The following is a 57671-nucleotide window of genomic DNA, read 5'->3' as shown; positions in this document are numbered from 1 at the left end:
CGGGGTTCGCCGCGAGCCGGGCGTTGAAGTCCTGGAAGCCGGGCACCACGCGCGCGATGCGGTCCCGGATCGTGGCGTAGTCCTTCTCGAACTCCTCCCAGGGCGTCGCCGAGGCGGCGCCGAGCACCGCCCGCGCCATCCGGGCGACGATCGCCGGCTCGGAGAGCAGATGCGGACTCGCCGGCGGCAGATTGCCCCGCGAGGCGTGCACGAGCCCCATCGAGTCCTCCACCGTCACGAACTGCTTCCCGCTCTTCTGTACGTCCTTGTCGGTGCGCCCGAGCGTCGGCAGGATCAGCGCGCGTGTGCCGGTGACCGCGTGCGAGCGGTTCAGCTTCGTCGAGACGTGCACCGTGAGCCGGGCCCGGCGCATCGCAGCCTCGGTGACCTCCGTGTCGGGAGTCGCCCCGACGAAATTGCCGCCCATCGCGAAGAAGACCTTCGCCTCGCCGTCGCGCAGCGCCTGGATCGAGCGGACCACGTCGTAGCCGTGGTGGCGCGGCGAGACGATCCCGAACTCCTTGTCCAGTGCGTCGAGGAACGCGGGCGCGGGCCGTTCGAAGATGCCCATCGTGCGGTCGCCCTGCACGTTGGAGTGGCCGCGGACCGGGCAGACCCCGGCACCCGGGCGGCCGATGGCGCCGCGCAGGAAAAGGAGGTTGACCACCTCGCGGATGGTCGGCACGGAGTGCTTGTGCTGGGTGAGGCCCATCGCCCAGCAGACGATGGTCCGCTGCGAGGCGAGGACCATCTCCAGGGCCCGCTCGATCTCGGCGCGGGTCAGGCCGGTCGCGGCGAGCGTCTCGTCCCAGTCGGCGGCGCGGGCGGCGGCGGCGAACTCCTCGTACCCGTGCGTGTGCTCGCGGACGAACTCCCGGTCGACCGCGCCCTCCGTCTCGATGATCAGCTTGTTGAGGAGCCGGAAGAGGGCCTGGTCGCCGCCGATCCGGATCTGGAGGAAGAGATCGGTGAGCGGGGCGCCCTTGAGCATGCCCTGCGGGGTCTGCGGGTTCTTGAACTTCTCCAGGCCGGCCTCGGGCAGCGGGTTGACCGAGATGATCCGGGCGCCGGCGGCCTTCGCTTTCTCCAGGGCGGAGAGCATCCGCGGGTGGTTGGTCCCCGGGTTCTGCCCGGCGACGACGATCAGGTCCGCCTGGTGCAGATCCTCCAGTGAGACACTGCCCTTGCCGATCCCGATGGTCTCGTTCAGCGCCGATCCGGACGACTCGTGGCACATGTTGGAGCAGTCCGGCAGATTGTTCGTACCGAACTCCCTGGCGAACAGCTGCAGCAGGAACGCGGCCTCGTTGCTGGTCCGCCCCGAGGTGTAGAAGAGCGCTTCGTCGGGGGAGGACAGCGCCCGGAGCTCCTCGGCGATGATCGCGAAGGCCCGCTCCCAGGTCACCGCCTCGTACCGGTCCCCGCCCTCGGCCAGATACATCGGCTGCGTGATGCGGCCCTGCTGGCCCAGCCAGTAGCCGCTGCGCGTGGCCAGGTCCGCCACCGGGTGGGCGGCGAAGAAGTCGGGCGTCACCCGGCGCAGGGTCGCCTCCTCGGCGACCGCCTTCGCCCCGTTCTCGCAGAACTCCGCCACATGCCGCTTGTCGCCCTCCGGCCAGGCGCAGCCCGGGCAGTCGAAGCCGTCCTTCTGGTTGACCTTGAGGAGGGTCCGGGCGGTGCGGCGCACGCCCATCTGCGCCTGGGCGATCTTGAGGGTGTGGGTGACGGCGGGCAGCCCCGCGGCCGCGTGCTGGGGCGGCGCGACCTGCGGCGCGTCCTGGACCGGGTCGCCTGCGGGCGGCTTGCTGACCATCGCGCTCTCCCTTGAGCGGAATTCTGCTGCGTACGTCTTCGATCCTGTCACGGACCTCCGACAGCGCGGGAGCGGACCGGGTGTGGACGGGATTGTCAGCGGTCCGTGGCAGGATCGTGTGCGTGGCCGAGACAGCATCGAAGAAGACCGAAGACAACCGTCCCCGTCTGCTCCTCATGGACGGGCACTCCCTCGCGTACCGGGCGTTCTTCGCACTGCCCGCGGAGAACTTCACCACCGCGAGCGGACAGACGACGAACGCGATCTACGGCTTCGCGTCGATGCTGGCGAACACGCTGCGCGACGAGGCGCCCACGCACTTCGCGGTCGCGTTCGACGTGTCCCGCAAGACCTGGCGCTCGGCCGACTTCCCCGAGTACAAGGCGAACCGCTCGAAGACCCCGGACGAGTTCAAGGGGCAGGTCGAGCTGATCGGCGAGCTGCTCGACACCATGAACGCGGTGCGGTTCGCGGTGGACGGCTTCGAGGCCGACGACGTGATCGCCACGCTCGCCACCCAGGCCGAGGCGGCCGGCTTCGACGTTCTGATCGTCACGGGCGACCGCGACTCCTTCCAGCTGGTCACCGACCACGTGACCGTGCTGTACCCCACCAAGGGCGTCTCCGAGCTGACCCGCTTCACCCCGGAGAAGGTCCAGGAGAAGTACGGCCTGACCCCCTCGCAGTACCCCGACTTCGCCGCCCTGCGGGGTGACCCGTCCGACAACCTCCCCGGCATCCCCGGTGTCGGCGAGAAGACCGCCACGAAGTGGATCAACCAGTTCGGGTCGTTCGCGGAGCTCGTCGAGCGCGCCGACGAGGTCAAGGGCAAGGTCGGCCAGGCCCTGCGCGACCATCTGGAGTCGGTCAAGCTCAACCGCCACCTCACCGAGCTCGTGCGGGACGTCGAGCTGCCCCGGACCGTCGCCGACCTCGAGCGCGCCCCGTACGACAGGACCGCCCTCAAGGGCTTCCTGGAGGTCCTGGAGATCCGCAATCCGAGCCTGCGCGAGCGCCTGCTCGCGGTCGACCCCGGCGCGGAGGAGGAAGAGGCCCCGGCCCCCGACGCGGGCCTCGAGCTGGACGGTACGGTCCTGGGCGCGGGCGAGCTGGCCTTCTGGCTGGAGCAGCACGGCGGTCAGCCGCTCGGTGTCGCCACCGTCGCCACCTGGGCCCTGGGCGTCGGCAATGTCAGCGAGGTCGCACTCGCGGCGGCCGACGGCAAGGCGGCCTGGTTCGACACGACCCGGCTCGACGAGTCCGACGAGCGGGCCTTCGCCGCCTGGCTCGCGGACCCGGCCCGGCCGAAGGTGATGCACAACGCCAAGGAGTCCCTGCGGGTCTTCCCCGAGCACGGCTGGCACATCGAGGGCATCACGATGGACACCGCGCTCGCCGCCTATCTGGTCAAGCCGGGCCGTCGCTCCTTCGCGCTGGACGCGCTCTCCGTCGAGTACCTCCACCGCGAGCTGGCCCCGGCCGCCGCCGACGGGCAGCTGGCGTTCGGTACCGACGAGCACGCCGAGGCGGACGCCCTGATGGCGCAGGCCCGTGCGGTCCTCGACCTCGGTGAGGCGTTCGGCGACAGGCTCGGCGAAGTCGGCGCGACGGATCTGCTGCACGATGTCGAACTGCCGACGTCCCTGCTCCTGGCCCGGATGGAGCGGCACGGCATCGCCGCCGACCGTGCCCATCTGGAGGCCATGGAGCAGCAGTTCGCGGGCGCGGTGCAGCAGGCGGTGAAGGAGGCACACGCCTCCGTCGGTCACGAGTTCAACCTCGGCTCGCCCAAGCAGCTCCAGGAGGTCTTCTTCGGCGAGCTGAACCTCCCGAAGACGAAGAAGACCAAGACGGGTTACACCACGGACGCCGACGCGTTGGCCTGGCTGGCCGCGCAGACCGAGCACGAGCTGCCGGTGATCATGCTCCGCCACCGCGAGCAGGCCCGGCTGCGCTCCACGGTCGAGGGCCTGATCAAGACGATCGCCGCCGACGGCCGGATCCACACCACCTTCAGCCAGACCGTCGCCGCGACCGGACGCCTCTCCTCCACCGACCCGAACCTGCAGAACGTGCCGGTCCGCACCGACGAGGGCCGGGCCATCCGCCACGGCTTCGTCGTGGGCGAGGGCTTCGAGGCCCTGATGACCGCCGACTACAGCCAGATCGAACTGCGGGTGATGGCCCACCTGTCCGAGGACGAGGGCCTCATCGAGGCGTTCACCTCCGGCGAGGACCTGCACACGACGGTCGCCTCGCAGGTCTTCGGCGTCGAGCGGTCCGCCGTCGACGCGGAGATGCGGCGCAAGATCAAGGCCATGTCCTACGGCCTGGCGTACGGCCTGTCCGCCTTCGGCCTCTCGCAGCAGCTGAACATCGAGGCGGGCGAGGCCCGCGCCCTGATGGACACCTACTTCGAGCGCTTCGGCGGGGTACGGGACTATCTGCGCCGGGTCGTCGACGAGGCCCGGGCGACCGGCTACACCGAGACGATGCTCGGCCGCCGCCGCTACCTCCCCGACCTGAACAGCGACAACCGCCAGCGCCGCGAGGCCGCCGAGCGGATGGCGCTGAACGCCCCGATCCAGGGCACCGCGGCCGACATCGTGAAGGTCGCCATGCTGAACGTGGACCGCGCCCTGACGGAGGCCGGCCTCTCCTCCCGCATGCTCCTCCAGGTCCACGACGAGATCGTCGTGGAACTGGCCCCCGGAGAGCGCGAGCGGGTCGAGGCCCTGGTCCGTCAGGAGATGTCCTCGGCGGTCTCCCTCCGCGCCCCGCTCGACGTCTCGGTGGGCGTCGGCCCGGACTGGGAGTCGGCGGCGCACTGACGACCGGACGGCCGGCGAAGCGCGCGGAAGGGGCGCCCGCGCCGGGCGCGCGAGCGCCCTCGTCGGCCGTCGGCCCTCCTGGTCGGCGGAGCGGCGGCCCGCGGCCACACACCGGCCGGCGACGTCAGCGAGAGCCCCGACGGGAGCGCACCGGCTCACGATCCGGGGCTCCCGGGCTCGGAGCCACAGGCGTCCCGCGCAGCCGCACGACCGCCCCGTACAGCACCAGACCGAGGGCGAGCCCCGCGCCGGCCCCGAAGCAGGCGGTCGGAATGATGTCGAGCGGCGTCTCGATTCGGCCCCAGTACGCGTACCAGCGCAGGCATCGGTGCACGATGCCCGCCAGGACGCACCCGCCGATCAGCCCGGTCGCCAGCCACCGCCCCCGTCGGTCGAGCACCGGGAACCCCGGCGGCAGCGCCGCCCCTTCGGGCGCCGCGCGCAGCGCCCGCACCGTGAACCACACCAGCAGCCCCAGGGCCAGCGCCGAACCGCCGTACTGCGCGTACAGATAGACGGGGAAGCCGGCCACGATCTCGCTGAGGAACGGAAGCGAGCGCGTGCCCCAGCGGTCGAGGTGGGTGAAGGCGTCCCAGACCACATGGGTCGTCGCCCCCAGCACCGCGGAGAGACAGAACCACGCGGCCAGCGCCGCCGGCCGGCGCTCCCGCCAGGGGCGGCCGCGCAGCAAGGTGTACACCCGCGCCTGACGACCGGCCGGCAGCAGGGCCACGAGCGGCTCACGCACCATCAGCCAGACCGCCACCAGCAGCGCGGTGATGAGGACGTCGACCGTCACGATTCCCACCGGCGCGTGCGTGACGTCCCCGAAGAACATCGCGTCCGGGACCGCCGTCGCCGCGAAATAGGTCATGTCGGGAGAGAACGACCCCGCCGCGAGCGCCGACGCGACCAGCGGCCCCCGTGCGGTGCCGTCTCTCCGGATCCCCGGCAGCACGGCGGCGGCATGACTGAGTGTGAAAGGCATCGGACGTCCCCCTTATACGGTCACGCCCAGTATGCGGGAGTGATGTTCGTCGGATCCCGGGCGGCCAAGAGGTGACGAAAGCGTGAAACACGGTCAGACGCCGGTGTGCCGGGGCGCGGAGTTGTCATAGGGTCTCCTGAGTCCACGCGCGGGGAGCGCGAGTGCACTCGACGGGGAGGGAACGTACGTATGGCAGCGCAATTCGGCCGTCGGCTGCGCAGGGGGGCCACGAGCGGTGCCGTGGTGGCGGCGGCGGTCGCGGCGCTGGCCGCTTCGCAGGCTCCGGGCATGACACCGCCCCCCGCCGACAACGCGAGCGGCGACCAGTCGATCGGCACCGGCGACTCGACGACGCCGCCGGAGGACTCGGCCACCGGCCAGTCCCCGTACTACACCGACCTCCCGCCGCTGAACACCCCCAACAAGCCCGGCACTTCCGTCGACCTGCCGATCGTCACCGGTCCGGCCGAGGCGGGCATCCCCGCGACCGTCCTCGCCGCGTACAAGCGCGCGGAGCAGTCCATACGGTCCAGCGACCCCGGCTGCCACCTGCCGTGGCAACTGCTCGCGGGCATAGGCAAGGTCGAGTCCGGTCAGGCGCGCGGCGGCCGGGTGGACGCCAACGGCACCACCTCCTCGCCGATCCTCGGCCCGGTGCTCAACGGTGTCGGCTTCGCCAACATCTCGGACACCGACGACGGCGCGTTCGACGGCGACTCGACGCACGACCGGGCGGTCGGCCCGATGCAGTTCATCCCCTCCACCTGGGCCACCTGGGGGCAGGACGCCAACGGCGACGGCCGCAAGGACCCCAACAACATCTACGACGCCGCCCAGGCCGCCGGTCTCTATCTCTGCGCCAACAACCGCGACCTCGCGGTCAAGGCCGACCTGGACCGGGCGATCCTCAGCTACAACCGCTCGACCGAGTACCTGCACACGGTGCTCTCCTGGTTCGAGTACTACAAGCGCGGCACCCACCAGGTCCCGGACGGCACGGGCGTGCTGCCGGTCGACCGCAGCGACAACTCCCCTGGCGGCACCACGCCGACACAGACGACGCCCGCGAGCCCGTCCCCCTCCCCGTCGACGCCGCCGGCCACGGCCAAGCCGAAGCCGAAGCCGTCGAACCCGAGCACGTCGCCGACGACTCCGCCGCCCACTCCGCCCGCGTCGGTGCGCGTGGTACGCATCAAGGACGCCGGCACGGGCACGCTGACGGCGACCGCGGGTGGCGTCTTCGCCGGACGCCCGACGGTCGCCGCCGTCGACTCGGCGGGCAAGCCCGTCGCCGGAATCAGCGTCCGCTTCGAGATCATCGGGACCACCGGCGCGAACTTCGGCGGTGTGGCCAAGAGCGTCACCCTCACCACGGGCTCCACGGGCAAGGTCGTCACGCCGCTCCTCCGGGCGGGCGAAGAGCTGGGCGCGTTCACCGTGCGGGCCACCGTCGTGGGCCGGAGCATGGCGCCCGTCGAGTTCCGCGCCACCGTCACCGCCCGGCAGGCCGACACCCTGGTCCGCGGCGACGCCAAGGAGCTGACGGCCACCACCGGCGAACGGTTCGCCGACCGGGTGCTGGTGAAGGCCACCCTCGACGGTGCCGCCGCCTCCTCGGTCGCCCTCACGGCCACCATGGTCGACTCGGCACAGGATTCCCAGGCGGCCACGAAGGGTCCGTACTTCAAGGACGCGAACGGCGACCCGCTGCGGACGCTCACCGGTCTGAAGACGGACGAGAACGGTCTGCTCACCCTGCCGGACATCTACGCGGACGGCGAGGCGGGAACCTTCCTGCTCCGGCTGACCACGCCCGGCGGCGGCAGCCTGATCGTCGAACTCAAGGTCACCGCACCGGCCCCCGAGCCCACCCCGTCCCCGACGACGTCGCCGGACGCCTCCCCGAATCCCACGCCCAGCTCCACCTCCTGAGCCGTACGGGGCCGTCCCCCGCGCGACTTCCGTGCCGCCCCTCCGTCCCGCCGTGGACGGAGGGGCGGCCTTTCGCGTTCTGAGTGCGACGTGTTCTCATCTCGCGGCCGCGTTGCTACGGTGCCCCATCCCTGACGCCGCATCAGATCGAGCACCGGGAGGCCGACCATGCGCGCCCTCGTCGCCGCCGCCATCGGGCTGGTCCCAGTCCTCCTCGTCATCCTGCTCGTCTCGGTGGCCGAGCTGCCGCCCGACGGCCCCACCTCCCCCCGCCCCCTCCTCACCGCCGACCCCGGCCCCAAGAAGTAGGAGGAGCCCCCATGCGCCGCCGCGCCAGCCTCGTCCTGCTCTCCTTCGCCGTCTTCTTCGTCGCCATGGCCCCCACCCTGCGCTGGTACGCCTTCCCCCGGCTGGCGAAGATCCCGCCGAACCAGTACCAGGAGACGGTCCTGGAGGCGAAGCCGGCGACACTCCTCAACTACTCCACGCTCAAGGCCGAGAAGATCGAGAAGCTCACGATCATCCAGACCCTCAAGGGCAACGTGGAGGAGTCCAGGAAGATCGAGCGCGACGCCGGCCGCGACGTCGTCGTCTGGGACTCGCTCTCCTTCGTCGCCGGGCCCGACGGCAAGATGGTGTCCAAGATCCCCGAGCGGTACATCTTCGACGCCCACACCCAGGAGCCGGTCCACGCCACCGGCGAGATGGTCGACGGCGACCCCGTCCGGCGCGAGGGCATCGAGTTCAAATGGCCCTTCCTCACCGAGAGGCGGGACTACCAGTACTTCGACGCCCAGACCCGCACCTCCGCCCCCATCCACTACAAGGGCACCCAGACCTTCCGCGGCCTGGAGGTCTACTACTTCGAGCAGACCATCCCCTGGACCGAGGTCCCCATGCCGAAGGCCATGCCGGTCAAGGGCATCACCCCGGAGATCCTCGCCGATTCGGGCCTCACCCGGTGGTACACCACCAAGCGCATGTTCTGGGTCGACCCCGTCACCGGAGCCCCGGTCAACGGCGAGGAGATCCACAAGGAGGAGCTCCGCAACGCCCGGGCGATGATGGGCCAGGACACCGTCACCGTCTTCGAGGGCCATGTGAAGATGCGCGAGGACTACATCACCGCCATCGTCGAGCTGGTCGAGTCCAACCGCCTCATGGTTCTGCTGCTCGTCTCCTATCTGCCGTGGAGCTTCCTCCTCCTGGGTCTGGCCCTCTTCGCCCTCGCCCTGTGGCTGGAGGCCCGTGCCCGCCGCCCGGAGGCGGAGCCCGGCCCCGCGCCGGAGCCCGTCATCGCTCCCGTCTGAGCCGCGCGCTGGTGTGCCGGGTCGGTTCGGCTGTCCCGGGGTCCTCCGGCCACGGATGCCGGGGGTAGCGGCCGCGCAGCTCCGCCCGCACCGATCGGTAGCCCTCCCGCCAGAACGAGGCCAGATCGGTGGTGACGGCCGCCGGCCGGCCGGCCGGGGAGAGGAGATGGACCAGGACCGGCGTCCCGGCGACCCGGGGCGTTTCGGCGAGCCCGAACATCTCCTGCAACTTGACCGCGAGAACCGGCTGCTCGCCGCCGTAGTCGACGCGTATCCGCGAGCCGCTCGGCACCTCGATCCGCTCCGGCGCCAGCTCGTCGAGCCGGGCCGCCTCACCCGTCGCCCACGGCAGCAGCCGCTGGAGCGCCTGACCGGCGTCGATCCGGCCGAGGTCGGTCCGCCGCCGCGCACGGGACAGCTCCGGCTCCAGCCACTCCTCCGCCCGGTCCAGGAGCACCCCGTCCGAGACATCGGGCCACGGCTCGCCCAGGACCCGGTGGAGGAAACCGAGCCGCCGACGCAGCTCCTCCGACTCGCGGCTCCACCGCAGCAGCCCCAGCCCCTCACGCCGCAGCCCGTCGAGCAGCGCCTCACGGACGAGACCGGCGTCGGCGTCCTCCCGGAGCGGGCGCACCGCCAGTTCGACGGCGCCCAGGCGTGCCACCGAGCGGGCGACCACGTCCCCGTCCTCCCAGCGCACCTCCTCGCCGGCGGTGAGCAGATGCCCCGCCGCGGCCCGCGCCACGTCCTCGTCCACCACGGCCGCCAACCGCACCCGTGCCGTCGCGTTCTGCGCCGTCCGGTCTGCCACGGCGACGGCCAGCCAGGGAGCGGAGCGCAGAGCGGAACCCTCGGCGAGCGAGGCACCCGTCCCCGACACCATCAGGAACCCCCCGCCCGGACGCGCCCGGGCCACCCGCTCCGGAAAGGCCAGGGCGGTCACCAGGCCGGCCGCGGCGTCGTCGCCGGCGCCCGGAGCACCCGCCACCCCGCCGGCCCCCGGCCCGCGCGGGGCGGTCCCCGCCTCGGCGATCGACCGCTCCAGACGCCGGGCCTCCGTCTTCCAGCGCGCCCCGTACCCGTCGCCGCCCCGCCGCGCCGCACGCCAGGCCGCCGCCAGATCGTCGCCGTACTCCCGCGGCGGTTCCTCGCCCAGCAGCGCCACCACCTCGGCCGCCCGCCGGGCACCGACCGCGGGCGCGCCGTCCAGGAGCGCCCGGGCCAGCCGGGGATGCACGCCGAGCCGGGACATCCGCACCCCACGCTCCGTGGCCCGGCCGTCCTCGCCCACCGCGCCGATCGCCGTCAGTACGGAACGGGCCGCCGCCATCGCCCCGGCGGGCGGGGCGTCCAGCAGCGCGAGTCCGGCCGCGGAGGGGTCGCCCCAGCAGGCCGTGCGCAGGGCGAACGAGGCCAGGTCCGCGATCTTTATCTCCGGGGACGGGAACCTCGCCCGGCGCCCGTCGTCCGCCTCCGCCCAGCAGCGGTACACCGTCCCGAACGCCTCCCGCCCCGCCCGGCCCAGGCGCTGGGTCGCCCCGGCGATCGACACCGGCACCGTCGCCAGCGAGCCGAGGCCCCGCGCGTGGTCCATCCGGGGCTCCCGGGCGAGCCCCGAGTCCACGACGATCCGCACCCCCGGCACCGTCAGGCTCGACTCCGCCACGGCCGTCGCCAGGACCACCCTGCGGCGCCCGCCCGGCTCGGTCCCGCGCAGCACCGCGTCCTGCACGGCGGCCGGGGCCCTGCCGTGCAGCTGGAGGACCTCCGCGTCCACGCCGTCCAGCATCCCGGCCGTGCGCGCGATCTCTCCCGTACCGGGAAGGAAGCAGAGGACGTCTCCCTCGTGCCGCTCCATCGCCAGCCGCACCGTCGCCGCCACGTGCCGCAGCAGGGCCGGATCCACCCACGTGCCGTGCGCCGGCCGGATCCCGGCCGGCGGTGGGGCGAAGTGGACTCGGCAGCCGTGTCCCTCGCCCGTCGCCCGCACGACCGGCGCCGGCCCCGAACCGTCCAGGACCGTGAGGAGCTCCGCCCACGCCTCGGCGTCGCTGGTCGCCGAGGCGGCGATCAGCTTCAGCTCCGGCCGCAGCGTCGCCCGTACGTCCACGAGGAACGCCATCGCCGTGTCCGCGTCCAGATGGCGCTCGTGGCACTCGTCGAGCAGCACCACGTCCACGCCGGTGAGTTCCTGATCGCGCTGCAGGCGCTGGAGCAGGACACCGGTCGTGACCACCTCGACCCGCGTCGCGGGGCCGGCCCGCCGCTCGCCGCGGACCGAGAAGCCGACGGCCTCGCCGACCTCCTGGCCAAGCAGCCACGCCATCCGCCGCGCCGCCGCTCGCACCGCCATCCTGCGCGGCTCGGCCACCAGCACCCGCCGCCGCGGTCCGTCCCCTATGAGCCCCGCGAGCGCCAGCGGCACCAGCGTCGTCTTGCCGGTGCCGGGAGGCGCGTACAACACCGCCGTGCCGCGCTCGTCGAGCGCGTTCAGCAGCTCGGGGACGGCATGGCGGACGGGAAGGCGGTCGAGTGCGTCGTTTCGGATCACGCACTCAGTTTCATACGTCGTCGCCGGTGGCGGGCCCCACTGTCCACAGGGCCGGTGCGCTCATATGACTGGTCTCGTGACCGGTCCCGTGCGCGGACGCCTAGTCGCGTGCGCAGACGAAGATCGCCGTCCCCGGGATCAGATTGCCACGCAGCGGTGACCAGCCACCCCACTCCTGGTCGTTCCACGCGGGCCACTCCGGCTCGACCAGGTCCACCAGCCGGAAACCGCCGGCCACCACGTCCCTCACCCGGTCCCCGATCGTCCGGTGGTGCTCCACGTACACCGCCCGCCCCTCCTCGTCCTGCTCGACATAGGGAGTGCGGTCGAAGTAGGAGGCCGCGACCGACAGGCCCTCGGGGCCCGGCTCGTCCGGGAACGCCCAGCGGATCGGATGCGTCACCGAGAAGACCCACCGGCCACCGGGCCGCAGCACCCGGCGCACCTCACGGAACACCCGCACCGGGTCGGCCACGAACGGCACCGCGCCGTACGCCGAGCAGGCCAGGTCGAAGGAGCCGTCCCGGAAGGGCAGCGCCCCCGCGTCCGCCTCGACCAGCGGCACGTCCTCGCCGATCCGCAGCGCGTGCTGGAGCTGGCGGTGCGAGAGGTCCAGCGCGACCGGCCTGGCGCCCTGCCGAGCGAGCCAGCGGGAGCACTGCGCCGCCCCCGCCCCGATCTCCAGGATGTCCAGGCCCTTCAGCGAACCGGCCGGACCCAGCAGTCCGGCATCGGCCTCGTCGAGTCCTTCGGGGCCCCAGACGAACCGGTCGTCCCCGAGGAACGCTCCGTGGTCGTTCTGGTACTCGTCGGCGTTCCGGTCCCACCAGCCCCGACTCGCCCGGCTGCTCTCCGCGTCCCCGGCGTCACGCCGGGTCGCCTCCGGCTCCAACCCGCCCTCGTCTTCCGGTCCGTACTCTTGGTTCATCTCGCCCGTCGATGTAGTTTGCGCACAGCGCGGCTGCGCGGCCCCTGTGGCCCGGAGGCGTGGGGTGACTTGAGTTGTGCCGGTTATGCGGCGATCTGCCCCGGGTGCGCGCTTCGCGCATTGACCCTGTCCGGCCGCCCCCGTATGCTAAAGGTTGCGCTGCGGGCCTGCGCGCCTCAGACGGAGCAGGCCGCGCTCGCACCTGTTGTATGTCCCCTCGGTTTTCGAGGCGCCCCCGTTCGCGCGGGACGGCGCTTCATTGGCTGTCCGGCTTCTTGGTGCGATACGGGCTCACGGCGTAGCAGTACCTACGACTTTCTGTCCGTAACCGGAGCCCTTTCCCACATGACGAGCAGCACCGAGACCACCGCCACCACCCCGCAGGTTGCGGTCAACGACATCGGTAACGAGGAAGCCTTCCTCGCCGCGATCGACGAGACGATCAAGTACTTCAACGACGGCGACATCGTCGACGGCGTCATCGTGAAGGTCGACCGGGACGAGGTCCTGCTCGACATCGGTTACAAGACCGAAGGTGTCATCCCGAGCCGCGAGCTCTCGATCAAGCACGACGTCGACCCGAACGAGGTCGTCAAGGTCGGCGACGAGATCGAGGCCCTGGTCCTCCAGAAGGAGGACAAGGAAGGCCGCCTGATCCTCTCGAAGAAGCGGGCCCAGTACGAGCGCGCCTGGGGCACGATCGAGAAGATCAAGGAAGAGGACGGCATCGTCACCGGTACCGTCATCGAGGTCGTCAAGGGTGGTCTCATCCTCGACATCGGCCTCCGCGGCTTCCTCCCGGCCTCCCTGGTCGAGATGCGTCGTGTCCGCGACCTCCAGCCCTACGTGGGCAAGGAGCTCGAGGCGAAGATCATCGAGCTGGACAAGAACCGCAACAACGTGGTCCTGTCCCGCCGTGCCTGGCTGGAGCAGACCCAGTCCGAGGTCCGCCAGACCTTCCTCACGACCCTCCAGAAGGGTCAGGTCCGCTCCGGCGTCGTGTCCTCGATCGTCAACTTCGGTGCCTTCGTGGACCTGGGTGGCGTCGACGGCCTCGTGCACGTCTCCGAGCTGTCCTGGAAGCACATCGACCACCCCTCCGAGGTTGTCGAGGTCGGCCAGGAGGTCACCGTCGAGGTTCTCGACGTGGACATGGACCGCGAGCGTGTCTCCCTGTCGCTGAAGGCGACGCAGGAGGACCCGTGGCAGCAGTTCGCCCGGACGCACCAGATCGGCCAGGTCGTTCCCGGCAAGGTCACCAAGCTGGTTCCGTTCGGTGCGTTCGTCCGCGTGGACGAGGGCATCGAGGGTCTGGTCCACATCTCCGAGCTGGCCGAGCGTCACGTGGAGATCCCGGAGCAGGTCGTCCAGGTCAACGACGAGATCTTCGTCAAGGTCATCGACATCGACCTCGAGCGTCGTCGCATCAGCCTCTCGCTGAAGCAGGCCAACGAGTCCTTCGGTGCCGACCCGGCCTCGGTCGAGTTCGACCCGACCCTGTACGGCATGGCCGCGTCCTACGACGACCAGGGCAACTACATCTACCCCGAGGGCTTCGACCCCGAGACCAACGACTGGCTCGAGGGCTACGAGACCCAGCGCGAGGCCTGGGAGACCCAGTACGCCGAGGCGCAGCAGCGCTTCGAGCAGCACCAGGCTCAGGTCATCAAGTCCCGCGAGGCCGACGAGGCCGCCGCTGCCGAGGGTGGCGCCGCCGCTCCGGCCGGTGCCCCGGCGGGCGTCTCGGGTGGTTCGTACTCCTCGGAGTCGGACGACAACTCCGGCGCCCTGGCGTCGGACGAGGCCCTGGCGGCCCTGCGCGAGAAGCTGGCCGGCGGCCAGAGCTGAACGCTCTGACCACCAGCTGACAGGCTGAAGCGACGAGGCCCGCTCCCCCTCGGGGGAGCGGGCCTCGTGCCGTTTCGGGGGTGACGGCTCAGGGCGTGACCGCTCAGGGGGTGACGGCGATGTTCGTCAGCCCCTTTCCGCCGGTGACCGTGTTCGAGCCGTACACCGTCGTCCTGCAGCTGCCGCTCTGGTTGGTGACGTAGATCGCGAGCTGCTTGGAGCCCGTCGCGCCCGTCAGGTCCGACCGATTGCCGCGGAAGACCGTCCCGCAGCCCCAGCCGCTCTGCTGGGTGTGGGTCTCGAAACCGTTGTTGATGGTGTTGCGGCCGGTGTTGTTCTCCACCAGCACGTTGTTGCCCTTGACGTCCACCCAGGAGTCGTCGAAGTGGGCGCCGGTGAGACCGCGGCCGTCGAAGGTGTTCCCGATGATCTTCGTGCCGGTGGTGCCCTCCTTGACGTCGACCGCCTCCCCGCCGACGTCCGGCCCGATCGTGTTGTTCAGGATCTGTACGTTGTCGCTCTTGTCGGAGAGGGTGTTGGCGCTTCCGACGTAGACCCCCTCGCCCATGCCGCGCCCGTCGTTGCCGGTGTCGTAGATCCGCGAGTTCTTGATGACACCGTTCTTACTGGAGTTGCGGAAGTGCACGCCCTCCATGTCCAGGTCGTGCACGGTCACCCCGTCGATCACCACGCCGTTCGCCGCATCGGTCATGATCCCCTTCTGCCCGCCGGTCACGGTGACGCCCTTGACCGTCCAGTACGAGGCGCCGTTGAGGTGCAGGCCGTAGCCGCCGCCGGCGGTGAGTACCGCGCGCGAGGAGCCGGTGAGGGTGATCCGGGCGGATGGGGTGCCCGGGGCGGTGGCCTTGAAGTTCCCGGTGTACGTCCCGTCGGCGAGATGGATCGTGTCGCCGGGCCGGGCGTTGGTGAGCGCGGTCTTGAGCTGGGCGGCGGTCGACACCTCGATGGTGGCCGCGGTGGCCGGCGTGGCGGCGAGCGGTACGGCGAGGAGGGCCGTCACCGGAAGCAGGGACAGGAGCAGCGTTCGGGTGCGCATGGGGGTGCCTTCCCGTAGAAGCGAGGGTTCTCGTATATGTACGGCGAACGACTGGCTGAACGCGGTGCTGCCCCGTGACGGTAGGGACGGCCCATGGGCATGTCAAGGTCTGGACCAGTGAGTGCGGAGATGGATCACCTGTGCGGGGAATGCCTCACCCTTGGGAGACGTTCCTTCTGAGGAACACGAGGAGGAGCGGTAATCGTGCTTGATCCCCAGGATTTGTACGAATGGGACCAGAAGGGCCTGGCCGTGGTGGACCTGGCCCTGGCGCAGGAGTCGGCCGGGCTGGTCATGCTCTACCACTTCGACGGATACATCGACGCGGGTGAGGCCGGCGAACAGATCGTCGACCGCCTGCTCGACACGCTGCCCCACCAGCTGGTGGCCCGCTTCGACCACGACCGGCTCGTGGACTACCGTGCCCGCCGGCCGCTGCTCACCTTCCGGCGCGACCGCTGGACCGCGTACGACACGCCCGCGATCGAGGTCCGCCTCGTCCAGGACGCCACCGGCGCGCCCTTCCTGCTGCTCTCCGGCCCCGAGCCGGACGTCGAGTGGGAGCGCTTCGCCGCCGCGGTCCGCCAGATCGTCGAGCGCCTCGGTGTACGGCTCGCCGTGAACTTCCACGGCATCCCCATGGGCGTGCCGCACACCCGTCCCGTCGGTCTGACCCCGCACGGCAGCCGCACCGACCTCATGCCCGGCCACCGCAGCCCCTTCGACGAGGCGCAGGTGCCCGGCAGCGCCGAGGCGCTCGTCGAGTACCGGCTCTCGGAGTCCGGCCATGACACCCTCGGTGTCGCCGCGCACGTTCCGCACTATGTCGCCCGGGCCTCCTACCCGGACGCCGCCCTGACCGTCCTGGAGGCCATCACGGCCGCCACGGGTCTCGTCCTGCCCGGCATCGCCCACGCGCTGCGCACGGAGGCGCGGCGCACGCAGACCGAGATCGAGCGCCAGATCGGTGAGGGCGACGACGAACTGGTGGCCCTGGTTCAGGGCCTTGAGCACCAGTACGACGCCATGGCGGGCGCCGAGACGCGGGGCAGCCTGGTCGCCGAGCCCGTCGACCTGCCGTCGGCGGACGAGCTGGGCCGCGAGTTCGAGCGCTTCCTCGCCGAACGCGAGGGCGACGCGTAACCCCACGGAGGCGACGGGCGGGCGGGGGTCCTAAGCTGCCGCTCATGCTGAAGGTGGGCCTGACCGGCGGTATCGGCGCCGGCAAGAGTGAAGTGTCGCGGCTGCTCGTCTCGTACGGAGCCGTGCTGATCGACGCCGACAGGATCGCGCGCGAGGTCGTCGAGCCCGGGACTCCCGGGCTCGCGGCCGTCGTGGAGGCGTTCGGTACGGAGATCCTGACGGAGGGGGGCACCCTCGACCGGCCGAAGCTCGGCTCGATCGTCTTCGCCGACACCGACCGGCTGGCCACCCTCAACGCCATCGTCCACCCGCTGGTGGGCGCCCGCTCCGCCGAGCTGGAGAGCGAGGCCGGGCCGGACGACGTGGTCGTCCACGACGTGCCGCTGCTCACCGAGAACGGGCTCGCCCCGCTCTACGACCTGGTCGTGGTCGTGGACGCGTCCCCGGAGACGCAGCTCGACCGGCTGGTACGGCTGCGTGGCATGGCCGAGCCGGAGGCCCGCGCCCGGATGGCGGCCCAGGCCACGCGCGCGCAGCGGCGGGCCGTCGCGGATCTCGTCATCGACAACGACGGGCCGTTGGAGGCGCTCGAGCCGCAGGTGAGGAAGGTCTGGACGGAGCTGACGCGGCGGGCCGCGTCGGACGACCGTCCGACCCGGTGAGCCGGGCCGAGCCGAGCCCGGTCGGGCCGCACCGCACCGCGAGGACGCGTCACCGCGACCGATCGGTCACCGCCCGGCGTGGGTAGGCATCGCGGGGGTACGGCGGTCCGACCGTCATTCCGTAGGGAATATCCGTATGGAATACCGCTGCCACGCCCGATGTTGAACCGCCGGAGCAAAGGGAAGGATGTCACCGTGGCCGAGAGGAACCCGGAAACCCACGTCATCGACTTTCGCGCCGCCGAGCAGTTGCTCGCCGCGCGCGACCCGCGCGGTGCCGTGAAGCTGCTCGATTCGGTGATCGCCGCCCACCCCGAGAACACGGCGGCGCGGCTGCTGCGAGCCCGCGCGTTCTTCGCCGCCGCCCAACTGCGCCCGGCTGAGCTGGAGTTCGAACTGGTCCTGGAACGCGAGCCCGACAACGCCTTCGCCCACTTCGCACTCGCCCGCACCTTCCAGCGCTCCGGGCGCCCCGACCAGGCCACTCGCCACTTCCGGCTCGCCGCCGCGCTCGACCCGAAGCCGGAGTACCTCGAGGCGGCCCGCTTCGGCACGGAGGACTGACCGCGGCGGAGGTCTTCCTTCCCGCCCGGGCGGGTCAGCGGCGGGGGCCGCCGTGGTCCGGTTCGTACGGCGGAATGTCGCGTCCCGGTTGCCAGTGTGGCCCTTGCCGCAGGTGGCGCACGACCATCGCCATGTCGCACAGAACCACCAGGAAGAGCACCCCGCAGGCGGCGGCCCACCCGGGCCGGCCGATCAGGGCGAAGATCGTGGTACCGAAGGCCGCCCAGATCAGACCCCATAGACTCAACCAGAACCGCATGCGCAGAGGACTGCGTGCGGTCGTCGGCTCATTCCCAGTACGCATGACGGTCGCTTCTCCCGGCGAGAGCCCCGAGGCCTACTGAAGGTGTACCCCTGAGGGGGAGATGTGAACGGACGGACAGGGTGGGAGACGGCTGTGCGCCGCTCCCGGGTACGGGGCTGCCTGCTGGGCGGCGCCATCGGGGACGCGCTGGGCAACCCCGTCGAGTTCCTCTCACTGGAGGCCATGCGACGGACCCACGGTGAGTACGGGCTGACCGGCATGGTGCCGGACACGGACGGGGTGATCGGACGGGTCACCGACGACACCCAGATGACCCTCTTCACCGCGGAAGGACTCATCCGCGCCCGCGCGCGTTCTGTCAGCAAGGGCGCGGGCGAGACGACCGCCTGCGTCCAGCACGCGTACCGCCGATGGCTCGACACCCAGAACCACCCCTCCCCGCCCGCCCGCGGAGGTACGGACGTCGTCCGTACGGGCTGGCTGCGCACCCAGCCCTGGCTGTACGCGCGACGGGCGCCGGGCAACGCGTGCCTGACGGGCGTCGCGGCCGGACATGTGCCCCCGCGGTACGGGAAGATCGGGACCGGGCCGGTCAACCCCCAGTCGAAGGGGTGCGGCACGGTGATGCGCTCGGCCCCCTTCGGGCTGACCGGTGACACCGCCGACGAGGCCTTCGATCTGGCCGCCCTGTGCGCCCAGATCACCCATGGGCACCCCACCGCGGCCCTGGCTTCCGGTACGTTCGCCGCGATCGTGACGTACCTGCTCGAAGGAGAGTCGGCGCAGGGCGCCGTCCTGCGGTCGATGGAACTGCTACGGCGCCGAACGGGCCACGAGGAGACGACGGCCGCCCTGCGGGCGGCGGTCGACCTGTCTGGTGGGCGGCCGAGAGCCGAGCTGGTGGAGTCCCTGGGCGCGGGCTGGGTCGCCGAAGAGACCCTGGCCATCGCCGTGTACTGCATGCTCGTCCGCACCCATTCCGTGGAGCACGCTCTGTTGCTCTCCGTCAACCACTCGGGAGACAGCGACTCGACCGGTGCCGTCTGCGGCAACCTCTTGGGCGCACTGTACGGAGACGCCCAACTGCCGCTGGAATGGCTGATGATGACGGAGGGGCGGGCGGTCATCACCGAGTTGGCCGACGACCTTTCGCTCCAGTGCGAGAACCGCGAACTCAGGCCCGGAGTGCCCGTTCACTCGTTGGAGCGTTATCCCGATTGCTGACGCCGTCGCGGGAACGGCTTCCGGAGGCGTCACGTTCTCCGGTCATGGGCGGACCGACGCGTGAGGGACACCAAGGGACAGGGCCCGGAGCGATCACCCCGGACGGATGCGCCGTCGAGCTGTACCGGCGGCTCGCGGTCGGGAGCGAGCCCGATGTGATCGAGGCGGCCGTGCCGGCCGGCGCGACGCTGCTCGAACTGGGCAGCGGGGCGGGGCGTGTGACCGGGCCCCTCGTGGAGCGGGGATTCGCCGTCACCGCGGTCGACGAGTCGGCGGAGATGCCGGCCGCCGTCCGCGAGCGGGTGCCCGGTGTGGAGACCGTGCGGAGCCCGATGTACCTCTTCCCGGACGCGCGCTGGACCCAGACGTTCCTGTCCGGCCCCTCGGTGAGGAGGACTTCGAGCGGTACCTGGGCGAGGCCGGGCTCGTCGTGGACGCCAGGCTGACGGACGACGGGACGTGGGTGAGGGCCCGCCCCAAGTCGCGCTGAGGGAAATCGAGATCGGACGCCGATGCCGCGATGAGTTCTCGGCGCCCGCCCCGTCTACCTCTGTGACAAGCGAACGCGAAAGCGACGCGAGAGCGAACGCGACGCCCACACGAGGAGATTGACCATGGCCAGCACCACGACCGCCGCCGCCGCGAGCACCGTCGACGTCACCCGTCGCCCGAGCCGTCGCCTCGACCTCACCGTCCGCGTGTTCCAGATCCTGCTCGCGCTCGCCTTCGCGATCCCGAGCGCCGCGCCCAAGCTGATCGGTCACTGGTCGGCCGCCGAGTCCTTCGACCGGATCGGGTGGGGCGACTGGCTGATGTACACCGTCGGCGCTCTCGAACTGGCGGGAGCGATCGCGCTGGTGATCCCGATCCTGTCGAGCGCCTCGGCGACCGCGCTGACCGGCCTGATGATCGGGGCCTTCGTCACGCAGATGACCGTCTTCGACGGCCAGTACGCCCTGACGCCGCTCCTCTTCGCCGTGCCGCTCGTCGTCATCGCCTGGACGCGCCGCCACCACAACGAGGAGCTGCTCGCCCTGGTCCTCCGACGCCGGGTGTGAGGCGGGGCACCACGGGGGATCCCTCCCCCGACCGGGGGAGGCACGGATGGGCGAAGAGCGACGTGACGTCGGGGAGTTGCTCCGCAGCGAGGCCGTGAGAGAACGGCGCGGGGCGCTACGCCAGCGGATCACGACCGAGCGGATCACCGTGTGCGACATCCTCTGCTGCGAAGACCGGCCCACGCTCGTCGGCCCCGGCTACTCCGACGCGTACACGGTGGTGCTCACCCGCTCCGGCGGGTACCTGCGGCAGGTCGCGGGGGAGGAGTTCTTCGTCGACCCGACCGGCGGCTATCTGACCCGCCCCGGCGACGAGCACAAGGTCGCGCACCCCGTCGGCACCGGTGACAGGTCCACCGAGATCCGCATCGGCGAGCGGCTCTTCGCGGACCGCTTCGACAGCCGACCCACGACCCGACGCCGCACCGCCGCCTGGCGCTTCAGCGTCACCGGCGCCACCGACCTGGACCACCGGGCCCTCCTGGCCGCCGCCCGCCGGGGAGCCGACGCCTTCGAACTGGCCGACAGACTCCACCGGTTACTGGACCAAGTCGCCACCTCCGCCGGCCACTGGCGCACCGACACGACCGCACGCCCCGCCACCGCGCGCGTGCACGGGGACCTCGTCCGCGACACCTGCGCCGCCCTGGCCGCCGCCACCCCCGCGCCCGGCCTCACCCTGGAGGAGCTGGCCCGCACCGTCGGAGCGTCCCCGCACCATCTGAGCCGGGTCTTCCGAGCGGTCACCGGCACTACCCTCACGCGCTACCGCAACGACCTGCGCCTCCGCGGTGTGCTGCACGCGATCGAGGAGGGCGAGGAGAGCCTGCGAACCCTCGCGCACACGTACGGCTTCGCCGATCAGGCCCATCTGACCCGCATGTGCCGGAGCCGTACGGGCCACGTCCCCAGCGTGGTACGGACCCTTCTCGCGCATCGCGCATGAATGTTCAACGCGAGGGGGCCGGCGGACCCGCAGGATGGCGACGGCCGGAATCCGGCCGGCGCCGTGATGCCACGCACGGCGCCACGTCTCGCGACCGGGGAACCACGATGACCCTCCTCACCCGAGCCTGTGCGGCCATGGCGGCGGTCCTCACGGCCGCCGCGTGCGTCGCCTCCGCTCCGGGCAGCGCCGCCGGCGCCCCGCCCGCCACGGCGTCGTCGGCCGGTGCACCGGCGGTGGACGACCGGTCATCGGTGTCGCCCGGGCTCACCGGCCACCGCCCCTGCGCCGGGCAGCCCGACGTGACCTGTGCCGATCTCACCGTGCCCCTGGACCGCGAGGGAGCCGTACCCGGCACCCTGAAGCTCCAGACCGCCGTCCTCGGCAGGGCCGACGCGCCACGGGGCACCCTGCTCTTCCTCACCGGCGGCCCCGGGCAGCCGGGAGTCCCGTTCGTCCCCCGGATCCGCGCCCGGCTGCCCGAGGCGCTCGCCGAGTACCGGCTCGTGATGATCGACCAGCGCGGAACGGGCGGCCAGGCGATCGACTGCCCCGCCCTCCAGAGGGAGGTCGGCAGCAGCGACACCGTCGCTCCCACCCCCGCCGCCGTCACGGCCTGCGCCGATGTCCTCGGAGAGAAGCGGAACCTCTTCACCACCGCCGACACCGTCGCCGACCTGGAAGATCTGCGGCGCGCCCTGGGCGTCCCGTCCTGGACGCTCGACGGCGTCTCGTACGGGACGTTCACCGCCGGCCGGTACGCCCTCACCCACCCCCAGCGGGTCCGCAGGCTCGTCCTGGACTCCGTCGTACCGCTCGACGGTGCCGGGGTGCTGTACGAGGACTCGCTCGGCCACTCCGCGCGGGTGCTGCGCACCGCCTGCCGCGAACAGCGGTGCGGCTTCGACCCGGCGCGCGACCTCGCGAAGGTCGTACGCCGCGACGACAACGGAGTCGGCGTCTTCAACCTGCTCGTGATCGCCAGCATCATCGATCCGAAGCTCGACGATCCGCGGTTCGGCATCCTGAACGCGCTGCACGCCTCAGCGGCCGGCGACCGCGCCCGGCTCGACGCGCTCGTCTCTGGCTTCTCGGCCCCGTCCGACGAGAGCCCGGCCGACTTCAGCGCCGGCCTCCACGCCGCCACGCTCTGCGCCGACTCACGCTGGCCCTGGGGTGACGCCTCCGCACCCGTCGAGGGGCGCGAGCGGGCGCTGCGACGGGCCGTGCAACGCGTCAGGCCGGCGGAGGTGTGGCCGTTCGAGCGCGAGACGGCCGGGGAGCAGGGCATCGCGCGGACCTGCCTGCCCTGGCCCGCCTCGCGGCCCGGCCGGGCGGCGCCGGGATCCACCCTGACCATGCCGGTCCTGCTGCTGGCCGGCGACCGCGATCTGTCGACCCCGGTGCGCTGGGCGCGCGAGCTCGCCGCCAGGACCCCGAGGGCCGAGCTGGTGGTCGTCGAGGGGGCCGGGCACTCCACACAGAGCCGCAGCGACGGGGGAGCGCGCGCGGCGCGGGACTTCCTGCTGCGCTAGCGGAGGTCCGCCGCGCCCGCGCGACGGTGCGCCACGCCCGGGACGGGGGTCCGGGCGTGGCGCGCCGCGAAGCCCTTCGCGGTTGCCTAGTGGACGACGCTGTAGCTGCGCCAGGGCGGGCTGCCGGGCACGATCGTGTCGCCCGACCTGGCGGGGACGTAGGAGCTGTCCTCGCCCCGGCAGTCCGGCGTCGGGTACATGATGAGGTCGACCGCCGTCAGATTCTCGATCTTCGTCGCGCCCTCCTGCACGAGCACGTGGCAGCCCTTGACCGACGGGCTCGTCACCGAGACCTCGACCTCGTGCGGCGTCTCGTACGTGATCGTGCCCACCGCGGTACGGTCGAGGCCGGAGCAGCCCGCGACGGCGAGAGTCAGGAGCGCGGCCCCGGAGGCGGTGCCGAGACGCCGGTGAACGGACATGGCGGATCCTCGTCTGTCGGGCGAAGGCGGCAGAAGCTGTTCCGCAGCCCTGTTCCTCGCCACCCTGCCGCCTGCCGGAGGGGCTGTCACCCGCTGCTGGGCCGCCCGGGCGAAGCGGCGTGAGGGCCGTTGTCAGACCCCACCCGTAAGGTCGGAGGTCCAGTCGGAGTCCGTGTCGGAACGGGGAGGTGAGCGGTGCCGTGACCCATGCCCTGCACAGCCGCGCCGCCGTCTTCCTGCCGGCCGCCCTGCCCCGTGAGGGGCGTGTCGCCTTCTGGGCGCCGGACGGGGGCGCGCTGCCCGATGTCCCGCCCGTGGGGGCGGCGGGCGCGTCCCCGGTGGAGGAGCTGACGGTCGTGCGCCGGCACGGCGCCGGGGTCCGCGGCCGCGCCGTGCGCGCGGTGATCCTGTCCGTCGCCGACGCCCTGCCCCACCTGGTGGCGGCGCGCCACCATCCGGGTGCCCACCCGGCCTCCGCCTGCTGGGGTGCCGCCGCCCTGCACGCCCTGCATCTGACGGCGCGCGGGCGGCTGCTGCCGGGACTGACCGCCGACGACCTCGACGCCTGGCGCGCGGGACCGCTGGACGCCGACGACATCGCCCACCTCCGGGCCGTCGCCGCCGCCATGCCGTACGAAGCCCACGCCGTGCCCGTCCCCGGCGACGGCCCGCTCCGGCTGCCCGAGCCGGAGGCGCTGGTGCGGGCCTTCCTCGACGCGGTCGCCGACACCCTGCCCCGCACCCCCGCCGCGGCCTGCGCGGTCGGCGCGCCCTTCGCCGCGCGCGAACCGCAGCACCTGCCCCGCGCGCGTGCCTGGGCGGCCGAGGCCGCGGCCGGCATGGACGCCGGGGTCCGCGTCTCGCTCCGGCTCGACCTCGCCGGATACGAACTCTTCGACACCGCCGACGAAGGCGGCGACGAGCGACAGGCCGCCGCGGCCCTCCTCCAGGTCCACAGCCTCGCCGACCCCACCCTCGTCATCGACGCCGCCGCCCTGTGGGCGGGTGACGGGGACGAGCGTTTCGGGCCGCGTGCCCGGATCGACGCCCTCCTCGCCCTGCGCCGGGCGGCCCGCGTGTGGCCGCCGCTCGGTCGGCTCCTCGAGCGCGACGTGCCCGACGTCCTCGCGCTGACCGAGGACGAGCTGTACGAGCTGCTCGGCCCCGCCGCCGCGCGGCTCGCCGACGCGGGCGTCGCCGTCCACTGGCCACGCGAACTGGCCCGCTCGCTCAGCGCCTCCGCGGTCGTCCGGCCGGCGCTCTCCGCGCCCGGCTCCGCCACCGACGGCACGGCGTTCTTCGACAGCGAGGAGCTCCTCCGCTTCAACTGGCAGCTCGCCCTCGACGGCGACCCGCTCACCGAGCGCGAGATGGACGCGCTCGCCGAGTCGCACCGGCCCATCGTGCGCCTGCGCGACCAGTGGGTGGTCGTCGACCCCGACCTGGTCCGCAAGGCCCGCAAACGCGAACTCGGCCTGCTGGAACCGGTCGACGCGCTCGCCGTCGCCCTCACCGGCAGCGCGGAGGTCGACGGCGAGACCGTCCGGGCCGTGCCCGTCGGGGCGCTCGCGACCCTGAGGGACCGGCTCCTCGCCGGCCCCGAGGCCGTCGACCCGCCCCCCGGCCTCGACGCCACTCTCCGCGACTACCAGCTGCGCGGCCTCGCCTGGCTGGACCTGATGACCTCGCTCGGCCTCGGCGGCTGCCTCGCCGACGACATGGGCCTCGGCAAGACCGTCACCCTCATCGCCCTGCACCTGCGGCGTGCCCGCCGCGCGCCCACCCTCGTCGTGTGCCCCGCCTCTCTGCTCGGCAACTGGCAGCGGGAGGTCCAGCGGTTCGCCCCCGGCGTCCCCGTACGCCGTTTCCACGGAGCCGACCGCACCCTGGACGGCGTCGACGGCGGCTCCGGCACCGGTGGAATCGTTCTCACCACCTACGGCACGCTGCGCACCAGCGCCTCCCGGCTGGCCGAACAGGAATGGGGGATGGTCGTCGCCGACGAGGCCCAGCACGTCAAGAACCCCTTCTCCGCGACCGCCAAGGCGCTGCGCACCATCCCCACACCGGCGAGGGTCGCCCTCACCGGCACCCCCGTGGAGAACAACCTCTCCGAGCTGTGGGCCCTCCTCGACTGGACCACCCCCGGGCTCCTCGGCCCCCTCAAGGCCTTCCGCTCCCGCCACGCTCGCGCGGTGGAGAACAGCGAGGAGATCGAGAACGACGAGGCCGTCGAGCGGCTCGCCCGGCTGGTCAGGCCGTTCCTGCTGCGCCGCCGCAAGTCCGACCCCGGCATCGTCCCCGAACTGCCGCCCAAGACCGAGTCCGACCACCCCGTGCCCCTCACCCGCGAACAGGCCTCGCTCTACGAAGCGGTGGTACGGGAGACGATGGCGCGGATCGAGGGCGCCGAGGGCATCGCGCGCCGCGGGCTCGTCATGAAGCTCCTCACCTCCCTCAAGCAGATCTGCAACCACCCCGCCCAGTACCTCAAGGAACAGACCGCGAAGGGCGGCGGCACCGCCCGCCTCGCGGGCCGGTCGGGCAAACTCGCCCTGCTCGACGAACTCCTGGACACGATCCTCGCCGAGGACGGTTCCGTCCTCGTCTTCACCCAGTACGTCTCCATGGCACGGCTCCTCGCCGACCATCTGGCCGCCCGGGCGATCCCCGCCCAACTCCTGCACGGCGGCACCCCGGTCGCCGAGCGCGAGCGGATGGTGGACCGCTTCCAGGCCGGCGAGGTGCCCGTCTTCCTCCTCTCGCTGAAGGCCGCGGGCACCGGACTCAACCTGACCCGGGCCGGTCATGTCGTCCACTTCGACCGCTGGTGGAACCCGGCGGTCGAGGAGCAGGCCACCGACCGCGCGTACCGCATCGGGCAGACCCAGCCCGTCCAGGTCCACCGGCTCATCGCCGAGGGCACGGTGGAGGACCGCATCGCCGAGATGCTCCGCGCCAAACAGGCCCTCGCCGACGCCGTCCTGGGCTCCGGCGAGGCGGCGCTGACCGAACTGACCGACCGCGAACTGGCGGACCTCGTATCGCTGAGGAGGCCGTCATGAGCCCCCGCCGGCCGTCCGGCGCCCGCCCCGGCCTCCCCCGCCACGACGACCGCCGCCGCACGTTCCCCCAGCTCGCGCCCCGCGAGGCACCGGACGGGCGCTTCGCCGCCACCTGGTGGGGCAACGCCTGGGTGGAGGCCCTGGAGGACACCGCCCTCGACCCGGCGCGCCTGGCCCGCGGCAAGGCGTACGCCGGACGCGGCCACGTCGACGCGATCACGGTCACCCCGGGCCGGGTCGTCGCCTACGTCCACGGCACCCGCCCCCGCCCGTACCGCACGGAGATCCGGCTGCGCACCCTCGGCGACGACGACTGGGAGCGCTTCCTCGACGAGGCGGCCGCCCGGCCGGACCACATCGCCGCCCTGCTCGACAAGGACGTCCCGCACGCCCTCGAAGCCGTCACCGGACTGCTGCCCGCGCCCGGTGACCTGATCCCCGACTGCTCCTGCCCCGACGACGGCTACCCCTGCAAGCACGCCGCCGCCCTCTGCTACCAGTCCGCGCGGCTCCTCGACGAGGACCCGTTCGTCCTCTTCCTCATGCGCGGGCGCGGTGAACAGGAGATCCTCGCCGCGCTCACCCGCCGCAACGCAGCCCGTTCCGCCGCCGAGACGAGCGCGGCCCCGCCCGTCCTGGCGTCCGTCCCGGCGCGCGCCGTCCTCGCCTCCACCGCCGACAGCGCCGCGCCCAGGTCGATGCCGCTGCCTCCGCCGCTTCCCGTCCCCGCCCATCCCGGCCGCCCCCCGGTCCACCCGCCGGACCCGGACGCCCCCGACCCCCTCGCCCTCGATCTGCTCGCCTCGGAGGCCGCCGCCCGCGCGCACGCCTTCCTGACCACGGGTCACGACCCCGTCGCGGCCCTCACCCCCTGGCAGGACGCCGTCCGGCTTGCCGCCGCGCACCCCGGCTCGGGCCTCACCGCGTCGACCCGCGCGCTCTACCGCGATCTGGCGTACGCCCTCGACCGCACCCCGACGGATCTGGCGCGCGCCGTCGCGGCCTGGCGCCAGGGCGGCCTCGCCGGGCTCACGGTCCTGGAAGAGCCTTGGGACCCGCCCGCCGGCCCCTTCGACCGGGCGCGCCCCGCCCTGCTCGCCGCGGACTACCCCGCCTTCCGCCCCTGGCGCAACCGCCTGTCGACCCGCTCCCTCCAGCTCCGGCTGGGGCGGGACGGCCTCTGGTACGGATACGAGTCGGACGCCGACCGGGAGGACTGGTGGCCCCGCGGCACCCCTGACGCCGATCCCGTCGGCGCACTCACCGATCTGCTGGGACGGTGACCGAGAGGCTGGACGGAGGCTGTTCCTCCTCGGCCTCCCGGCGCAACGCGTTGAGGTCATACGGCAATCCGCAAACCCACTCAAAGGAGTGAAACAGGCCATCGGGCTGATCCGGGCGGGTCGGAATCGCGTTAATTGCGGTACGGGCAAGTGCCCGTGAACACCTCCGGAAGGCAGGAAGCCATGAGGCACATGCGCCGAAGTGGTCTGGCCACATTGATGGTCACGGGTGGCGCGCTCGCGCTCTCGGCGGGCGCCGCGCACGCCGGCTCCAGTGCACAGGGCGCCGCGGTCGAGTCGTCGGGCGCGGTCTCCGGCAACACCGTTCAGCTGCCCGTGCACGTCCCGGTCAACGTGTGCGGGAACACCGTCAACATCGTCGGACTGCTCAACCCGTCGTTCGGCAACAAGTGCGTGAACCGCTCGGGCTCGTCCGACGGATACGGCTCCCAGCGCGGCGGCGACGGCAGGCACAAGGACCTGCCGGGCACTCCGCGGGACCGCGTGGGTGGCAGCGGCTCCTCCCAGGGCGGCTCCTCCCAGGGCGGTTCCACGAACGGCGGCGGCGCCAAGGCAGAGGGTGTCGCGCACGGCTCGTCCGGGATCCTCTCCGGCAACGGCGTCCAGCTGCCGATCGACCTCCCGGTGAACGTCAGCGGCAACTCCGTCAACATCGTGGGCATCGGCAACCCGGTCTTCGGTAACACCTCGGTCATCGGCCCGGGCACGCCCGAGACCCCCGGCGAGGAGCCGAAGCCGGTCACGACCCCGCCGGCCCCGAGCACGGACACCGACGAGTCGGCTCCGACGGCGCCCGGTCCGCAGACCAGCTCCGTCTCGCTGGCCGACACGGGCGCGGACCTGATCGGCTACGCCGTCCCGGCGAGCGCCGCACTGCTGCTCGGCGGAGCCCTGCTGTACCGCCGCTCTCGCCGCGCGGGCGGCGAGATCTGAGGTTCACCGAGACCTCACGTCCGGCGCCAGGCCCGGAGCACCGCCTCGATGGCCGGTGCGACCCTCGTCCGGGCCTGGTGGCGGGGAACGCCCCGCATGAGCAGCGTGTCGTACTCGGTGTCGACATGCCGTACGGAGGCGCGCACTGCGGCCGTGACCGCGCCGCGGTCGAGCGCCCGCCCGGCCGCCGTCCGCCCCACCCGCCCGCTGCCCTTCTCCGAGGCATGGGCCGCGATCTCCGCGGCCCGCTCCACCGGACAGTACGGGAACAGCCGTACGATCTCGGCCTCCAGCTCCGCCGTGACCCGCGCGTCCCGCTCCGCCCGCCGCGCCGCGTCCCTGGCCCGCCGGCGCGCCCGCGCCTCCGCGTCCGCCAGGCAAGCCTCCTCCGCCCGGGCCAGCGCGGCCTCCTCGACCAGCAGCCCCTGACGTTCGTACCGGGTGCGGCGCCGGTTGTGCCGTACCACCACCGCCCACAGGGAACTGCCCTCGCGGGCCCGGCGGGTGAGCGCCGTGTCGCCGCGGCGCAGGAAGACCAGATGGCCGAGGTCGGCGCAGTCGAGGCAGACGGGGGCGTTGAACTCCACCACCATCCGCTCCAGCGGCCCGTGATGGCACTCCGAGCAGCGCCGGCGCCGGAGCGGCTCGACGACGACGGGCGCGACGAGGTCCATGGCGGGCCTCCCTCAGTGGACTCCGGGCGCGGCGGAGGCGATGAACAGATCGAGCGCTTCCTTCGCCTCCCGCGAGCGCCGGGCGCGGTCCTCCTCGCCGGTCGCCTCGTGCAGGCAGTTGGTGACCTCGAGCGCCGCCTCGGCCAGTCGCCGGGTGGCCGGGTCGTCGCAGACCAACTGGACGCGGAAGAGGGCTTGGAGGGCGGCGGTGCGCTGGTGGTACGAGGCGTAGCGCGCTTCCTCCGCCTCCTCCGAGCCGGGATTCCGCACCGCCCGGAACCAGCGGTCGTGCTGGCTGCGCCGGTAGTCGACGACGGCGCCGGCGAACGCGGTGTAGGTCGCGATCCGCTCCTGCCGCAGCTGCTCGGCACGGGCGAGGCCCGCCGTACGCTCGGCGGCCCGGCCCTGGAACCAGTGCGTCGCGATCACGCCGAGCAGGGTCCCCGCCACGGCGATCAGGGCCGTTCCCATGACCGGCAGCTCCTCATGCGTCTCAAGTGGCCCAAAAAATCGTTCGATTCATCGCCCAACCCCCGACTAGGGTCCGTCACGTGGCAACGAAACTCAATCAGATCATCGCAGTGGAGAAGGGCGTCAAGTCCAGGGCGCATCAGGACCTGACCGCGGCGCACCACGGGCTGCAGAAGCCCGCGCTGCTCGCCGGCATCTCCCGTACGTACCAGCCGAAGGACGAGGAGGGCGAGCAGCTTCCGCCCGAGTCCACGCTGGTGCAGGTGAAGGCCGAGGACGTGCTGCGCGATACCGCGCGGGCGCTGACCCGGCTGTTCGATGTGACCGCCACCAAGGACTGGGCCAACTGCGAGGCACGCGCCGACATCACGGTCGACGGGCGTGTCCTGGTGGGCCAGGTGCCCGTCGCGTACCTCCTCTTCCTGGAGAAGCAGCTGACGGACATCAACACCTTCGTACGCAAGCTGCCCGTCCTGGACGCCGCCGAGTCCTGGACCCTGGACCCGTCGACCGACGCGTGGAAGACCGAGGTCGTCCGCACGGTCCGGACGAAGAAGGTGCCGCGCAACCATGTGAAGGCGGAGGCGACGGAGAAGCACCCGGCGCAGGTCGAGGTGTACTACGAGGACGTCCCGGTCGGTTACTGGACCACGGTGAAGTTCTCCGGCGCCCTGCCGGCCCGGCGGGTGAACGAACTGCTCGAGCGGGTGGAGAAGCTCCAGCAGGCGGTGAAGTTCGCCCGTGAGGAGGCGAACGGCGCGGAGGTCACCGACCAGCGGGTCGGCGACGCCGTCTTCGGCTACCTCTTCGGGTAGCCGGGACGTACACGGACTCCCCGGCCACAGAACACGGTCGGGGTGCGCGAGGAGCGCAAAGCTGAAGCTGAAGCTTGTCGTGAATCCGCGGCCCTTCTGACGAGGGTCGCGATCAAACTCAGACTATTGCTCCAGACTCAGCATTCGCCGCTCATCGCCGGATCGACCGGGCCCGGGCCCTGGTGCGTCGAAATGCCAGTTCGAATCTGGTCCGCCGAGCTTCGATCGGCGGTGGTCCAATGGCAGGACGCGACGCAATGACGACTGACCCGGGCTCTCAAGCGTGCCGGCGTGTGATGTGAGCGGCATCGACAGGGCCCGGGGGCAGGCTACGCCCTCGGGCCCGCTCCCGTTCCCGGGCCGCGGTCACTGGCGATAGCCGCCCAGGAAGCGGCCGATGCGGCTGATCGCCGCGTCGAGATCGTCGGCGTACGGCAGCGTCAGGATGCGGAAGTGGTCCGGGCGCGGCCAGTTGAAGCCGGTGCCCTGCACCACCTGGATCTTCTCCCGCAGCAGCAGGTCGAGGACGAACTTCTCGTCGTCGTGGATCTTGTGCACGGCGGGGTCGAGGCGCGGGAACGCGTAGAGCGCGCCCTTCGGCTTCACGCAGGAGACGCCGGGGATCTCGTTGAGCTTCTCCCACGCCCTGTCGCGCTGTTCGCGCAGTCTGCCACCCGGGGCGGTCAGCTCGTGGATCGACTGCCGGCCGCCGAGCGCAGCCTGGATGGCGTACTGCGCGGGGGCGTTGGGGCACAGCCGCATGGAGGCCAGCATCGTCAGCCCCTCCAGATAGCTCCTCGCGTGCTGCTTGGGGCCGGTGACGACCAGCCAGCCGGAGCGGAAGCCCGCGACCCGGTACGTCTTGGAGAGTCCGGAGAAGGTGAGGACGACGAGGTCGGGGGCGAGGGCGGCGGCGGTGTGGTGGACGGCGTCGTCGTAGACGATCTGGTCGTAGATCTCGTCGGCGAGGACCATCAACTGGTGGCGGCGGGCGAGGTCGAGGATGCCCTCGACGATCTCACGCGGATACACCGCGCCGGTGGGGTTGTTGGGATTGATGATCACGACCGCCCTGGTCCGGTCGGTGATCTTCGCGGCCATGTCGTCGAGGTCCGGGTACCAGTCGGCCGACTCGTCGCAGAGGTAGTGCACCGCCTTGCCGCCCGCGAGGGTGGTCACCGCCGTCCACAGGGGGTAGTCGGGGGCGGGGACCAGGACCTCGTCGCCGTCCTCCAGGAGCGCCTGGACGGCCATGGAGATCAGCTCCGAGACGCCGTTGCCGAGGAAGACGTCGTCCACGTCGACGTCGGGCAGGCCCAGGGCCTGGTAGCGCTGGGCGACGGCGCGACGGGCGGAGAGGACACCGCGCGAGTCGGTGTACCCATGGGCCTTCGGGAGCATCCGGATCATGTCCTGGACGATCTCCTCGGGAGCCTCGAAGCCGAAGAGCGCCGGGTTGCCGGTGTTGAGGCGCAGGACGCTGTGACCGGCCTCCTCCAGGGCGTTGGCGTGCTCGATCACCGGGCCGCGAATCTCGTAGCAGACCTCGCTCAGCTTGCTCGACTGCCGGAACTCCATGCGACGACCTCCCCAAAGGACTTGATGCTTGGTTTTACCAAGTTCCAGCTTGGAAAGTCCAACAACTTGTCTAGACTGCGTCGCATGCCACGTCGTCGAAGCTATGACCAGCACTGCGCCGCCGCCCGCGCCCTCGATGCCGTCGGCGACCGCTGGACGCTGCTGATCGTCCGTGAACTCCTCGCGGGGCCGCGCCGCTACACCGACCTGCACGCCGATCTGCCCGGCGTCAGCACGGACATGCTGGCCGGGCGCCTCAAGGACATGGAGGCCGCCGACCTCGTCACCCGCCGCAGGCTGCCGCCGCCCGCCTCGGCGTACGTGTACGAACTCACCGACCGTGGCGGTGCGTTGCTGCCCGTCCTGCGTGCCCTGGCGGAGTGGGGAGCGCCCGCTCTCGGCGAACCGAGGCCGACCGACGCCGTACGGGCGCACTGGTTCGCGATCCCCCTGCTGCGCGCGCTGGAGGAGCGGGGGCCGGGCATCACCCACGTGACGCTCGACGAGGGCGAGTTCCATGTGCGGATCGGGAGCGACGGCACCGCCGCGTACGGCGACGGGCCGGCGGAGGCGGCCGACGCCTTCCTGCGGACGGACACGGCGACCTGCCGGGCCCTGGCGAGCGGAGAGCTGACGCTCGCGGAGGCGGTAACGACGGGCCGGGCCGAACTGGAAGAGACCCTCCGCGTCCCCTGACACCGGACGCGGGAATCCGGGCGGAGCGCGCTGCTCTCGGGCGAAAACCCGGTGCCCCTGCCATGGGGCCCGTGTCAAGGTCACGCCATGGACCCTGTCGAACTGTGGGCGGCGCTGCCGTGGGAGACGCGCGAGCGCGTGGACGCGCTCGTCGTCGAACGGCGGCGCCTCCAGGCCATTCAGGCGATGCTCGAGTCGGCCCTCGCGCCACCCGTGCCCACACTCAACGACTGCCTGCACCTCGTCTGTGTGCGGATGGAGATTCTCGCCGACCGGCTCGTACCCCTGCCTCCGCAGGACGTGGACAGCGTGGCGGCCAAGGTCGAGGCGCTGCCGGGCCGGCCCGTCGCCTTCCGGATGGAGTGGGACGGGGACAGCTTCGGCTGGAGGCTCGCCCTCGACGCCGTCCTGGCCGATTCCGAGCGGTGCGTCGCCTCCTGGTACGCCTCCGAGGGCGGCGTCGTCGAGACGGCACGGGCCCTCGCCGAGCGTTTCGGGGTGCCGCTTCACCTTCCCGACCTGAGCGAACCGTCACTATGACGTCTGTGCGATTTCAAGCGATCACCTGGGAGCGATTGGCCGACGCCCTGGCCGCGCACCTCGACGGGACGGCCCCCGGCGGCGGCGACTGGCTCAAGGTCGGGATCGACGGCGCGCCCACGGCCCCCACCGGGGAGACCGCCGAGCGGATCGGGGCCGCCCTGCGGCTGCGCGGTCGGGCCGTGCTGGTGGTGGGGACCGGCGGGTTCCTGCGGCCCGCGTCGCTGCGGTACGAGTACGGGAAGCGGGACCCCGACGCGTACTACAGCGGCTGGTTCGACACGGGGGCGCTCTGGCGTGAGGTCTTCGGGCCGCTGGAGGCCGACGGCAGCGGGCGCGTGCTGCCCGACCTCTGGGACCCCGTCACCGACCGGGCGACCCGCAGCGCGTACGTCACCCTGCCACCCGGTGGGGTGCTGTTGCTGCACGGCCCGTTCCTGCTCGGGCACTGGTTCCCCTTCGACCTGACCGTGCACCTGCGGCTCTCCCCGGCCGCCCTCGCCCGCCGCACCGAGGACCCCTGGACGCTGCCCGCCTTCGAACGGTACGAGCGCGAGGTCGGCCCCTCCGACGCCGCCGACGTCGTCGTCCGCGCCGACGACCCCCGCCACCCGGCCTGGACGGGCCTCAGGAACCAGCCGTCATAGGGCGGCCACCCACCGAGATCACCGCCTCCGCGCCCGCCCGGCATCCGGACTCCGCCGCCTTCCGCGCGTCCGCGCCCGCCAGCCGGGCCGCCAGGAAGGCCCCGGTGAAGGCGTCGCCCGCGCCCGTGGAGTCCACCGGCCGGACGGCCGGCGCCGCGACCTCGGCCGTCACCGCCCCCGACTCGGCGACCAGAGCGCCCTTCCCGCCCACGGTGACCGCCACCAGCGGGAAGATCCGGCTCAACGCCGCCGCGGCCTCGGCCGGTCCGGCGTGCCCGGTCAGCAGCCGGGCCTCGTCGGCGTTGGGGAACAGCACCTCCGCGCCCTCGACCTCCGCCAGGAAACGGTCCGCGCCCAACTCCGCCAGGAACCCCGCGGAGGCCGGGTCCACGCTCACGGGGACCCCCGCCTCCCGTGCGTCCAGCAGCGCCCGCCGCGCCGTCGCGCGGCTCGCCGCGGCGAAGAAGAGGTACCCGGACAGGTGAAGATGGGCGACTCCGTCGAGGAACGCGGGCGACCAGTCGGCGGGGGACAGACGCAGCGCGGCGCCGCTGTCGGTCAGGAACGTGCGCTCGGCGCCCGCGTCGACCAGCGCTATCACCGTGGCCGTGGCGGCCTCGGCGTCCCTGACCAGCAGTGGGCGCACGCCCGCCGCCCGCAGGGCCCCCTCGTGCCAGTCGGCCGCGTCGGTCCCGACCCGGCCGAGCAGACGCACGTCCGGGCAGCCCGAACGCACCGCCCAGCAGGCGACGTTGGCGCCCGCACCGCCTGGCAGTGTGCGGATCTCGGCCGCCGTGTCGGTCGCGGTCGCGAGCGGGCTCCGGTGCCGGGCGACGACATCGGTGACCACGTCGCCGACGACCAGCAGGCCCCTCATGCGCCCCCTTCGGCGTACGCCGTCGCGATCCGCGCCGCGAGCCGTACGTTGCCCCGCACCGCCGCGAGGTTGGCCTCCAGGGACGCCCCGTCCGTGTGCACCGTCAGGTATTCGAGCAGGAACGGCGTCACCGCCTGCCCCGTGACCCCCTTCTCCCTCGCCGCGGCGAGGCCCTGGGCGAGGACCCGGTCGTGCAGCCCGGGATCCAGCTGGTCCGCCACGGCCACCGGGTTGGCCACGATCAGCGCGGCGGACGGCTCACCCAGCTCGTCCTGGGCGCGTATCACTCCGGCCACCTCCTCGGGCGTCCGCAGCGTCCAGTCCACCGGCTCGCCGGAGGAGGCCAGATAGAAGCCGGGGAAGTGCTCCGTGCCGTACCCGACGACCGCCACACCCAGGGTCTCCAGGCGCTGCAGCGTCGCCGGGACGTCGAGAATCGACTTCACACCCGCGCAGACGACCGTGACCCCGACCCGGGAGAGCAGCCGCAGGTCGGCCGACTCGTCCTGGCTCTCGCTCCACTCCCGGTGGACACCGCCGAGCCCGCCGGTCGCGAAGACCCGTATACCGGCGGAGTGCGCCAGCCAGGCGGTCCCGGAGACGGTCGTCGCCCCGGTCGCCCCCGTCGCCAGCGCGGGCGCCAGATCGCGGTGTCCCAGCTTCCGTACCGCCGGGTCCTCCGCGATCCGGGTCAACCGGGCGTCGTCCAGACCGACATGGGCCACCCCGTCGATCACGGCGACGGTGGCGGGCACGGCCCCGCCCTCCCGTACCAGGCCCTCCAACTCCCGCGCCACGGCCAGGTTGCGCGGGCGCGGCAGGCCGTGGGCGATGATCGTGGATTCGAGCGCGACCACGGGACGGCCCTCGTGGAGCGCCTCCCGTACCTCTTCGGACACCTGTGTGGACATGTCCCATCTCTGGCGCGACGGCGGTCCGGTCAAACATCGGTGGCGATCTTCAGCCACAGCGCGGCAGCCCCGGCAGCCGGCCGGCGTCCACCACCTGGACCACCGCCCGGGAGCCGCTCGCCTTGGGATTCCCCACGCTGTACGCGAGCGCCAGCGCCCCGCCCGCCGCCTGCGCGTATCCGTACGCGGGGGTGATCCGCGCGTACGAGCCGGAGCCGAGGTCCAGGGCGTAGGAGGTCTCCGGTGTGCGCCAGGTGACCAGTCGGCCGCTGATCCGGAGCTGGTCCATGCCGTCGACGGCCGGCGGCCTGGTGACGGCCGCTGTCGGTCGCGGTTCTCCCGTACGCCACACCATGAGCCGGGGCTCGGACTCACCCGCGACCCAGGCCCAGGTCCGGCCGTCGGAGACGACGGACCGGATGTTCCGGAGCGCGGCGAGGGGAGCGGGCAGCGGGACCGCCCGCCCGTCCTTCGGGGACACGGCGGTCAGCCGCGTGCCGGAGCCGGCGGACTCGCGCCACACCAGCAGCTCTCCGGCGGCGAACGGCGTGTCCATCACCCCCGTACGCAGAGCGCGCGGGGTTCCGCCCGTGGCCGGAGCCGCGTACACGGTCGCCTTTCCGCCGCCCACCCCTTGGGCCCAGTGGACCGTGCCGTCGCGGACGACGGGCCGGGGGAGGGGCCCCGGCCCGTCGGCGCGCGCGAGGCGCTTCGCCTTTCCCGTGCCGGCGTCCCAGACGTACAGGCTCCACGGGCTGTCCAGCGTCCGGCCTTCGAGGACGGCGAACGCGGCCCACCGGCGACCGTCGAAGTCGGCGGCGAGGAGCTGGTGTTCGACGGGATCGGCGAGGGGGAGCAGGGTGCGGGGCGCCGAGCCCGTCCGGATCAGGGCCGCGCGCCGCTGTCCGCCGCCGGTGAGCTGGACGGCGGTCCAGCCGGGCCCCGCGTCGGTGAGGACGGCCCGCTCGCCGTCCGGCGCGCGCAGCTCTCCCGCGTCGAAGGCGGAACGCCAGGCGGCGGGCAGCGGTACCTCGCAGGCGGCGGTGAGGGCGGTCGGTCGATCGGTCGGTCGATCGGCAGGTCGAGCGGTGGGGGAGGGCGTGGGGTCGGGCGTCGGGCCGGGGGCGGGCCGTGCCGACGAGCACCCTGCCAGCAGGATGCCCGTCAGCAGCACGGCCAGGGAGGCCGGAAGGGTCCTACCAGACGTACCCACGGCCGCCCATGATGGTGGTGAGGGTGTCGGACGAGATGTGCGCCGACTTGGGGACGGAGCCCGCCCAGGAGATCACGCTCGTGCTCACGCCCCCCACCGGGTCGAGGTAGTTGACCTGCGCGGCGGCGGTGTCGGTGTTGTACCCGTCGATCGCGACCCAGTGGAAGATCTCGATGTTGGGGTGGCCGACGAGATGGGGACCGCCCGGCACCTCCCAGGCGTTGCCCGCGATGGCGTAGTCGTTGTCGGTGTTGTGGGTGATGTGCTGTCTGAAGTTCGCCTTGTCGGTGGCGGTCGGGGTGTAGGGCAGCGCCTTGGGTACGTAACCGGCGCCGGGGAGACGGTGGTTGAGCGCGTCGGCCATCGGGTAGCCGGTCGGACTGGGGACGTTGATGTTGATGCCGTACCAGGCCGTGCCGTTGGTGTTCGTCTTGAGGAGGGTGGCCGCGTCCTGCTGGGACCGGCCCGCGACCTCGTCACGGGCGGACTGGGCGATCACCAGGGTGGCCGGGCCGCACCAGTAGGAGGTCTTCTGCGACTGGTGGAGGCCGCCGGAGAGCTTGTATCCGGCGAGCGCGCCCTGGAGCCGGGCTCCTTCGTACGATCTCGCCGCCTCCGCCTGCTTGGCGTCGCTCAGTCTCCGCTGGGCCGGAGTGAGGTGCTGCGGACCGAGGGTGTCGTGCGCCGCCTTGTAGGAGGCGCCGGGGGCGGCCGGTGCGGGTTCGGCGGCGGCGCGCGGCGCCGCATGCGCCGAGGGGGCGATCGCGGCGGCCGCCAGCAGGGCGGTGGCGGTCAGGGTGAGCGTGCGGGGAAGGGAGGCTGACGACGGCATCGCACTCTCCTGTCGGCGGTGGGGGAGGAGTTCAGGGTGAGTTTGACGCGCTCACGCCATGCTGTCAGGGCTCTCGCCGCATTCCCCCCGACCAACATTGGGCGCACCAAAGGCGACGCCCCCGACCAGCGGCGACATCCATCGGTGACGTGGCGGGGTCCCCCGGTTTTCACCGGTCCCGACGGCGGGGCGGGGCCGGCGCCCCGTTACAGTCACCGCCCATGACGACACATGATCACCCCTCCTTCGCCGTGCACATCTTCGACGCGGAGCTGGAGCCGGAGCCGCTCGACCCCGCCCAGGTCGTCTCGGGCACACCCGAGGTGACCGGCAAGGTCCTCTGGGAGTCGGCCGACGGCAGGCAGGTGCGCGGCATCTGGCAGATCACGCCCGGCGTGGTGACCGACACCGAGGCCGACGAGCTCTTCGTCGTCGTCAGCGGACGCGCCACCGTCGCCGTCGAGGGAGGCGACACGCTGGAGCTCGGGCCCGGTGACGCCTGTGTGCTGCGCGAGGGCGACCGGACCACCTGGACCGTCCACGAGACGCTGCGCAAGGCGTACCACATCAGCCTCTGAGGCTGCCCGACCTCGCGTATAGGGAAGGCGGTCGAGGGGGTGGTAGGAAGGTTTCCTATCAGCTACCCTCCCGCTCAGCGGCTTGGCGCGGCGCCCGACCCCCGTGGGCGTGACGCGCTCAGCGAGAGCTCTGACCCGGCCGCCGTACGCCGCACCCTGCCCATGTTCCGCGCCCCCGCACGGACTTCCCGGTCAGGGGCGCGGTGTGCCGCACCGGTGTCCAGCTCTCGCCGTCCTCAAGGCCAGGGAGCCCAGGTATGCGCCTGTACGCCTCCGCCCCACCACGCCGCACCACCCCCCTCACCCGCGTCCCCCACCTCACCCCGTCCCTCCTCCTCGCCGCCGTGCTCCTGCTGGTCGGCGGGCTGCTGCTCGCCTCCCCCGGCCGCGCCGGAGCCGCCGCCGACCCGCTGATCTCCCGTGGCAAGCCCGCCACTTCCTCGTCCGTCGAGAACTCCACCTTCCCCGCGGGCAAGGCCTTCGACGGAGACCCGTCCACCCGCTGGGCCAGCGCCGAGGGCTCCGACCCCCAGTGGATCCGGGTCGACCTCGGCGCGGCCGCCACCGTCTCGCGCGTCCGTCTCTCCTGGGAGGCTGCCTACGCCAAGGCGTACCGCGTCGAGATCTCCGCCGACGGGGCCACCTGGACCCGGCTCGCCACCGAGACCGCCGGCAACGGCGGCACCGACGACTGGACCGGGCTCACCGGCAAGGGCCGGCATCTGCGCGTGTACGGCACCGCGCGCGGCACGTCGTACGGCTACTCCCTCTACGAAGTAGAGGTGTACGGCACGCTGGACGGCGGCCCCCCTCCCTCCGGCGCCTTCACGGTCGTCGCGGCCGGTGACATCGCCGCCCAGTGCACCGCCTCCAGCAGCTCCTGCGCCCACCCCAGGACCGCCGCCCAGGCACAGCGGATCAACCCGAAGTTCTATCTGACGATGGGCGACAACCAGTACGACGACGCCCTGCTCTCCGACTTCCGGGCCTACTACGACAAGACCTGGGGCGTGTTCAAGGCGAAGACGCGCCCGGTGCCCGGCAACCACGAGACCTACGACCCGGCCGGCCCGCTCGCCGGCTACAAGGCGTACTTCGGCGCCCTCGCCTACCCGCAGGGCAAGCCGTACTACAGCTACGACGAGGGCAACTGGCACTTCGTCGCCCTCGACTCCAACTCCTTCGACGACTCCGCGCAGATCCAGTGGCTCAAGGACGATCTCGCCCGCAACACCAAGGGCTGCGTCGCCGCCTACTTCCACCACCCGCTGTACTCCTCCGGCGGCCACGGCAACGACCCCGTCTCCAAGCCCGTCTGGCAGATCCTGTACGGGGCGAAGGCCGACCTCGTCCTCAACGGGCACGACCACCACTACGAGCGGTTCGCGCCCCAGGACCCGTCGGGGCGGGCCACCCCCGACGGCATCGTGGAGATCGTCGGCGGCATGGGCGGCGCCGAGCCCTACCCGATCGAGACGGTCCAGCCCCACAGCCAGAAGCGGATCAGCGGAACGTACGGCGTCCTGAAGCTGGACTTCACCGACACGACGTACACCTGGCAGTACGTCGGCACCGACGGCCAGGTCAAGGACTCCGGTCCGACCTACACCTGCCACTGATGTACCTGGCGACCACCGGTCGCCCGGACGCGCCGCCGCCCCGCCCAGGGGTGCGGCGGCGCGTCTCCGGCACCGTTCTCGCGCTGGGCACGGTCAGCCTCGTCACCGACGTCTCCTCGGAGATGGTGACGGCCGTCCTGCCCCTGTACCTCGTGGTCGGGCTCGGCCTCTCCCCGCTCCAGTTCGGCCTGCTCGACGGCCTCTTCAACGGTGCCACCGCGCTCGTCCGGCTCCTCGGCGGTCACGCGGCCGACCGGGGAGGCCGCCACAAGCGGGTCGCCGGGCTCGGATACGCGCTCTCCGCCTGCTCCCGGCTCGGACTGCTCCTCGCGGGCGGCGCCACGGGCTGGATCGCGGCCGCGCTCGCCGGCGACCGGCTCGGCAAGGGCATCCGTACCGCACCGCGCGACGCGCTCATCACCCTCAGCAGCCCGCCCGACGGCCTGGGCCGCGCCTTTGGCGTCCACAGGGCGATGGACACGACCGGCGCCCTCCTCGCCCCGCTCGCCGCCTTCGCCCTGCTGTGGGCGACGGCGGACGCGTACGACGCCGTCTTCGTCGTCAGCTTCTGCACGGGCGTGGCCGGAGTGCTGCTCCTCGTGGTGCTCGTACCGGACGGACCGGCGGCCGGCCGCGCGAGCCGGGACCCACGGCCGCCGGCGGCCGTGCTGCTCGCACCGCTGCGCTCCGTGCGCTACCGGAGGGTCCTCGGCGCCACCGCGCTGCTCGGCGCCGTCACCGTCGGAGACGCGTTCCTCTATCTGCTGCTCCAGCGGCGGCTCGACCTGGCCGTCACCTGGTTCCCGTTCCTGCCGCTGGGCGCCGCGGCGGCCTATCTGCTGCTGGCCGTCCCGGCCGGCCGGCTCGCCGACCGGATCGGGCGCCGTCGCCCCTTCCTGTACGGGCACGGCGCCCTGCTCCTCGCGTACGTCCTCCTCCTCGCCCCCGGCCCCGACCTGGTGGTGCTGGGGCTCGTCCTCGGCCTGCTCGGGGTCTTCTACGCCACCACGGACGGGGTCCTGATGGCGCTGACCGGACCGTTGCTCCCGGCCGGGCGAAGGGCGTCCGGGCTCGCCCTCGTCCAGACCGTCCAAGCGCTGGCCCGGCTGCTCGCGGCGGCCGGATTCGGGGCCGCCTGGACGGTGTGGGGGCCGTCCATCGCTCTCGTCCTCGCCGTCGCCGGGCTGGTGGCGGCACTCGCGGGCGCCCGGTGCCTGCTGCCCGACGCCCCGCCATCCGAAAGGCCCCCGTCATGAACGGCTCTCCTCCCCGCGCGCGACTCCGGGCACTCGTGCTCGCCGTCCTCCTGCTCGTCTGCGGGGCCACCGTCTACACCCTCCGGGCCGCCGAACGGACCTCCGCGCGCGTGGAGGCGGCCGGGGGCGACCCGGCCTTCGCTCTCGACGGCCCCCGGGGGCGGTTGTACGTCCGCGACACCGCCACGGGCCGGGTCGCCCGCCACGACCCGGCCTCCGCCCCCGACTCCCGGGTGCTCGGCGGACCGGTCTGCGACCGATTCCACGCCGTCGGCGGCACCGCGCTCTGCCTCCAGCGGCGGCCCGGGGTCCCGCCCCGCTCGTACGCCCTCGTGCTCGACCGGCGGCTGCGCGAACTGCGCCGGATCGCGCTGCCCGGCATCCCCAACCGGGCCCGCGTCTCCGCCTCGGGACGGATGCTCTCCTGGACCATGTTCGCCACGGGCGACTCGTACGCCACCTCCGCCTTCTCGACCAGGACCTCGATCCTCGACCTGCGCACCGGCTATCTGGTCAAGAACATGGAACAGATCCCGCTCACCCTCGGCGGCCGCCGCTACCACGCCCCCGACGTCAACTACTGGGGCGTCTCCTTCGCGCGCGACGACAACCGCTTCTACGCCACCGTCGCCACGAAGGGCCGCACCCATCTCATCGAGGGCGACCTGCGGACCTGGTCGGCCCGGGCCCTGCGGGAGAACGTCGAATGCCCGTCGCTGTCACCGGACGACACCCGGATCGCCTTCAAGAAGAAGGTCTCCGACGACCCGAAGGCCCCCTGGCGGCTGCACGTCCTCGACCTGCGCACCCTGCGCGAACACCCCGTCGCGGAGCGGCGGAGCATCGACGACCAGGCGGTCTGGACGGATGACGCCACGCTCGCCTACGGGCACGAGGACGCCGTGTGGACCGTCCCCGCCGACGGCACGGGCGCGCCGCGCCTGCTGCTGTCCGGCGCGACGTCCCCCGCGCTGCCGCGCTGACCCGGCGCCGGTGCCGCCTCCGTGCCCGCCGCCTCCGCCTCCGCTCCCCGCCTCCGCCGCCCGCGTGGGCCCGTCAGCCCCGCCGTACCGCTCCCCGTACCGCCAGCGCCGCCATCGGCAGCAGCAGACACGCGCCCACCGCGTTCAGCCAGCCGTAGCCCGCCTTGGCGACGATCAGACCCGCCGTCAGGCCGCCGATCCCCGCCGCCGTGTTCATGGTGAAGTCCGAGAGACCCTGGACCGCCGCCCTGGCCGCCTGGGGGACCGAGTCCGTCAGAAGCGCCGAACCCGACACCAGGCCCGCGGACCAGCCGAGGCCCAGCAGGAACAGGCCCGCGGCGGTCTGGGGGTGGCTCGCCCCCGCCGTGCCCGCGAGGAGCGCGGCCGCCGAGAGCAGACCGACCGCCAGGCCGATCACGGACAGCCGGCCCAGCCGGTCAGAGAGCCAGCCCATGACCGGTGAGAAGGCGTACATACCCGCGATGTGGCCGCTGATCACCAGGCCGATCAACTGGATGCCCGCCCCGTGATGGCTCAGCGCCACCGGGGTCATCGACATGATCGAGACCATCGCGGTGTGCGAGACGGCCACGGTGACCAGGGCGAGGCGGGCCCGCGACGAGGCCCGTACGGCCCGCATCCCCGCCTTGAGGGAGCGGCCGTCGGCCTCCTCGCTCTCCTCGGGGCCGGCCAGAGCGCGGGCGGTGAGCAGCGGGTCCGGGCGCAGCAACAGCGCCACCATGGCGGCGGCTGCCAGGAACACCCCGGCCGCCCAGACGAATGGCCCCGCCGTCGCCGGAATGCCGAGGCCCGAGACGCTCTCTCCGGCCGGCGCCGCGACGTTCGGGCCGAGGACGGCTCCGATCGTCGTCGCCCACACCACCGTGGCGATGGCACGGCCCCGGCGGTCCGGTTCCGCGAGGTCGGCGGCGGCGAACCGGGCCGCCAGGTTGGCAGAGGACCCGGCGCCGAAGCCGACCAGCCCCACCAGGAGCAGCGGGAAGTTGTCGATGACCGCCCCGAGGACGACGACCCCGGCCCCCAGCGCCCCCACCAGATAGGCGAGCACGAGTCCGGAACGGCGTCCCCGGGCGGCCATCAGCGCGGCCAGCGGCATGGCGAGCAGGGCCGGACCGGCCACCGCCGCCGTCGACGCCAGACCCGACAGGGCCTCCGTGCCGCTGACGTCCGTGGCCAGCACGGCGGCGAGCGCAACCCCGATGGCGATGCCCAGCCCGCCGAGAATCTGGCTGGCGATCAGGACGGCCTGGATCCGTCGGCGCACCGACGGCAGTTCGGCAGCCGTGACGGAGGCGGACATACCGCCGGGAGGAGTGGCGTCGGGCGCGTCAGGGGCGTCGGGCGTCTTGGTCACTTACGTGAGTGTGCCAGCCATCCCGCCGAAGGGGAACGCCACCCCCACATACCCCCAGGGGGCACGCGCGGAGGTCCCGTCGGGGCCGCTCAGAACAGCGGCTGCGGCAGCACACCCTCCAGGGCGAGCAGCGTCCGCTTCGTCTCCAGCCCACCGCCGAACCCACCGAGACCGCCGTCGCTCTCCACCACGCGATGGCACGGCACGACCACCGGCAGCGGATTGGCGCCCATCGCCGCCCCGACCGCCTGCGCCGCGCCCGGCTGCCCGACGCTGCGGGCGAGGTCGCCGTACCCCACGACCGTCCCGTACGGCACCCCGCCCGCCAGCTCGCGCAGCACCTGCCGGTTGAACCCGGTCGTCAACGCCCAGTCCAGAGGGACCCGGAACTCCCGCCGCCCACCGGAGAAGTACTCCGCGAGCTGCCGTATCGGCTCGGCGAGCCGGCCCGTGGCGCTCTCCGCCGGCTCCGCCCCGAGCTGCCCAGCCAGCCGTTCCAGCGCCCTCTCGCGCACACCCTCGCGGGCGTGGAAGACGACGCTCACCAGGCCGCGCTCGGTCGCGGCCAGCAACAGCGGGCCGATGCCGCTGTCGACCACCGCCCATTCCACCGTGGAGTCCATGCCGCTCACGGTACGACCCGCCACTGACATCACGGACCGGTCTCGCTGGGGTCTCACCCACGCCAATTCCCGGACCTCATGGTCGCCGGGCCTCCCGCGCGCCATAATCTCGCCCCGTAGTACTACTCAGCGGTACCGACTGTTTTCGGACGACGTTGCGCCACGGGTGGAGGACACACGCTCATGCAGGGCACGGTCGACGGATTCAGTTACGGCCTCGTCACCCCGGTGGCCGCCTATCTCATGGCCTGCCTCGGCGGCGCCCTGGGCCTGCGCTGCACCACCAGATCGCTCCGCAACCGGGACACCTTCAAGGCCGGCTGGCTGGCGCTGGGAGCCACCTCGATCGGCACCGGCATCTGGACGATGCACTTCATCGCCATGATGGGCTTCTCCGTCCGCCAGGCCCCCATCAGCTACGACAAACCCCTCACCTTCGCCAGCCTGGGCGTCGCCGTCCTGATGGTCGGCATCGGCATCTTCATCGTCGGCTACCGCGGCGCCACCCCCCTCACCCTGGTCACCGGCGGCACGATCACCGGCCTCGGCATCGCCACGATGCACTACCTCGGCATGGCCGGAATGCGGCTCCAGGGGCGCATCGAGTACGACACCCTCACCGTCGCGCTCTCCGTCGTCATCGCGGTCGTGGCCGCCACCGCCGCCCTCTGGGCCGCCGTCTCGGTGCACGGATTTCTGGCCAGCCTCGGCGCCAGCATGGTGATGGGCCTCGCCGTGAGTGGTATGCACTACACCGCCATGGCGGCGGTCCACGTCCACCTCCACGACACGGTCACCCTCGGCGGCGGCGGCGTCGCCGACCCCGCCACCTCGCTGCTGTTGCCGATGCTGATCGGTCCCGCCGTATTCCTCCTCCTGGCGGCGGTCGTCGTCATGTTCGACCCCCTGCTCGTCATGGGCGAACCCGACTGGCAGCGGCCCGCCGCCCAGCGCGGACACCGGCCCGGCGTGCCCGCGCCGCGCCGCTCCGCCGCCTACGGCGAGCCCGCCAACTGGTCGTCCCGGCCGCCCTCCGGCCGGCAGGCACGCCGGGGAGCCCGCCGCGGCGCCCACCGGGGCGCTCACCACTCACGGGACTGGTGAGCGGAAGACCCCCGCGGCCGGACCTCCGGACCGTTCACCACCCGACTGTCAGTGGGGGGTCGTACGGTGGTTGCATGCGGCCCGTTTCCCAGATCGAACGTACGGTGGCGCCCTTCGAGGTCGTCAGCCCCTACCAGCCCAGCGGCGACCAGCCCACGGCCATCGCCGACCTCGAGCGGCGCGTCCGCGCCGGCGAGAAGGACGTCGTCCTGCTCGGTGCCACCGGCACCGGAAAGTCGGCGACCACCGCGTGGATGATCGAGAAGCTGCAGCGCCCCACGCTCGTGATGGCGCCCAACAAGACCCTCGCCGCCCAGCTGGCGAACGAGTTCCGCGAGCTTCTGCCGAACAACGCCGTCGAGTACTTCGTCTCGTACTACGACTACTACCAGCCCGAGGCGTACGTCCCGCAGTCGGACACCTACATCGAGAAGGACTCCTCGATCAACGAGGAGGTCGAGCGGCTGCGCCACTCCGCGACGAACTCGCTGCTCACCCGCCGCGACGTCGTCGTGGTCGCCTCCGTCTCCTGCATCTACGGCCTCGGAACGCCCCAGGAGTACGTGGACCGCATGGTCCCCCTCAAGGTCGGCGAGGAGATCGACCGCGACCAGCTGCTGCGCCGCTTCGTCGACATCCAGTACACCCGCAACGACCTCGCGTTCACCCGGGGCACCTTCCGGGTCCGCGGCGACACCATCGAGATCTTCCCGGTCTATGAGGAGCTCGCCGTCCGCATCGAGATGTTCGGCGACGAGATCGAGGCGCTCTCCACGCTCCACCCGCTCACCGGCGAGATCATCAGCGAGGACCGCGAGCTGTACGTCTTCCCCGCCAGCCACTATGTGGCCGGCCCCGAGCGCATGGAGAAGGCGATCAACGGCATCGAGCGCGAGCTCGAGAGCCGCCTCGCCGAACTCGACAAGCAGGGCAAGATGCTGGAGTCCCAGCGCCTGCGCATGCGCACCACGTACGACATCGAGATGATGCGCCAGATCGGCTCCTGCTCCGGCATCGAGAACTACTCGATGCACTTCGACGACCGCGAGCCCGGCTCCGCGCCCAACACGCTCCTCGACTACTTCCCCGAGGACTTCCTGCTCGTCATCGACGAGTCGCACGTCACCGTCCCGCAGATCGGCGCGATGTACGAAGGCGACGCCTCCCGCAAGCGGACCCTCGTCGACCACGGGTTCCGGCTGCCCTCCGCGCTCGACAACCGCCCGCTGAAGTGGGAGGAGTTCCAGCAGCGGATCGGCCAGACGGTCTATCTCTCCGCCACCCCCGGCACGTACGAGCTGTCCCGCTCGGACGGCTTCGTCGAGCAGATCATCCGCCCCACCGGCCTGGTGGACCCCCAGGTCGTGGTCAAGCCCACCGAGGGTCAGATCGACGACCTGGTCCACGAGATCCGGCTGCGCACGGAGAGGGACGAGCGCGTGCTCGTCACCACCCTCACCAAGAAGATGGCCGAGGACCTCACCGACTACTTCCTCGAACTCGGCATCCAGGTCCGCTATCTGCACAGCGACGTCGACACCCTGCGCCGTATCGAGCTGCTGCGCGAACTGCGGTCCGGCGAGTACGACGTCCTGGTCGGCATCAACCTGCTCCGTGAGGGCCTCGACCTGCCCGAGGTGTCGCTCGTCGCCATCCTCGACGCCGACAAGCAGGGCTTCCTGCGCTCCGGCACCTCGCTGATCCAGACCATCGGCCGCGCGGCGCGCAACGTCTCGGGCCAGGTCCACATGTACGCGGACAGGATCACGCCGGCGATGGAGAAGGCCATCGACGAGACCAACCGGCGCCGCGAGAAGCAGATCGCCTACAACACGGCCAACGGCATCGACCCGCAGCCGCTCCGCAAGAAGATCAACGACATCGTCGCCACCATCGCGCGCGAGGAGATCGACACGGAGCAGCTGCTCGGCACCGGCTACCGCCAGGGCAAGGACGGCAAGGGGGCCAAGGCCCCCGTACCCTCCCTGGCCGCCCACGGCACCCCGGGCAAGTCCAAGGGCAAGGCCGGCAAGGCGGGCGCGGCGGGTTCCACGGTTCAGCTCGGCGACCGGCCGGCCACCGAACTGGCCGCGATCATCGAGGAGATGACCGACCGGATGCGCGCCGCGGCGGCGGAGCTGCAGTTCGAGGTGGCCGCCCGGCTCCGGGACGAAGTGGGAGAGCTGAAGAAGGAGTTGCGCCAGATGAAGGAGGCGGGACTCGCCTGACGGCACGCGGGGCCGGACGCGATCCGGTGTGTTGCAAGACCGACACAAAACCGGACCGCGTCTGCTGCGCTGTCAGTGCCCCTGCGTAGGGTGCTGGTCAACCGCACGCACAGCAGGACGGCCGCGGGGACAGCGACGAGAGGGGACAGCGCGTGACGGTCAACATGACCAAGGGACAGGCCATCAGCCTGGAGAAGCAGGGTGGAGGGTCCCTTGCCTCGGTACGGATGGGGCTCGGCTGGCAGGCGGCGCCGCGCCGCGGACTGTTCGGCTCGCGCACCCGAGAGGTCGACCTGGACGCCTCCGCGGTGCTCTTCGCCGACAAGCAGCCGGTGGACGTGGTCTTCTTCCGTCATCTGGTCAGCGACGACGGCTCGGTCCGCCACACCGGAGACAACCTGGTCGGCGGCGCCGGTCAGGGCGGCGACGACGAGTCGATCCTGGTCGACCTCGAGCGCGTCCCCGTCCACATCGACCAGATCGTCTTCACGGTGAACTCCTTCACCGGCCAGACGTTCCAGGAGGTGCAGAACGCCTTCTGCCGGATCGTCGACGAGACCAACGGCCAGGAGCTCGCCCGCTACACCCTGGACGGCGGTGGCCAGTACACCGCGCAGATCATGGCGAAGGTGCACCGCGCCGGTTCCGGCTGGCAGATGACGGCCCTGGGCAACCCGGCCAACGGCCGTACGTTCCAGGACCTCATGCCCGCGATCCTGCCGCATCTGTAAGCGGCACCGCAGGCGTACCCACAGCTCCCGGAGGCAGCAGGCCGCCGGGAGCTGTCCCACATGATCCGCACCGATGAACGCTTCCGAGCCACATGTGCGACGCACACTTCCGAGGGGACAGAGTCGATGACGGCCGAGCTGGTCCGGGGGCAGAACCACCCCCTGCCCCACACCCGACTGGAGATCCGGGTGTCGGCCGGCCATCCGGTCGTCGTCGGAGCCACTCTCGGTGACGAACAGGGAAGGGTGGCCGCCGTCGACGGGATCGCCCATCCCGGCTCGCCCTCGCTGCCGGGGGTCGAGGTCTCGCAGCAGGCGGCGGCCGACCATCGGCTCGCCGTCGACCTCGGAGCCGTCCCGGCCTCCGTGCACCGGGTCTCCGTTCTGCTCGCCCTGCCCGTCGTCGGCGGCGGCCCGGCCCGCTTCGGCGCCGTCGCGGCACCCTTCGTCGCCGTCACCGGCCTCGACGGCACCGAGATCGCCAGCTACACGATCACCGGCCTCGACCGGGAGTCCGCCGTCGTCGCCCTCGAGCTGTACCGCCGCCAGGGCGCCTGGAAGGTCCGCGCCATGGGCCAGGGGTACGAAGGCGGTCTCGCGGCCATGCTCGGCGACCACGGCGCGGAGCGGCCCGCCGAGCTCGCCGCCTCCATCCTGGACGCCGTGGCCCGGGGCTTGGCTCGCTCCGTCTCCGCTCCGCCCCCGCGACTCCCCGACGCCGAGCGGGTGCGCCAGTCGTCGCCGGTGACGGCCTCGGAGGCGGCCCCGACCCTGCCGGCGACGCCCCCTACGGCCCCCTCGCCGGGCCCGCCCGGCCCGTCCGGTGCGACCACCGCCTCCACCGCCTCCACCGCCTCCGCCGCGTCCGGCCCGGGCGGTCCCATCAGTTACGCCCACCCGCGCCGGCCTGCCGCCGCCCCCGAGGCCCGGCCCGCTCCGCCCGTTCCCGTCGCCGGGGACGCCGCCGGCTGGTCCATGGACGAGCGGCTCTACAACCAGGTGTGGGGCATGTTCGAGGACCTGGCCCGCGCCACCGCCGCCTACCGCAGTGCCTGCGACTTCGCCGAGTCCCGCCTGGACCAGGAGCTCGACCGCGCCCTGTCCGATCCGCGGAGCCGGATCGGCGGCGCCGGGGACGCCGCGCGCGAGGCGGCCCGCGCCAAGCACGACGAGCTCACCGCCCGCGCCCAGGAGGCTCTGGACCGGGACCTCGCCCAGCTGGCCGCCGAGTCCGAGGTCGTCGAACCGGCGCTGCCCGCCGCCTTCGCCCGCTGGGACAACCCCGTCTGGCACGCCTACCGCGTTCCGATGGAGGTCCCGCTGGCCGTCCGCCTCGGCGACCTGCATCTGCCCGAGCGCACCGACCTGCGCATCCCCATGCTGGTCAGGCTCCCGCTGGAGCGGGGACTGTGGGTGGACAGCGGGCGCGGCCGCTCGGAGGCCGCGGGCCTCCTCGACGGGGCCGAGCTGCGCCGCCTCGCCATGGACGCCGCCGTCGCCCACGCCGCCCGGCTGCTCGCCGTGTACCCCTCCGGCGAGTTCGCCGTCCATGTCGTCGACCCGGCGGGCTCCGGTGCCGCTTCCCTCGCGCCGCTCGTCGAGGCGGGCGTCCTCGCCGGACCGCCGGCCGCCGGACCCGCCGGGGTCAGCGCCGTACTCGCGCGGCTCACCGAGCGGGTCGACCTGCTCCAGATGGCGCTCAGGGCCGATGCCGCCGACGCGCTCCCGCCCGGCATGGACACCGCCGAGCAGCTGCTGATCGTCCACGACTTCCCGCACGGCTTCGACGACCGGGCGGTCACCCGGCTCCGCTATCTCGCGGACGAGGGCCCGGCGGTCGGCGTCCATCTGCTGATGGTCGCCGACCGCGAGGACGCCTCAGCCTACGGCCCGGTGCTCGACCCGTTGTGGCGTTCGCTGCTGCGGCTCACCCCCGTGGCCGACGACCACCTCGCCGACCCCTGGGTCGGCCATGCCTGGACGTACGAGCCGCCCCAGCTCCCGCCCGGGAGCCAGGTGCTCCGCCATGTCCTGACGCAGGTCGCCGACGCCCGCCGCCAGTGGGGCCGCTGACCTCCCTGTTTGAGTCTTCTTTACCCTGCGCTTTACCTTTTCTTGGTTCTTCGGGTAATCTTCTCGGTGCGGAGGGGAGTACTCCCCATGTGCGGCGTTCCCGTCAATACGGACAGACCGTGAGCGGTCTGATCCCGGGGCGTCGGCCCGGTCGTCCCCCAGGGACTCGGGTGGAAGAGACCTCCGGCAGCGACGACGCTGATCAGTAGCCGTACGACGCCGGAGGCGCAGTGGACGTTTCAATGACCCTGTGGGTGCTGACCATTCTCGGTCTGACCGCACTCATCGCTATCGACTTCTTCATCGGGCGCAAGCCCCACGACGTGTCGATCAAGGAAGCCGGAACCTGGACGGTCGTCTGGATCGTCCTCGCCGTGCTCTTCGGCCTGGGACTGCTGTTCTTCGGCAACAGCCAGGCGTCCGGCGAGTTCTTCGCCGGCTTCATCACCGAGAAGTCGCTCAGTGTCGACAACCTCTTCGTCTTCGTCCTGATCATGGCGAAGTTCTCGGTGCCCTCGCACCTCCAGCAGCGCGTGCTGCTCATCGGTGTGCTGATCGCCCTCGTCCTGCGCGCGATCTTCATCGCCGCCGGCGCCGCGATCATCGCCAGCTTTTCCTGGGTGTTCTACATCTTCGGCGCGTTCCTGATCTACACCGCCTGGAAGCTCATCCAGGAGGCACGCTCCGACGACGAGGAGGACGAGTTCGAGGAGAACCGTCTCCTCAAGTCCATCGAGAAGAAGTTCGGCGTCGCCGACAAGTACCACGGCACGAAGCTCTTCCTGAAGGTGAACGGCAAGCGGGTGCTGACCCCGCTGATGGTCGTGATGCTCGCCATCGGCACCACGGACGTGCTCTTCGCCCTCGACTCGATCCCGGCGATCTTCGGCCTGACCCAGGACCCGTACATCGTCTTCACCGCCAACGCCTTCGCCCTGATGGGTCTGCGGCAGCTGTACTTCCTGATCGGCGGCCTGCTGAAGAAGCTGGTCCACCTCAGTTACGGCCTGTCGGTGATCCTCGGCTTCATCGGCGTGAAACTGGTGCTGCACGCACTGCACGAGTCCGGGGTGCACGTCCCCGAGATCTCCATCCCGTTCTCGCTCGCCGTCATCTGCGGCGTCCTGATCGTCACGACGATCACGAGCCTGATCGCCTCCAAGAAGCAGGCGGAGCGCGAGGCCGCGGAGTCCACGAAGTCCGTGGAGTCCGGCGAGACCGAGAAGGACAGCATCGGGGCCTGACCGCCCCGTTCGAACCCAGCGCACCACGGCCGGTGCGGGCGGCACACCACCGCCCGCGCCGGCCGCGGCGCGTTCCGGGACCCGCAGCGGCCCATGCCCTGATCCGCCGGACAGGCCCCTAGACCCGCGCTCCCTCCGGAGTCCCGGTCCCTGCCGGAAGCGTCTCCGGAAGCAGCGCGAAGCACGCCAGGCTCACCAGCGCCACCACCGTCAGATAGGCCGCCACGCCCCACGGCGCCCCCGTGCCGCCGGCCGAGACGGCCGTCGCGACGATCGGCGTCAGCGCCCCGCCGAGCACGCCGGCGAGGTTGTAGCCGACCGCCGCGCCCGTGCACCGCACCCGAGGCTCGTACAGCTCCGGAAGGTACGCGGCGACCACCGCGAACATCGTGATGAACGCCAGCAGGGCGCCCGTGAACCCGAGGAACATCAGCACCGGCCGGGCGGTGTGCAGCAGCCCCACCATGGGGAACATCCAGACCGCGGAGGCGGCGCAGCCCGCCAGGCACAGCGGCCGGCGGCCGTAACGGTCGCCGAGAAGCGCGACGAACGGCGTCACGACACCGCTGATCGCCACCGCCCCCATGACGCAGACCAGCATCACGGTGCGGTCGATCCCGAGCCGCTCGGTGCCGTAGGCGAGGGCCCACGTGGAGACGGTGTAGAAGACGGCGTACCCGACCGCGAGCGCACCCGCGGTCAGCAGCACCAGACGCCAGTGGCCGCGCGCCACCTCGGCCAGGGGCGCGTTCGCCCGCCGGCCCGACGCTGCCAGCTCCTGGAACTGAGGGGTCTCCGCCAGCGAGGAGCGCAGCAGCAGCCCGCCCGCGGCGAGCAGCCCGGCCGCCCAGAACGGCACCCGCCAGCCCCACTCCCGGAACTGCGCGTCGGTCAGCCCGGCGGAGAGCGCCAGCATCACGCCGTTGGCCAGCAGAAAGCCCACCGGCGGGCCGATCTGCGGAAAGCTCGCCCACAGCGCGCGCCGCCGCTCCGGCGCGTGCTCGGCCGTCAGCAGCACCGCCCCGCCCCACTCGCCGCCCAGACCGAGCCCCTGCAGGAAGCGCAGGACGAGCAGGAGGGCGGGAGCGGTGATACCGAGGGTCGCGTACGTGGGGACACAGCCGACCGCGACCGTGGCGCAACCGGTCAGCACGAGCGACGCGAACATGACCGGGCGCCGCCCGTAGCGGTCGCCGATGTGGCCGAAGAGCGCGGAGCCGAGCGGTCGGGCGACGAAGCCCACCGCGAAGGTGCCGAAGGCGGCCAGGGTCCCGGCGACGGGGGAGAAGGTCGGGAAGAAGAGCGGGCCGAGGACGAGCGCGGCGGCCGTTCCGTAGACGAAGAAGTCGAAGAACTCGATGGCCGTGCCGACGAGCGAGGCGGCGGCGAGCCGCGCCATGGACGGGGCGGACGGCGGTCGTGGAGGGGGTGGGGAGTGGCTGTCGTACATGCCGCGCCAACTACGCGGCGTGCGAGTGGGTTACGGGTGTGCGGAAGCGCGTGGCGCGATGCCGCGCGCTTCATCCCGGCGGCGCCGGACGGCCGCTACCAGCCGCGCTCGCGCCACTCGGCGAGGTGCGGCCGCTCGTCGCCGAGGGTGGTGTCCTTGCCGTGGCCGGGGTAGACCCAGGTCTCGTCCGGCAGTACGGCGAAGAGCTTGGTCTCCACGTCGTGGAGGAGGCTGGCGAAGGCCTCCGGGTCCTTCCAGGTGTTGCCCACGCCGCCCGGGAAGAGACAGTCGCCGGTGAAGACGTGCGGGTGGCCGTGCGGGTCGTCGTAGACCAGGGCGATCGAGCCGGGGGTGTGCCCGACCAGGTGGCGAGCGGTCAGCTCGACCCGGCCGACCCGGATCGTGTCGCCGTCCTCGACCCGTACGTCGGTCGGGACCGGGATCCCCTCGGCGTCGTACGCCCCGGCGTACGTCCGGGCGCCGGTGGCGGCGACCACCTCGGCCAGCGCCTGCCAGTGGTCGCCGTGCTGGTGGGTGGTGACGACGGAGGCGATGCCGTCGTCACCGATCAGCGTCAGCAGCGTCTCGGTGTCGTTGGCCGCGTCGATCAGCAGCTGCTCGCCGGTCGCCCGGCAGCGCAGCAGATAGGCGTTGTTGTCCATCGGGCCGACCGCGACCTTGGAGATCATCAGGTCCGACAGCTCGTGCACGTCCGCCGGTCCGCCGACCTTCACCGCTCCGCTGTACGTCATGGGCCCAGACTATCGCCGGGCACCGACAGCGGGGGTCACAACGGCGGGAGCTGCGGAAGCGGGCCGCCCTCGGCCTTCAGGGCGGAGCCGTCGCGGCGGCCGGCGAGCCAGCCGAGCACCTCGGGCGCGGGGCCGGACACCGTCACCGGGCCGCCCTCCGCGCCGCCGCCCGTCGTCCACACCTGACCGCCCTCGGACCGGATGCCGGTCGAGGGCACGTCCTTGTGGCCCGTGAACCGCTCCGCCAGGAAGTCGATCTCCCGCAGGACGAACTCCTCGGGCAGGTCCTCCAGCTCGTAGCCGACCCCGAGGTCGACGTGGTGCAGCGCGACCTCCACCCAGCGGCGGAAGGGGACCCGCGCCGCACGGTCGGTGACACCGTTGCGGAGCTCCACGATCCGGTCCCAGTCGGCGGGCTCGCGCCCCACGGCGTCGAAGCGCTCGGCGGTCGCCCGGACGTCGTCGAGCTGGACGTCGAGGGGCCGGACGGCGTCGCGCTCGATGTCGGCGTCGCGCGCCTCGGCGGAGGCGTACATGGGCCGGCCCTGGAGAACGTTCACCAGGGCGTCGGCGTTGCGGGCGAGGTGGGCCAGCAGATGGCCGCGGCTCCAGCCCGGGAGCCGTGACGGCTGGGCCACCGTCGCGTTGTCCCATGAGGCGGCCGCGTCGAGCAGCCGGTCGGTCGCTTCACGTACAGAGGCCAGGTCACGCACAGGGTCGATCATGGCGCCGACCCTAGCGCCGCCACTCGTTCGGGTGAAGCGGTCAGGGAGAGGCCGAAAATCGAATGTGCGTGCTATAGGCTCAGTGGAAGCATCCGGCATCCTTGGTTGTTGGACATTCAGACACATCCAGACGCATCCAGGCATATCTGCGACCCGCACTCCTGTGCCTCCGCTCTCTCAAGAAAGGTGCGGACCGGCGTGGCCGACCGTCTCATCGTTCGTGGCGCTCGCGAGCACAACCTCAAAAACGTCTCGCTCGACCTCCCGCGTGACTCCCTCATCGTCTTCACCGGGCTCTCCGGGTCGGGCAAGTCCTCCCTCGCGTTCGACACGATCTTCGCCGAGGGCCAGCGCCGGTACGTCGAGTCGCTCTCGTCGTACGCCCGGCAGTTCCTCGGCCAGATGGACAAGCCGGACGTCGACTTCATCGAGGGTCTCTCGCCCGCCGTCTCCATCGACCAGAAGTCGACCTCGCGCAACCCGCGCTCGACGGTCGGCACCATCACGGAGGTCTACGACTACCTCCGCCTGCTCTTCGCGCGGATCGGCAAGCCGCACTGTCCCGAGTGCCGTCGGCCGATCTCCCGGCAGTCGCCGCAGGCCATCGTCGACAAGGTCCTCGAGCTGCCCGAGGGCAGCCGCTTCCAGGTCCTCTCCCCGCTCGTGCGCGAGCGCAAGGGAGAGTTCGTCGACCTCTTCGCCGACCTCCAGACCAAGGGCTACAGCCGGGCGCGGGTCGACGGCGTGACCGTGCAGCTGAGCGAGCCGCCGACGCTGAAGAAGCAGGAGAAGCACACGATCGAGGTGGTCGTCGACCGCCTCACCGTCAAGGAAGGCGCCAAGCGCCGGCTCACCGACTCCGTCGAGACCGCGCTCGGGCTCTCCGGCGGCATGGTCGTGCTCGACTTCGTCGACCTCGCCGAGGACGACCCCGAGCGCGAGCGGATGTACTCGGAGCACCTGTACTGCCCGTACGACGACCTGTCCTTCGAGGAGCTGGAGCCGCGCTCCTTCTCCTTCAACTCGCCCTTCGGCGCCTGCCCGGACTGCACCGGCATCGGCACCCGCATGGAGGTCGACCCCGAGCTGATCGTCCCGGACGAGGACCGGTCCCTCGACGAGGGCGCCATCCACCCCTGGTCGCACGGCCACACCAAGGAGTACTTCGGCCGGCTCATCGGCGGCCTCGCCCAGGCGCTGGGCTTCCGCACGGACATCCCGTACGCCGGGCTGCCCGCGCGCGCCAAGAAGGCCCTGATGTACGGCCACAAGACCCAGGTCGAGGTCCGCTACCGCAACCGGTACGGACGGGAGCGGGCGTACACCACCCCGGCCTTCGAGGGCGCCGTCTCCTTCGTCAAGCGGCGCCACAGCGAGGCCGAGAGCGACTCCAGCCGTGAGCGCTTCGAGGGCTACATGCGCGAGGTGCCCTGCCCCACCTGCGAGGGCACCCGCCTCAAGCCGATCGTCCTCGCGGTCACGGTCATGGAGCGGTCCATCGCCGAGGTCTCCTCGATGTCGATCAGCGAGTGCGCCGAGTTCCTCGGCCGCCTCACGCTGAACGCCCGCGACAAGAAGATCGCCGAGCGGGTCCTGAAGGAGGTCAACGAGCGGCTGCGGTTCCTCGTCGACGTCGGCCTCGACTACCTCTCCCTCAACCGCGCGGCCGGCACGCTCTCCGGCGGCGAGGCCCAGCGCATCCGGCTGGCCACGCAGATCGGCTCCGGCCTGGTCGGTGTCCTGTACGTCCTGGACGAGCCGTCCATCGGGCTGCACCAGCGCGACAACCACCGGCTGATCGAGACCCTGGTCCGGCTGCGGGACATGGGCAACACGCTCATCGTCGTCGAGCACGACGAGGACACCATCAAGGTCGCCGACTGGGTCGTCGACATCGGCCCCGGCGCCGGTGAGCACGGCGGCAAGGTCGTCCACTCCGGACCCCTCGCCGAGCTGCTCACCAACAAGGAGTCGATGACCGGGCAGTACCTCTCGGGCCGCAGGGCCATCGGGATGCCGGACATGCGCCGCCCCGTGGACCCCTCGCGCCGCCTCACGGTGCACGGCGCCCGCGAGAACAACCTGCGGGACATCGACGTCTCCTTCCCGCTGGGCGTTCTCACCGCCGTCACCGGAGTCTCCGGCTCCGGCAAGTCGACCCTGGTCAACGACATCCTCTACACCCACCTGGCGCGCGAGCTGAACGGCGCCAAGTCGGTGCCGGGGCGGCACACGCGCGTGGACGGCGACGATCTCGTCGACAAGGTCGTGCACGTCGACCAGTCGCCGATCGGCCGCACCCCGCGCTCCAACCCCGCGACGTACACCGGCGTCTTCGACCACGTCCGCAAGCTCTTCGCCGAGACGATGGAGGCGAAGGTCCGCGGCTATCTGCCGGGCCGGTTCTCCTTCAACGTCAAGGGCGGTCGCTGCGAGAACTGCTCCGGCGACGGCACGATCAAGATCGAGATGAACTTCCTCCCGGACGTCTACGTCCCGTGCGAGGTCTGCCACGGCGCCCGGTACAACCGGGAGACCCTGGAGGTCCACTACAAGGGCAAGTCCATCGCCGAGGTCCTGGACATGCCGATCGAGGAGGCCCTGGACTTCTTCGAGGCCGTCCCGACGATCGCCCGTCATCTGCGCACGCTCAACGAGGTCGGGCTCGGATACGTCCGCCTCGGCCAGTCCGCGCCGACGCTCTCGGGCGGTGAGGCGCAGCGCGTCAAGCTCGCCTCCGAGCTGCAGAAGCGCTCGACGGGCCGCACGGTCTACGTCCTGGACGAGCCGACGACGGGTCTGCACTTCGAGGACATCTCGAAGCTGATCAAGGTCCTGTCCAATCTGGTCGACAAGGGCAACTCCGTGATCGTCATCGAGCACAACCTCGATGTCATCAAGACCGCGGACTGGGTCGTCGACATGGGCCCGGAGGGCGGCAGCGGCGGCGGTCTGGTGATCGCCGAGGGCACGCCGGAGGAGGTCGCGTCGGTCCCGGCGAGCCACACCGGCAAGTTCCTCCGCGAGATCCTCGGCGCGGACCGGATCAGCGACGCGACCGTTCCGGCGGCGCGCGGCGCGTCCAAGGCCGTGAAGAAGGCGCCGGCGAAGAAGACGACGGTCAAGGCGCCGGCCCAGAAGACGGCCGCCCCGGCGAAGAAGGCCGCGGCCGCCCGTTCCCGCAAGGCGTGACACCGGTGGCGGGGGGGGCCGGGGCCCCCCCCCCCCCCCCCCCCCCCCCCCCCCCCCGGGGGGGGGGGGGGGGGGTGAGAGTGGGGAAAAGAAAGAGTTTGTTTA

48 protein-coding genes and 1 pseudogene (1 of these 49 running past the window's edge) are annotated in these 57671 nt (G+C 72.1%); 30 read left to right on the top strand and 19 right to left on the bottom strand.

Features of this window, described 5'->3' with window-relative positions; genetic code table 11:
* Positions 1–1813 carry the 5' portion of an FdhF/YdeP family oxidoreductase gene (locus ABZY12_RS25920; RefSeq protein WP_356894301.1) on the bottom strand. It extends 470 nt beyond the left edge of the window, so 1813 of the gene's 2283 nt are visible here — the first part of the coding sequence; its start codon is at positions 1811–1813; the stop codon falls past the left edge of the window.
* A 176-nt stretch (positions 1814–1989) separates the two neighbouring features.
* On the opposite strand from ABZY12_RS25920, the gene polA reads away from it, so the two are divergent.
* Complete coding sequence (polA, locus tag ABZY12_RS25915; RefSeq protein ID WP_356894335.1) at positions 1990–4644, top strand: DNA polymerase I; 2655 nt, start codon at positions 1990–1992, stop codon at positions 4642–4644.
* Positions 4645–4768: 124 nt separating this feature from the next.
* Here polA and ABZY12_RS25910 read toward each other — a convergent pair whose 3' ends face one another.
* Positions 4769–5632: a DUF4184 family protein gene (locus tag ABZY12_RS25910; protein ID WP_356894299.1), complete on the bottom strand. Its 864-nt coding sequence runs from the start codon at positions 5630–5632 to the stop codon at positions 4769–4771.
* A gap of 189 nt (positions 5633–5821) precedes the next feature.
* Between ABZY12_RS25910 and ABZY12_RS25905 the strand changes: the two genes are divergently transcribed.
* The 3 genes from ABZY12_RS25905 (at position 5822) to ABZY12_RS25895 (ending at position 8874) form a co-directional block, all read left to right on the top strand.
* Complete coding sequence (locus ABZY12_RS25905) at positions 5822–7564, top strand: lytic transglycosylase domain-containing protein (protein ID WP_356894297.1); 1743 nt, start codon at positions 5822–5824, stop codon at positions 7562–7564.
* Between the two features lie 168 nt (positions 7565–7732).
* Positions 7733–7873, top strand: coding sequence for an SPW_0924 family protein (locus tag ABZY12_RS25900; protein ID WP_356894295.1), 141 nt, complete (start codon positions 7733–7735; stop codon positions 7871–7873).
* An 11-nt stretch (positions 7874–7884) separates the two neighbouring features.
* Complete coding sequence (locus tag ABZY12_RS25895) at positions 7885–8874, top strand: DUF3068 domain-containing protein (protein ID WP_356894293.1); 990 nt, start codon at positions 7885–7887, stop codon at positions 8872–8874.
* Here the strand turns inward: ABZY12_RS25895 and hrpB are convergent.
* The gene (gene hrpB / locus ABZY12_RS25890) at positions 8858–11425 is read right to left on the bottom strand and encodes an ATP-dependent helicase HrpB (RefSeq protein ID WP_356894291.1); all 2568 of its coding nucleotides are present in this window, start codon (positions 11423–11425) and stop codon (positions 8858–8860) included. The genes ABZY12_RS25895 and hrpB overlap by 17 nt on opposite strands.
* 100 nt (positions 11426–11525) lie before the next feature.
* Positions 11526–12353, bottom strand: a complete 828-nt coding sequence (locus ABZY12_RS25885; protein ID WP_356894289.1) for a methyltransferase domain-containing protein — start codon at positions 12351–12353, stop codon at positions 11526–11528.
* A 345-nt stretch (positions 12354–12698) separates the two neighbouring features.
* Here ABZY12_RS25885 and rpsA point away from each other — a divergent pair, with 345 nt between their 5' ends.
* On the top strand, positions 12699–14201 hold the full coding sequence (gene rpsA / locus ABZY12_RS25880) for a 30S ribosomal protein S1 (RefSeq protein ID WP_019885395.1): 1503 nt from the start codon (positions 12699–12701) through the stop codon (positions 14199–14201).
* 103 nt (positions 14202–14304) lie between these two features.
* Here rpsA and ABZY12_RS25875 read toward each other — a convergent pair whose 3' ends face one another.
* Positions 14305–15258 (bottom strand): right-handed parallel beta-helix repeat-containing protein, encoded by a 954-nt coding sequence (locus ABZY12_RS25875; RefSeq protein WP_356894287.1) that lies wholly within the window; start codon positions 15256–15258, stop codon positions 14305–14307.
* Positions 15259–15462: 204 nt separating this feature from the next.
* Here ABZY12_RS25875 and ABZY12_RS25870 point away from each other — a divergent pair, with 204 nt between their 5' ends.
* The 3 genes from ABZY12_RS25870 (at position 15463) to ABZY12_RS25860 (ending at position 17627) form a co-directional block, all read left to right on the top strand.
* Complete coding sequence (locus ABZY12_RS25870; RefSeq protein WP_356894285.1) at positions 15463–16401, top strand: PAC2 family protein; 939 nt, start codon at positions 15463–15465, stop codon at positions 16399–16401.
* 44 nt (positions 16402–16445) lie between these two features.
* A complete protein-coding gene (gene coaE, locus ABZY12_RS25865) occupies positions 16446–17063 on the top strand; it encodes a dephospho-CoA kinase (protein WP_356894283.1) in 618 nt (205 codons plus the stop codon).
* Between the two features lie 195 nt (positions 17064–17258).
* Positions 17259–17627 carry a tetratricopeptide repeat protein gene (locus ABZY12_RS25860; protein ID WP_356894281.1) on the top strand — a complete coding sequence of 123 codons (369 nt, stop codon included), beginning with the start codon at positions 17259–17261 and terminating at the stop codon, positions 17625–17627.
* A gap of 34 nt (positions 17628–17661) precedes the next feature.
* Here ABZY12_RS25860 and ABZY12_RS25855 read toward each other — a convergent pair whose 3' ends face one another.
* Entirely contained in the window at positions 17662–17931 is a 270-nt protein-coding gene (locus tag ABZY12_RS25855; RefSeq protein ID WP_356894279.1) for a DUF6343 family protein, read from the bottom strand.
* Positions 17932–18024: 93 nt separating this feature from the next.
* Here ABZY12_RS25855 and ABZY12_RS25850 point away from each other — a divergent pair, with 93 nt between their 5' ends.
* From ABZY12_RS25850 to ABZY12_RS25830, 5 genes and pseudogenes are all read left to right on the top strand, one after another.
* A complete protein-coding gene (locus tag ABZY12_RS25850) occupies positions 18025–19116 on the top strand; it encodes an ADP-ribosylglycohydrolase family protein (RefSeq protein WP_356894277.1) in 1092 nt (363 codons plus the stop codon).
* 44 nt (positions 19117–19160) lie between these two features.
* Positions 19161–19606: pseudogene (locus tag ABZY12_RS25845) on the top strand (class I SAM-dependent methyltransferase).
* Between the two features lie 124 nt (positions 19607–19730).
* Positions 19731–20174, top strand: coding sequence for a DoxX family protein (locus ABZY12_RS25840; RefSeq protein ID WP_356894275.1), 444 nt, complete (start codon positions 19731–19733; stop codon positions 20172–20174).
* A 46-nt stretch (positions 20175–20220) separates the two neighbouring features.
* Positions 20221–21120 carry a helix-turn-helix transcriptional regulator gene (locus ABZY12_RS25835; protein ID WP_356894273.1) on the top strand — a complete coding sequence of 300 codons (900 nt, stop codon included), beginning with the start codon at positions 20221–20223 and terminating at the stop codon, positions 21118–21120.
* A gap of 107 nt (positions 21121–21227) precedes the next feature.
* Complete coding sequence (locus ABZY12_RS25830; protein WP_356894271.1) at positions 21228–22655, top strand: alpha/beta fold hydrolase; 1428 nt, start codon at positions 21228–21230, stop codon at positions 22653–22655.
* An 86-nt stretch (positions 22656–22741) separates the two neighbouring features.
* Here ABZY12_RS25830 and ABZY12_RS25825 read toward each other — a convergent pair whose 3' ends face one another.
* A complete protein-coding gene (locus ABZY12_RS25825) occupies positions 22742–23077 on the bottom strand; it encodes a hypothetical protein (RefSeq protein ID WP_356894269.1) in 336 nt (111 codons plus the stop codon).
* A 200-nt stretch (positions 23078–23277) separates the two neighbouring features.
* Between ABZY12_RS25825 and ABZY12_RS25820 the strand changes: the two genes are divergently transcribed.
* The 3 genes from ABZY12_RS25820 to ABZY12_RS25810 all read left to right on the top strand — a co-directional run bounded on the left by ABZY12_RS25820 (position 23278) and on the right by ABZY12_RS25810 (position 28379).
* On the top strand, positions 23278–26142 hold the full coding sequence (locus tag ABZY12_RS25820) for a DEAD/DEAH box helicase (protein ID WP_356894267.1): 2865 nt from the start codon (positions 23278–23280) through the stop codon (positions 26140–26142).
* Complete coding sequence (locus ABZY12_RS25815; RefSeq protein WP_356894265.1) at positions 26139–27425, top strand: SWIM zinc finger family protein; 1287 nt, start codon at positions 26139–26141, stop codon at positions 27423–27425. Before ABZY12_RS25820 ends, ABZY12_RS25815 begins: the two co-directional genes overlap by 4 nt.
* Positions 27426–27608: 183 nt before the next feature.
* Positions 27609–28379, top strand: a complete 771-nt coding sequence (locus ABZY12_RS25810; protein ID WP_356894263.1) for a chaplin — start codon at positions 27609–27611, stop codon at positions 28377–28379.
* Between the two features lie 14 nt (positions 28380–28393).
* Here the strand turns inward: ABZY12_RS25810 and ABZY12_RS25805 are convergent, their stop codons facing one another.
* Complete coding sequence (locus ABZY12_RS25805; RefSeq protein WP_356894261.1) at positions 28394–29053, bottom strand: DUF2293 domain-containing protein; 660 nt, start codon at positions 29051–29053, stop codon at positions 28394–28396.
* 12 nt (positions 29054–29065) lie between these two features.
* The gene (locus tag ABZY12_RS25800; RefSeq protein WP_356894259.1) at positions 29066–29524 is read right to left on the bottom strand and encodes a hypothetical protein; all 459 of its coding nucleotides are present in this window, start codon (positions 29522–29524) and stop codon (positions 29066–29068) included.
* Between the two features lie 80 nt (positions 29525–29604).
* On the opposite strand from ABZY12_RS25800, the gene ABZY12_RS25795 reads away from it, so the two are divergent.
* Entirely contained in the window at positions 29605–30339 is a 735-nt protein-coding gene (locus tag ABZY12_RS25795; RefSeq protein ID WP_356894257.1) for a hypothetical protein, read from the top strand.
* A gap of 366 nt (positions 30340–30705) precedes the next feature.
* Here the strand turns inward: ABZY12_RS25795 and ABZY12_RS25790 are convergent, their stop codons facing one another.
* On the bottom strand, positions 30706–31917 hold the full coding sequence (locus tag ABZY12_RS25790) for a pyridoxal phosphate-dependent aminotransferase (protein WP_356894255.1): 1212 nt from the start codon (positions 31915–31917) through the stop codon (positions 30706–30708).
* An 84-nt stretch (positions 31918–32001) separates the two neighbouring features.
* On the opposite strand from ABZY12_RS25790, the gene ABZY12_RS25785 reads away from it, so the two are divergent.
* The 3 genes from ABZY12_RS25785 to ABZY12_RS25775 all read left to right on the top strand — a co-directional run bounded on the left by ABZY12_RS25785 (position 32002) and on the right by ABZY12_RS25775 (position 33800).
* On the top strand, positions 32002–32613 hold the full coding sequence (locus tag ABZY12_RS25785; protein ID WP_356894253.1) for a helix-turn-helix domain-containing protein: 612 nt from the start codon (positions 32002–32004) through the stop codon (positions 32611–32613).
* An 87-nt stretch (positions 32614–32700) separates the two neighbouring features.
* Positions 32701–33153, top strand: coding sequence for a hypothetical protein (locus ABZY12_RS25780; protein WP_356894251.1), 453 nt, complete (start codon positions 32701–32703; stop codon positions 33151–33153).
* A 5-nt stretch (positions 33154–33158) separates the two neighbouring features.
* Complete coding sequence (locus tag ABZY12_RS25775; RefSeq protein ID WP_356894249.1) at positions 33159–33800, top strand: uridine kinase; 642 nt, start codon at positions 33159–33161, stop codon at positions 33798–33800.
* On the opposite strand, the gene ABZY12_RS25770 is transcribed toward ABZY12_RS25775, so the two are convergent.
* Genes ABZY12_RS25770 through ABZY12_RS25755 form a run of 4 tightly spaced genes read right to left on the bottom strand, consistent with a single transcriptional unit; the run spans position 33781 to position 37633 of the window.
* Positions 33781–34677, bottom strand: a complete 897-nt coding sequence (locus ABZY12_RS25770) for a PfkB family carbohydrate kinase (RefSeq protein ID WP_356894247.1) — start codon at positions 34675–34677, stop codon at positions 33781–33783. The two genes, ABZY12_RS25775 and ABZY12_RS25770, sit on opposite strands and share 20 nt — an antisense overlap.
* Positions 34674–35588: a pseudouridine-5'-phosphate glycosidase gene (locus ABZY12_RS25765; protein WP_356894245.1), complete on the bottom strand. Its 915-nt coding sequence runs from the start codon at positions 35586–35588 to the stop codon at positions 34674–34676. The genes ABZY12_RS25770 and ABZY12_RS25765 overlap by 4 nt, the downstream gene beginning before the upstream one ends.
* A 49-nt stretch (positions 35589–35637) precedes the next feature.
* Positions 35638–36801, bottom strand: coding sequence for a hypothetical protein (locus ABZY12_RS25760; protein ID WP_356894243.1), 1164 nt, complete (start codon positions 36799–36801; stop codon positions 35638–35640).
* Positions 36785–37633 (bottom strand): hypothetical protein, encoded by an 849-nt coding sequence (locus ABZY12_RS25755; RefSeq protein WP_356894241.1) that lies wholly within the window; start codon positions 37631–37633, stop codon positions 36785–36787. The genes ABZY12_RS25760 and ABZY12_RS25755 overlap by 17 nt, the downstream gene beginning before the upstream one ends.
* 221 nt (positions 37634–37854) lie before the next feature.
* Here ABZY12_RS25755 and ABZY12_RS25750 point away from each other — a divergent pair, with 221 nt between their 5' ends.
* From ABZY12_RS25750 to ABZY12_RS25735, 4 genes are all read left to right on the top strand, one after another.
* On the top strand, positions 37855–38211 hold the full coding sequence (locus ABZY12_RS25750; protein ID WP_356894239.1) for a cupin domain-containing protein: 357 nt from the start codon (positions 37855–37857) through the stop codon (positions 38209–38211).
* 257 nt (positions 38212–38468) lie between these two features.
* Entirely contained in the window at positions 38469–39830 is a 1362-nt protein-coding gene (locus tag ABZY12_RS25745) for a discoidin domain-containing protein (RefSeq protein WP_356894237.1), read from the top strand.
* Complete coding sequence (locus tag ABZY12_RS25740; protein ID WP_356894235.1) at positions 39830–41086, top strand: MFS transporter; 1257 nt, start codon at positions 39830–39832, stop codon at positions 41084–41086. The genes ABZY12_RS25745 and ABZY12_RS25740 overlap by 1 nt, the downstream gene beginning before the upstream one ends.
* A complete protein-coding gene (locus ABZY12_RS25735; protein WP_356894233.1) occupies positions 41083–42069 on the top strand; it encodes a hypothetical protein in 987 nt (328 codons plus the stop codon). Before ABZY12_RS25740 ends, ABZY12_RS25735 begins: the two co-directional genes overlap by 4 nt.
* 73 nt (positions 42070–42142) lie before the next feature.
* Here ABZY12_RS25735 and ABZY12_RS25730 read toward each other — a convergent pair whose 3' ends face one another.
* Positions 42143–43390, bottom strand: coding sequence for an MFS transporter (locus ABZY12_RS25730; protein WP_356894333.1), 1248 nt, complete (start codon positions 43388–43390; stop codon positions 42143–42145).
* Positions 43391–43533: 143 nt separating this feature from the next.
* Positions 43534–44097, bottom strand: coding sequence for a methylated-DNA--[protein]-cysteine S-methyltransferase (locus ABZY12_RS25725; RefSeq protein WP_356894231.1), 564 nt, complete (start codon positions 44095–44097; stop codon positions 43534–43536).
* A 153-nt stretch (positions 44098–44250) separates the two neighbouring features.
* Between ABZY12_RS25725 and ABZY12_RS25720 the strand changes: the two genes are divergently transcribed.
* The 5 genes from ABZY12_RS25720 (at position 44251) to ABZY12_RS25700 (ending at position 51447) form a co-directional block, all read left to right on the top strand.
* The gene (locus tag ABZY12_RS25720) at positions 44251–45171 is read left to right on the top strand and encodes an MHYT domain-containing protein (protein ID WP_356894229.1); all 921 of its coding nucleotides are present in this window, start codon (positions 44251–44253) and stop codon (positions 45169–45171) included.
* A gap of 74 nt (positions 45172–45245) precedes the next feature.
* On the top strand, positions 45246–47399 hold the full coding sequence (uvrB, locus tag ABZY12_RS25715) for an excinuclease ABC subunit UvrB (RefSeq protein ID WP_356894227.1): 2154 nt from the start codon (positions 45246–45248) through the stop codon (positions 47397–47399).
* 152 nt (positions 47400–47551) lie between these two features.
* Positions 47552–48130: a TerD family protein gene (locus tag ABZY12_RS25710; RefSeq protein WP_356894225.1), complete on the top strand. Its 579-nt coding sequence runs from the start codon at positions 47552–47554 to the stop codon at positions 48128–48130.
* 126 nt (positions 48131–48256) lie between these two features.
* Positions 48257–50203, top strand: a complete 1947-nt coding sequence (locus ABZY12_RS25705) for a TerD family protein (RefSeq protein WP_356894223.1) — start codon at positions 48257–48259, stop codon at positions 50201–50203.
* A 230-nt stretch (positions 50204–50433) separates the two neighbouring features.
* Positions 50434–51447, top strand: coding sequence for a TerC/Alx family metal homeostasis membrane protein (locus ABZY12_RS25700; RefSeq protein ID WP_356894221.1), 1014 nt, complete (start codon positions 50434–50436; stop codon positions 51445–51447).
* A gap of 118 nt (positions 51448–51565) precedes the next feature.
* Here ABZY12_RS25700 and ABZY12_RS25695 read toward each other — a convergent pair whose 3' ends face one another.
* From ABZY12_RS25695 to ABZY12_RS25685, 3 genes are all read right to left on the bottom strand, one after another.
* Positions 51566–52846 (bottom strand): MFS transporter, encoded by a 1281-nt coding sequence (locus ABZY12_RS25695; RefSeq protein ID WP_356894331.1) that lies wholly within the window; start codon positions 52844–52846, stop codon positions 51566–51568.
* A 146-nt stretch (positions 52847–52992) separates the two neighbouring features.
* Positions 52993–53649 carry an MBL fold metallo-hydrolase gene (locus ABZY12_RS25690; protein WP_356894219.1) on the bottom strand — a complete coding sequence of 219 codons (657 nt, stop codon included), beginning with the start codon at positions 53647–53649 and terminating at the stop codon, positions 52993–52995.
* A 35-nt stretch (positions 53650–53684) separates the two neighbouring features.
* Positions 53685–54374: a maleylpyruvate isomerase family mycothiol-dependent enzyme gene (locus tag ABZY12_RS25685; protein ID WP_356894217.1), complete on the bottom strand. Its 690-nt coding sequence runs from the start codon at positions 54372–54374 to the stop codon at positions 53685–53687.
* 198 nt (positions 54375–54572) lie between these two features.
* Between ABZY12_RS25685 and uvrA the strand changes: the two genes are divergently transcribed.
* Positions 54573–57566: an excinuclease ABC subunit UvrA gene (gene uvrA / locus ABZY12_RS25680; RefSeq protein WP_356894215.1), complete on the top strand. Its 2994-nt coding sequence runs from the start codon at positions 54573–54575 to the stop codon at positions 57564–57566.
* Positions 57567–57671 lie beyond the last annotated feature (105 nt).

The sequence above is a fragment of the Streptomyces sp. NPDC006551 genome (assembly GCF_040611675.1).
Lineage (GTDB): Bacteria > Actinomycetota > Actinomycetes > Streptomycetales > Streptomycetaceae > Streptomyces.
The sequence above is the reverse complement of the archived record's forward strand: the minus strand, read 5'-3'. Positions and strand labels throughout refer to the sequence as shown.

Bases quoted from the DNA above. Each gene is read 5' to 3' on its own strand.
- polA (WP_356894335.1), top strand. From the start codon at position 1,990: ATGGACGGGCACTCCCTCGCGTACCGGGCGTTCTTCGCACTGCCCGCG.
- ABZY12_RS25910 (WP_356894299.1), bottom strand. From the start codon at position 5,632: ATGCCTTTCACACTCAGTCATGCCGCCGCCGTGCTGCCGGGGATCCGG.
- ABZY12_RS25905 (WP_356894297.1), top strand. From the start codon at position 5,822: ATGGCAGCGCAATTCGGCCGTCGGCTGCGCAGGGGGGCCACGAGCGGT.
- ABZY12_RS25900 (WP_356894295.1), top strand. From the start codon at position 7,733: ATGCGCGCCCTCGTCGCCGCCGCCATCGGGCTGGTCCCAGTCCTCCTC.
- ABZY12_RS25895 (WP_356894293.1), top strand. From the start codon at position 7,885: ATGCGCCGCCGCGCCAGCCTCGTCCTGCTCTCCTTCGCCGTCTTCTTC.
- ABZY12_RS25885 (WP_356894289.1), bottom strand. From the start codon at position 12,353: ATGAACCAAGAGTACGGACCGGAAGACGAGGGCGGGTTGGAGCCGGAG.
- rpsA (WP_019885395.1), top strand. From the start codon at position 12,699: ATGACGAGCAGCACCGAGACCACCGCCACCACCCCGCAGGTTGCGGTC.
- ABZY12_RS25875 (WP_356894287.1), bottom strand. From the start codon at position 15,258: ATGCGCACCCGAACGCTGCTCCTGTCCCTGCTTCCGGTGACGGCCCTC.
- coaE (WP_356894283.1), top strand. From the start codon at position 16,446: ATGCTGAAGGTGGGCCTGACCGGCGGTATCGGCGCCGGCAAGAGTGAA.
- ABZY12_RS25855 (WP_356894279.1), bottom strand. From the start codon at position 17,931: ATGCGTACTGGGAATGAGCCGACGACCGCACGCAGTCCTCTGCGCATG.
- ABZY12_RS25840 (WP_356894275.1), top strand. From the start codon at position 19,731: ATGGCCAGCACCACGACCGCCGCCGCCGCGAGCACCGTCGACGTCACC.
- ABZY12_RS25835 (WP_356894273.1), top strand. From the start codon at position 20,221: ATGGGCGAAGAGCGACGTGACGTCGGGGAGTTGCTCCGCAGCGAGGCC.
- ABZY12_RS25830 (WP_356894271.1), top strand. From the start codon at position 21,228: ATGACCCTCCTCACCCGAGCCTGTGCGGCCATGGCGGCGGTCCTCACG.
- ABZY12_RS25825 (WP_356894269.1), bottom strand. From the start codon at position 23,077: ATGTCCGTTCACCGGCGTCTCGGCACCGCCTCCGGGGCCGCGCTCCTG.
- ABZY12_RS25815 (WP_356894265.1), top strand. From the start codon at position 26,139: ATGAGCCCCCGCCGGCCGTCCGGCGCCCGCCCCGGCCTCCCCCGCCAC.
- ABZY12_RS25810 (WP_356894263.1), top strand. From the start codon at position 27,609: ATGAGGCACATGCGCCGAAGTGGTCTGGCCACATTGATGGTCACGGGT.
- ABZY12_RS25805 (WP_356894261.1), bottom strand. From the start codon at position 29,053: ATGGACCTCGTCGCGCCCGTCGTCGTCGAGCCGCTCCGGCGCCGGCGC.
- ABZY12_RS25800 (WP_356894259.1), bottom strand. From the start codon at position 29,524: ATGGGAACGGCCCTGATCGCCGTGGCGGGGACCCTGCTCGGCGTGATC.
- ABZY12_RS25790 (WP_356894255.1), bottom strand. From the start codon at position 31,917: ATGGAGTTCCGGCAGTCGAGCAAGCTGAGCGAGGTCTGCTACGAGATT.
- ABZY12_RS25785 (WP_356894253.1), top strand. From the start codon at position 32,002: ATGCCACGTCGTCGAAGCTATGACCAGCACTGCGCCGCCGCCCGCGCC.
- ABZY12_RS25780 (WP_356894251.1), top strand. From the start codon at position 32,701: ATGGACCCTGTCGAACTGTGGGCGGCGCTGCCGTGGGAGACGCGCGAG.
- ABZY12_RS25770 (WP_356894247.1), bottom strand. From the start codon at position 34,677: ATGAGGGGCCTGCTGGTCGTCGGCGACGTGGTCACCGATGTCGTCGCC.
- ABZY12_RS25765 (WP_356894245.1), bottom strand. From the start codon at position 35,588: ATGTCCACACAGGTGTCCGAAGAGGTACGGGAGGCGCTCCACGAGGGC.
- ABZY12_RS25755 (WP_356894241.1), bottom strand. From the start codon at position 37,633: ATGCCGTCGTCAGCCTCCCTTCCCCGCACGCTCACCCTGACCGCCACC.
- ABZY12_RS25750 (WP_356894239.1), top strand. From the start codon at position 37,855: ATGACGACACATGATCACCCCTCCTTCGCCGTGCACATCTTCGACGCG.
- ABZY12_RS25745 (WP_356894237.1), top strand. From the start codon at position 38,469: ATGCGCCTGTACGCCTCCGCCCCACCACGCCGCACCACCCCCCTCACC.
- ABZY12_RS25740 (WP_356894235.1), top strand. From the start codon at position 39,830: ATGTACCTGGCGACCACCGGTCGCCCGGACGCGCCGCCGCCCCGCCCA.
- ABZY12_RS25735 (WP_356894233.1), top strand. From the start codon at position 41,083: ATGAACGGCTCTCCTCCCCGCGCGCGACTCCGGGCACTCGTGCTCGCC.
- ABZY12_RS25730 (WP_356894333.1), bottom strand. From the start codon at position 43,390: ATGTCCGCCTCCGTCACGGCTGCCGAACTGCCGTCGGTGCGCCGACGG.
- ABZY12_RS25725 (WP_356894231.1), bottom strand. From the start codon at position 44,097: ATGTCAGTGGCGGGTCGTACCGTGAGCGGCATGGACTCCACGGTGGAA.
- ABZY12_RS25720 (WP_356894229.1), top strand. From the start codon at position 44,251: ATGCAGGGCACGGTCGACGGATTCAGTTACGGCCTCGTCACCCCGGTG.
- uvrB (WP_356894227.1), top strand. From the start codon at position 45,246: ATGCGGCCCGTTTCCCAGATCGAACGTACGGTGGCGCCCTTCGAGGTC.
- ABZY12_RS25705 (WP_356894223.1), top strand. From the start codon at position 48,257: ATGACGGCCGAGCTGGTCCGGGGGCAGAACCACCCCCTGCCCCACACC.
- ABZY12_RS25695 (WP_356894331.1), bottom strand. From the start codon at position 52,846: ATGGCGCGGCTCGCCGCCGCCTCGCTCGTCGGCACGGCCATCGAGTTC.
- ABZY12_RS25690 (WP_356894219.1), bottom strand. From the start codon at position 53,649: ATGACGTACAGCGGAGCGGTGAAGGTCGGCGGACCGGCGGACGTGCAC.
- ABZY12_RS25685 (WP_356894217.1), bottom strand. From the start codon at position 54,374: ATGATCGACCCTGTGCGTGACCTGGCCTCTGTACGTGAAGCGACCGAC.